The sequence below is a fragment of the Terasakiella sp. genome (assembly GCF_048267425.1).
GTDB lineage: Bacteria > Pseudomonadota > Alphaproteobacteria > Rhodospirillales > Terasakiellaceae > Terasakiella.
The window spans coordinates 1-48,058 of record NZ_JBLWXN010000015.1; the positions used below are offsets into that span (position 1 = coordinate 1).

Genomic DNA, 48,058 nt, shown 5'->3' on the forward strand with positions numbered 1-48,058 from the left:
GTGGATACAACGCATGGCGACTGTGACGTCCTCCATCGTGTCAGAACCAAAAAATACTTTCTCTGAACCCGGCAAGGGGCCGGTCGTGATATCAAGTTTAGAAGTATCGTTGCTCATAGTCTGAGGATCTCCAATCAATTTGGGTCAGGAGATCCGGGAGGTGAGCGTTGGGGGAAATTACGTCCATCCCTACGCCGGAATAACCCGGATCAGGTTCAAAGGGTTGTCACATGTTCGGACTCTCAGCCCTATTCAGGCACCCCTTGGCATCGGACTATAAGTGGGATAGTTGACTATAAAGGTCAAGAAAATTAGTTGAGAAAAACGTAACTCTCTCCCTCAGGCAGGATCTAAAGGGAAGCAACCGTTTGGCAGGTTTGCCAAAATGGTTTCTTTCAACATTTCCGCAATTTGCATATTGGGATAGGATGTTCTGAACGCCAAAGCAATATCACGCGACGGTGCCGGGTTTTTAAAATAGGCATAGCGTACCGTTTTGCTGGCGCTTTTCGGGCAGGTATGTTCGGATTTGCACAAGAAATTTTCCAGCGCCGAGGTCGGCAGCACCGTAATACCGGTCCCCACCGCGACCATATGGCGGATGGTTTCAAGGGAATTCCCTTCAATAATATTATGAACCCCTTTACTGCTGTCTTCAAAACTGTGGGGGTCCTCGCAAATTTCCAGCACTTGATCACGGAAACAGTGACCTTTCCCCAGCAACAATAATTTTTCATCCGCCAATTCATCCCCGCCAATGTCATTGCGCCCTTCCCAAGCATGCCCTTTGGGGACAGCCGCAACAAAGGGTTCTTTGTAAAGGGGGATCGTGCTCATCCCCGGATGATCAAAGGGGAGGGCAACCAACGCCATATCAATGCGACCGTGGGCGAGAAACTCCAATAGGGTCGAGGTGAAATTTTCCTCAATCAATAAGGTCAGCTTTGGGGCATTCTGATGAACGTTCGGGATCAGGTTTGGAAAAATATAAGGCCCAACCGAATAAATTGCACCCAAACGCAATGTGCCGGAGAGTTCCCCACGCAGACCGTCTACAATTTCTTTGACCCGGTCCACTTCACTTACGGCAATGGCAATTTGAGATAAAACCTTGTTACCTTCCTCGGTCACTTTCAGAGAATTCTTAATTCTTTCAAACAGCGTGACATCCAGTTCCTCTTCCAGATTTTTAATCGCCACACTGAGGGAGGGTTGGGACACATGGCAAAGGTCGGCCGCCCGACTGAAATTCTTTTCCTGAGCCACCATCAAAGCATAACGCAATTGTGTAATCTTCACGGACCTGTTCCTTCTACACTTAAAACGCCAAGAGGGAAGAGACGACATCTGCCGCCTCTTCCTCTTTTCAACCGCTTTAGTTTTTACTTATTTCATTTCTAAAGGTTTTGGTGTCGTTGCACTTGACTTAGGTAAAATTGGATACTCAATTTTTGGCTGATCACCCGTTAAGGTGCGCAAAAAGGCCGTAATAGATTCGACTTCTTTTTCAGACAGCTTCTCACCCAACTGGCTTGCCCCCATAATGGAAACCGCCTGTTTCAGGTCCCAAACTTTACCAGAATGGAAATAAGGGGCTGTCAGTTCGATGTTACGCAACGGTGCAGCACGGAAAACATAGGAATCATCCGCTGTTTTCGTCACAGCAAAGCGACCTTTGTCACCTTCCGGCAGAATTTCCGAACCGGGTTTCTCAACAACACCGAACGGGTAATAGCCTTCGCCACCAAAGTTTGTTCCGGCATGACAAGCCACACAGCCTTTTTCCATAAACAGATCCAGACCTTCAGCTTCCACTTTATTCAGGGCGGATTTATCCCCCATCAGGAACTGGTCAAATTTGGAATTCGGTGTAATCAAGGTGGCTTCAAACGCTTCGATTGCACGCGCCATATTGTCAAAAGTCACCGGATCTTTATCATTCGGGAAGGCTTTGGCAAACATGGCCCCATAATCCGGGATGCTTTTCAGTGTTTCCACAACGCGTTCGGGCTTGTTGTTCATTTCAACACCTGCCTGAACCGGGCCTTTCGCCTGTGCCTTCAAATCCGCCGCACGACCATCCCAGAATTGGGCAATATTGAACACCGCATTAAAAGCGGTCGGTGCGTTGCGTGGTCCCTTGGCCCAACCATGTCCGATGGATGTTTCCAAGTTATCATCCCCGCCCATACCGACGTTATGGCACGTGTTACAGCTGATCAAATGACTGGAAGACAAACGCGGGTCCATAAACAACATTTTACCGAGCTCGACTTTATCGGAAGTCACTTTGTTATCCGCAATTTCCGGCACAACCGTCGGAATAGCCTTAAAACTTTCTTTTGCGCGTGCCAGTAGATCGTCAGCCGCCGTTGCCGGTTGTATGAATGCGCACGTAGCTGCGATAAGCGATAATCCTACAAAGATACGTTTCATTGTCTTCTCCATTAGTGAAACGGTATCCGGGGCATAAAGCCCCGACCCCACCCCCCAAAGATGGGCAGATGGATGATGTAGAATTAGTCAAATGAAAGGAAATACTATTAATCAATCCAGACCATAGAAAAAAACTATGTTCTATTCAGTCAAATAAAAAACCCGGCAGGTTCAATCACCTGCCGGGTTTTTTGGAAAATGCTTGGGCAAATCTGTTAAACGAGTTTATTTAACTCGGTAATCAGCGCATCCCCCATCGCCGCGCAACCGACTTGTTGCATACCAGCCTGCATGATATCACCTGTACGAATACCCGCATTCAGAACATTCTGGACACCTTGATCTAACAGGTCGGCTTCTGCCCCCATGTCAAAGCTGTAACGCAAGCACATGGAGAACGACAGGATCGTTGCCAATGGGTTGGCAAGGTCTTGACCCGCAATATCCGGGGCAGAACCGTGGACCGGCTCGTACATCGCGCGAACTTTGCCGTTTTCATCTTTACCGGACAAGGACGCTGACGGCAGCATCCCCAATGAACCGGTCAACATAGCCGCACAATCGGACAAGAGATCCCCAAACAGGTTATCTGTCAGGATCACGTCAAATTGTTTGGGATTACGCACCAACTGCATAGCGCAGTTATCGGCATACATATGTTCCAATGTCACATCGGCATATTCTTCTGCATGCAGCTTGGTCACAACTTCACGCCAGAATTTACCGGATTCCATAACGTTGGCTTTTTCAACCGAATGGACTTTATTGCCGCGTTTCTTCGCCAGATCAAAGGCCACATGCGCCGCACGAATGATTTCTGCATCCGTATAGACTTGTGTATCAAACCCTTTGCGACCGCCACCGGGCAGATCTTCCACACCGCGCGGTTCACCGAAATAGACACCACTGGTCAATTCGCGCATGATCAGGATATCCAGACCACGAACCACTTCGTCCTTCAAAGTCGATGCGTCAACAAGCGCATCAAAGACCATCGCCGGACGCAGGTTGGCAAACAGGTCCATTTCCTTGCGCAGACGCAGCAGGCCGGCCTCAGGACGAGCATGGCGTTCCACGTTATCCCATTTCGGGCCACCGACAGCGCCCAGCATGACCGCATCCGCAGCCATCGCATCCGCAACGGTTTCGTCTGTTACAGCACATTTGTGCGCTTCGTAACAAGCACCGCCGACCAGACCTTCGGTGATGTTGAAATTGACGGAACGGTTTTTCGCCAGCCAATCAATAATTTTACGGACTTGCCCCATAACTTCCGGGCCAATGCCGTCACCCGGCAAGAACAACAGGTTTTTAGCGTCGGACATATTGTATTCCCTTAAAGACGCGCCACCCCTGCAAACACAGGGATGGCGGTAGTAATGTTAACGAACCAACCACGGCATGGAAGCCGCGCGTTGTTCTTCAAAGCTCTTGATCTGTTCTTCACGTTGCAGGGTTAACCCGACATCGTCCAGCCCCTCGATCAGACAGTGCTTGCGGAACGGGTCCACATCAAATTTGATGGTGCCGCCGTCCGGGCCTTTGATTTCCTGATTTTCAAGATCGATTGTAATGGTCGCATTCGCCCCGCGTGAAGCGTCGTCCATCAACTTATCAATATCTTCTTTCGGCAAACGGATCGGCAAAATACCGTTCTTGAAACAGTTGTTATGAAAGATATCGGCGAAGCTTGTGGAAATCACACAACGGATCCCAAAATCAGCGATAGCCCACGGAGCGTGTTCACGCGAAGACCCACAACCGAAGTTGTCACCGGCAATGATAATCTTGGCATTGCGATAGGGTTCTTTATTGAGAACGAAATCCTCTTTTTCCGAACCGTCTTGATTGTAGCGCATTTCGTCAAACAAATGCACACCCAGACCGGAACGTTTAATGGTCTTGAGGAACAGTTTAGGAATGATCATATCAGTGTCGATATTGATCAACGGCATCGGCGCTGCGATACCGGTCAGTGTGGTGAACTTTTCCATGATCTTAGTTCCCCTCTTTCAACAAGTCGCGAACGTCAGTCAGTTTACCGGTAATCGCCGCAGCAGCAGCCATTTCCGGGCTGACCAAATGCGTGCGCGAGTCACGGCCCTGACGGCCTTCAAAGTTACGGTTGGATGTGGATGCACAACGTTCCCCCGGTGCCAGACGATCATCGTTCATCGCCAGACACATGGAACAACCGGCCTCACGCCAGTCAAAACCAGCGTCGATAAAGATTTGATCCAAACCTTCTTCTTCAGCGATTTCTTTGACCAGACCGGACCCTGGAACCACCATTGCTGTCATTCCGTCAGCAACTTTGCGACCCTTTGCAACCGCAGCTGCCGCCCGTAAATCTTCAATACGGCCGTTTGTACAAGAACCGATAAAGACGTGATCGACTTCAATTTCGTTCAACGGTGTGCCTGCTTCCAGACCCATATATTTAAGGGCGCGTTCAATCGCACTGGCTTTACCGGCATCGCGTGCCTCAGCCGGGGATGGCACTTTCGCCGTAATCGGCAACGCATCTTCCGGGCTGGTGCCCCACGTCACATAAGGAACCAGATCTTCCGCCTTGATGATAACGGTTTCGTCGTAAACCGCACCTTCATCGGATTTCAATGTCTTCCAATATTCAATAGCAGCTTCCCATGCCGCCCCTTTCGGGGACATTGGACGGCCCTTGACGTAATTGATGGTTTTTTCATCTACAGCGATCAAACCACCGCGGGCACCGCCTTCAATGGCCATGTTACAAACCGTCATACGACCTTCCATAGACAGATCCATAATTGCCTGACCGGTAAATTCGATCACGCAACCAGTACCGCCAGCCGTACCGATTTTGCCGATAATAGCCAAGATCAGGTCTTTGGCGGTCACACCCGGCGGCAAAGCCCCTTCAACACGGACTTCCATGTTTTTGGATTTCTTCTGCAACAAGGTTTGCGTGGCCAGAACGTGTTCAACTTCAGACGTCCCGATACCAAAGGCAAGGGAACCAAAGGCACCATGCGTCGCGGTATGGGAATCCCCACATACGATTGTGGCCCCCGGCAGTGTGAAACCTTGCTCAGGCCCAACGATATGCACAACACCTTGACGAATATCATCCATCGCAAAATAGGGAACGCCAAAATCTTTGGTGTTTTTTTCCAGCGCTTCAACCTGAATACGAGATTCCTCGTTGGTAATCACAATACCGTTTGAGCGGTCAGATGTCGGAATATTGTGGTCAGCAACAGCGAGGGTCAGTTCCGGGTGGCGTACCTTACGCCCCGTCAAACGTAGCCCTTCGAAGGCCTGCGGTGAGGTCACTTCATGTACCATGTGGCGATCGATGAAGATCAGACTTGTACCATCGTCCTGTGTTTCAATCAGATGGCTGTCCCAGATCTTGTCAAAGAGTGTACGGGGGTTGCCCATTGTCGTTCTTCTCCGAATGAGTTCGAATGTCTAATATCTATATAAGAAATGCGCCCCTTCTATAAAAGTTTTAAGGCCAAAGGTCACGCACTTTATCTTAATGTCGTTTAAGGGTCGGAAATTAATCAGGTTCATATCTGGATCCCCCTTTGCAAAGCAAGAATATTTCTAATTTTATTCAAGAGCGAATCGTTATGTACCCGAAACTTGAGACTTTGAAGAGAAAATCTACAACACGGAATAGAATGATTTCATCAATTCAACACACAACCCAAAAGAACTTTTTTGTCGCTTTAGCTCTTCAAGCTGGAATTTTGCACAAGCTATATGTGCATTCGATAAGCGCCCAAATAGAATGCAGGGCCAAAAAGGATTGCTACGGTTGAATATTAGAATTTCTTTACCAATTTAGCCGTTTCGTGTTTGGAAAACACCAGACAAATGATTATCATTCTGCCAGTCGATTTGGGGGTATACGACGGCCGTCTTCACTGTACCACTCAGGCCATAATGAATGGAGAGGGACACCGAGACAATCAGCAATAATTTTATTTCCAGTCGGCTGGGGACGAATAAGCGCAGCACGTACGACGGAGTCTGACACACCATGACATCGCGCCAGGGAAGCCATTGAGCCAACTTTTTTTCGAACGGCGGCTTTTACATCTTCCGGATGTGCATTTTTGGTTCTGCATGTTGAGTACGGCATAGAATCCCCAAATTCTGGTCCGGTATATTCCGGTTTTTTTTAGTTACACAATTATCACGATCGGGATGAGAACTCTAAATGGCAAAGCAACCAACTTTTTCATCCCGACGAATAGAGTATGCCATATATGGGAAAAACAAATCTAGAGATTTTATGTTTCAATATTCAATCTCAAGACCAACATAAAAATCTTTCCCAAGGCCCCATAATAAGACTTCGAGGGAGATTTCGTTTTGACCGATCAATTGCAAGTACGCCTGAAAGAAATTGCCAAGGAATGCGGTGGCAATCGCGCCCTTTGTGAAAAATCAGGCGTATCCGAACGCACATTCGCCAACTGGTTGGCCGGATCAAGCGAACCCAAAATCATCGGTATCGCCGCAATCGCCCATGCCGCAGGCGTCACAATCGACTGGCTTGTTACAGGGGCCAAACCCAAGCAACCGCTTGGCACACGCATTGATGATACCTTTGCCATCGTTCACGTCCCTGTCATCAGCAAGGACTTGAAAGAATCTGACAAGCCGTCCAACGAACGGCTGGTCTTGCAAAACCATTTACCGTTTTCAAAATCCTTTCTTGAAGAACGCTTGGGACATCAAGAATTTGACCAACTCTGCCTTTTCAAAGTTCATGGCGATTCAATGGACTGTACCATGAGTAGCGGAGATTACGTTCTTGTCGACCGTGCCCAAACAAAACTTGAAGACGGCATATATGCGTTCCTTTTTAAAGATCAGATCAACATCAAACGTATCATCAACATACTTGATGGGGTTGAAATTATAAGTGACAACCAGACCCTGTACCCACCTTATCTCATCAAAAACGCGCACCTGCATCAGATGCAGGTGATTGGACGCGCCCTATGGGTCGGTAAAAGCATTCCCTAAACGCCATTGCCTGTTTCTGCACACAAACCCCTCCTGAAAAGCGAAAAGCGCCGCGTCCTTCACGCTCGACAAGTGAGCAAAGGACACGGCGCTTGCCAACAGTGGCTCTTCTACTTACAGCAAATACCGGACAACTCATTCAAGTTGCGACGAATAATTTGCAATGATACCTGAAAGCATAGTCTTTCAGACCGATCAAAGCAGAGAGGCCGAGAGGTCGTCTGTTTAAAAAGGGGCGCTGCCATTTCTTTGAAACAGAAACGCCAACACTTTTTTTACCAGTCTTTTTTCTCGGCGATACGAGCAGCTTTACCCGTACGGCCACGCAAGTAGTAAAGTTTCGCACGGCGAACGTCACCGCGGCGAACCACGTTAATTTCTGCAAGGTTCGGGGAGTACAGCGGGAATACGCGCTCTACGCCTTCACCGAAAGACAGTTTACGCAGTGTGAAAGCAGAGTTGATGCCGTCGTTTTTACGCGCAATGCAAACGCCTTCAAATGCCTGCAAACGCTCACGCTCGCCTTCTTTTACGCGAACTTGCACACGCAGGGTGTCACCTGCGCCGAATTTCGGGATTTCACGTTCAGCAGTTTGCTTTTCAATCTGCTCTTTACCGAGTTGTTCTACAATATTCATGGTCTCGACCTTCTAAAAAAGGAGTGATCTCAGTCAATGGAGAGGTGCCGATCTCAGGCACTTCCTTTGGTTTCTTTGCAGTAAGCTGCCCACAAATCAGGGCGGCGGTCCTGCGTAATGCGTTGTGCCTGACTTTTACGCCAAGCCAGAATTTTTTCGTGATGTCCAGATAACAGGGTTTCAGGAACTTCGCGCCCCCGCCACACGCGTGGGCGGGTATAATGCGGATATTCCAAAAGCCCGGCTTCAAAGCTTTCGTCCTCGTGGCTGGCTTCTTTGCCAATCACACCGGGCAGCAGACGTACACAGGCATCCAACAACACGGTTGCAGCAGATTCACCGCCGGAAAGAACGTAATCTCCGATACTGATTTCTTCCAAATCATCATGTTCATCCAGAACACGTTGATCAATGCCTTCATAGCGACCGCAAAGCAAAACCACGCCCGGACCTTCGGCCAGTTCGCGCACTTTTTCCTGCGTCAATGTTTTGCCACGCGGTGTTAAAAACACCTTCTTGGCCATTGGAAAACGAACCGAGGCCGCCTCCAACGCATCAGCAACCACATCGGGTCGCATCACCATACCGGCACCACCGCCACAAGGGGTATCGTCCACTGTATTATGTTTGTCTGTCGCAAAATCGCGGATCTGGATGGTATCCAATGACCAACGACCTTCTTCCAGCCCCCGCCCAACCAAGGAATGCCCCAGCATACCGGGAAACATTTCGGGAAAAAGCGTCAACACACAAGCCGTCCAAGGCAGCAATTGAGGGCTCATTGCGGGTCCTCCGTGCCTTTCGCCTTTTGCGGCTTTTTGCGTTTTTTCTTTTTCTCTTCCGGCAACAGTCCCTCAGGTGGATCGACGACGACACGCCCTTTTTCAATATCCACAATCGGTACAATTGCCTTGGTGAACGGCACCATAATCAGTGCCCCTTCTTTGGGGAGAATTTCCAGCATGTCACCCGCACCAAAATCAAACACTGCCCGCACAGTTCCAAGGGTCTTTCCACTGGTCGTTTTGACCGTCAGACCAATCAGGTCTGCGTGGTAAAATTCCTCATCCCCGGCATCAGGTAATTCGGTACGTGAGACATAGAGACGTTCGCCTTTCAGCAATTCCGCTGCTTCACGCGTTTGCACACCCTCAACCTTGACAATCAATTCGCCTTTGCCTGTATGGCTGACAACCTCGATTTCATAAGTCTTGGCGGCATCCTCGCTTTGCAACACCTTAAAGGCCGCAACGTCATCTGGATTTTCAGTAAAGCTTTTCAGACGCATGGCCCCGCTTACACCGTGCGCGGACGAAAAAGCAGCCACGCAAACGCGTGCACTTTCATTATCCTGTATGGGTGTGTGTGAAGACATGATCTGTAAATCTCTATCCAAAAACGAAAAAATTCAAAAGAAGACTTAAGCTTCAGCAGCTTCTTCAGCCGGAGCTTCAGCGGCAGCAGCGGCTTCTTCAGCAGCAGCTTTTGCAGCTTCTTCAGCTTCGCGGCGTTTCTCTTCTTTTTCCTCGATACGCATTTTAGTCTTTTCAGACTGTTCAGCTTTTTTGGTTTGCTGCGGAATAGCACGTTCGGCTTTACCGGCATTAACCAAGAAACGCAGTACACGATCAGACGGTTTTGCGCCTTGACCGATCCAGTAATCAACGCGTTCGATGTTCATGTTCACGCGATTTTCGTCGTCTTTGGCCAGCATCGGGTTGTATGTGCCGAGTTTCTCAATGAAACGGCCATCACGCGGAGCGCGCTTGTCTGCAACAACGATACGATAGAACGGGCGCTTTTTAGCCCCGCCACGTGCCAAACGGATTGTAAGAGCCATTGTTGGTCTTTCCTATGGTTTGGGTTTAGTACAAAAGGTTAAATCGAAAAATCAAACATCAAAGGCCTTCACTTTTTGAAAGGCGGCAGTCCCGGTGGCAAACCACCCTGTCCACCCAGACCGTCCAGTCCGGGCAAACCATTGAGCCCACCCGGCGGCATTGCACCGCCCGGTCCACCCATCATGCCGCCCAATTTGCCGAGCAGGCCTTTTTTGTTCATCTTTCCGACTTTTTTCATGACGGTTGCCGTTTGCTGATATTGTTTCAGCAACTTGTTCACGTCCTGAACTGTGAGGCCGCAGCCTGCCGCGATACGCTGGCGGCGCGATGCCTTGATAATCTTGGGGTTTTGACGTTCTTTAACCGTCATGGATAGAATAATTGCTTGTTGGCGGGCGATCATCTTGTCATCCACCTTGGCTTCGGCCAGTTGTTTTTTCATTTTGCCGATCCCCGGCAACATGCCCAGCAATCCGTCCACATCACCCATTTTGCGAATTTGATTGAGCTGTTCCAGCATGTCTTCCAGCGTGAACAAGCCTTTCATAACCCGTTTGGCTAAGGCTTCGGCCTTGTCCTGTTCGATGGTTTCCTGTGCTTTTTCCACCAGCGAGACCACATCGCCCATGCCGAGGATTCGACCAGCTACACGATCTGCGTGGAAAGCTTCCAACTCATCGATTTTTTCACCGACACCCATCACCTTGATCGGTGCACCGGTGACTTCTTTCATAGACAGGGCCGCACCACCGCGCGCATCGCCGTCCACACGGGTCAGGGCAATACCGGTAATGCCGATCTTGTCATTAAATTCCTTGGCAACATTGACAGAATCCTGCCCGGTCATGGCATCCGTAACCAACAGGGTTTCCGCCGGGTTGGCAACGTCACGAACCTGCGCGACTTCATCCATCAGTTTTTCATCAATATGCAGACGACCTGCCGTATCGAGGATAACCACGTCATAACCGCCCTTACGGGCCTCAACCATCGCACGTTTGGCAATGGCAACCGGTTGTTCGCCAAAGACGATCGGCAGCGAGCTCAACTCCGCCTGTTTGGCGAGGACCTCAAGCTGCTGCTGGGCGGCCGGACGATAAACGTCAAGGCTGGCCAGCAAAACTTTTTTGCGCTCTTTCTTCTTGAGCATCAGGCCGATTTTAGCAGAGGTGGTTGTTTTACCTGCACCTTGCAGGCCAACCATCAAAATCGCGACCGGAGGAACGGCTTTCAGATTAATCGCCGTATCATCCGAACCCAGCATTTCAACCATGCAGTCATGCACGATCTTAATAACCATCTGGCCCGGATTAATCCCTTTTAAGACTTCTTCGCCAATTGCCTTTTCTTTAGCTTTTTTGACAAAATCTTTCACAACCGACAGGGCAACGTCGGCTTCCAGCAAAGCAACGCGTACTTCGCGCATAGCCTCGCTAACGTCGGCCTCAGACAGAGAGCCACGTTTTGTGAGTTTATCAAAAATGCCGCCAAGGCGACTCTGAAGACTTTCAAACATATTAAATCCCAACGCAAAACGCGCCAGTGCCCGAAACTCGAGGACTGGCGGCACCCCTTAAGGTGACAATAATGTCAAAGAGGCCTGTGAATTTGGCGCTGTTCTACTGGCTTTCAAACACAGAGTCAAGCAAAAGCGGTCTTGTCTTGAAACCAAAAGATGAGTAGGTTGCGAGTATTGGAAATTCAATATGGATAGCGATATGCTATATTTCGTCGCCTTGCTTCTTTCTATCGTCGCCGCACAAAGCACTTATGCCGCCGACGATATACGGGATTACGCGGAATTTCAGGCCTTTCATGCCGAAAAAACCATTCAGGCAATTGATCTGGCATTGCTGGATTCCAGTGAACTGATTGAACGCAACCCAGAGGCGGAAGAACTGGTTTTGCACACCACATTGGCAAAATATGTTGAACGCACACCGGGCTTGCGCGCCATTATCTCAACAAACCGCACCGGTCAGCTAAAGATCGACAGCTTTACCTATCCGGCAAAAGACATTGACTTGTCGGATCGCGAGTATGTCAAAACAGTACTCAACGCCGGGGAACGCGACTTATATATAGGATCTCCGCTGGTCGGGCGCTCATCAGGCGCCGCATTTGTTCCCTTCGCGCGATCTTTGCTGGATTCCGATAAAAAAACCCTCGGTGCCATTGCCGGTATTATCCATCCCGGTTTTTTGATTAAACAAGATGCCTTATGTCCACAATGTATCGTAAGCCTGTTCAATGATCGCAATGAAGTCTTGGTCAGCTACCCCTCCAACACTCACTTCCCAGAAGGTTTCATTGAAAAAATCAACGCATTGAATACGAATGGCGTGCTTAAAGGAACAATTAATGAGCATAAAATTCAGACCTGGGTTATTATATTAAAAAAATACAATATTCGCGTCAGCGTCAGCAAGTTCGCGAATAAATAATAAATTCATTCCAATAAGTTCGCTATGATTGTGTTCTACGTTACGTGCTGATATGGTTGCCCTGTTTTCTTCTTAGAGTGGTCTAATGGTGCGTTTTTTCCTTTTAACCTTTGCGTTTTTGTTCAGCGCAGTGCATGCACATGCCGGTATGGACAGAGAACTCAAGCTATCCGCTCTTTATCAAGCTGTTCATGCCCAAGGGCTGTTACGCTCGGCCGATATTACATTGGTCGGGATCACCAGCCTGTTCAGCCATAAAGAAACCAGTGCGATCAATGACCTGATCATTCATAATTCCCTGAACCGCCATGTTGATCGTGTTCCCGGTCTCAGCGCTTTATTCACCACGGATGTAAACGGCAACCTGAAACACGACAGCTTTCGTTATCCGACCCGTTCTCTAAACCTGAAAGATCGTGCCTATATCAACAATGCGTTGCGCTTAACCAATAACGAGCTTTATATCGGTGAACCGATTAAAAACGCCATTGTTGCCTATGACAGCTTACCTCTGTCTCGCCCGATCTTTAATGATCAAGGCTACATCACCGGTGTTGGTGTGGCGGTTATGACGCCGGACCATTTATTACAACGGACCAAAATCTGTAAAAAATGTGTGGTTTCTATATTCAAGACCAACGGCACAAAAATCGTCAGCTTTCCGGCTGCCGTTGAGGCCCAGCCCGACATCCAGAAATTTATGGCAGATCATCCGGACAATACCATTGTTGATCTCACCATTAACAAACTACCGACCCTAACCGTCTGGACACAAATTGCAGATTACGATCTCGTCCTGCTGTATTCTTACTTCAAATAAAAAGAGCCCTATTCGCCTTTGGGCCAACGTCGGTGGAGCCAAAGCCATTGTTCCGGTTTTTCCCGGATCCAGTTTTCCAGAATACGGTTAATCTCGGTCATCACTTTCACAAGATCATCTTGACGATCACCGGTTTTTTCAATTTGCAACGGCGGATAAAAAGTCATGCGAAAGCGTGTCTTCTCAACCCGCTCCAACTGCATAGGGATAATCGGACAATCAAATTTCAGGGCAAATTGCGCAATTGCCGATGCCGTCATGGCATTACGACCAAAAAAGGGAACCGCAATGCCATCGTTCATTTTTTGATCGACCAATAAAGCCAGATGCCCGCCATTCTTTAAAATATTCAAGGCCTGACGTGCCCCTTTTGTGCCCTTAGGCAGCAAACTGCATTCCGGTGTGGGCATACGTTTGGCAAACAAATCACGCACATAAGGGTTATCGGGTTCGCGATAAATCATATGAACAGGCAAACTTGGTGTACGTTGTGCACTGGCCCGCGCACTAAATTCCCAATTGGCAAAATGGCCGGAAAAAAACAGCCCGCATTTACCATCGTCGCGCAACAAATCCACATAATGCGGGTTGATAATTTCAAAACGATCCGTGTCTTCATAGACATTCATGGATCCGACGTGGGGAAATTCAAACGCAACCCGACCGAGATTATCCCAAACACCCAACAGAATTTTATCAATTTCGGCTCGTGTTTTTTCTGGAAAAGCCTTTTGCAGGTTTTCAAGCCCGACTTTGTTGGCCTTGCTATGCGGACCGATTTTTCGAGCGAGCCAGCCGCCAAGATTAGACGCCGTATCAAAAGACATAAGACGGATCAGAAAATAAAGCCCATAGGCCAACGCCCCCTGCAAGGGGTGACTGATATATTTCTGTCGTAACGCTTTCATCAGGCGAGATCCGTAATTTTCGAAAGCACTGCCTTTAACATGTCTTCCCCCTGCCAGACCAGAGAGATTTTTATGACATCGACTTCTTGAGCAAATTCCTTGGGCAAGCGCATATAATCTTTGCGCGTTGTGATCAATCGGGCCCCTGCCAGTTTTGCCCGTTCGCGCAATGGCCGGATATCGTCGATTAAATAAGGATGGTGATCTGGAAAAGGCACGCAATCCAGCAAATCACAATCCATTGTGCGCAAGGTTTCAAAAAACTTTTCAGGTCGTCCGATCCCGGCAAATGCCAGAACCTTTCGCCCGACAAGATCCGGACGGTCCAAAGGCTGAATATAGGCCTGTAGTACCGGGATATCCGCACGTATGCGCTGTACACGTTCCAGTGCCCCGGTCATATCTGCACCGATTAAAACCAAACCATCGGCGCGTTGTAACCCGCTTTGTAAACTTTCCCGCAAAGGCCCCGCCGGAAAGACTTTTTCATTGCCGTGACCATAACCGCCATCCACCACAAGAAAGGACACATCCTTATGTAAATGCGGGTTTTGAAAGCCATCATCCATGACAATGACGTCCGCCCCTTTTTTGACGCATAATTTCGCCCCGGCAACACGGTCACGCGACACACAAACCGGGGCAATTTCTTTTAACAACAACGGTTCATCGCCGACTTCATGGGTGCCATGCCCACCAACCATAAGCGGACCTTTCATATGCCCGCCAAATCCACGTGACAAGAAATAAGGGTTCTTCCCGGCTGCTTGCAAATACTGGGCAATTGCCATCGCCGTTGGCGTTTTCCCTGCCCCGCCCATCGTCAAATTACCAATGCAAATGACGGGAATCGGTGCTTTCCACAGCGCCGGCCGTTCCGCGCGTGTGCAGGTAATTTTATTATAGAGACAAGCCAGTGGGGACAAAACAGTTTCCCACAGGCTGTTATATCCATATCCCCAAAAGGACGGCGCCTGTTTCATGCATGCCCCCTTCCCGACCCATCGACAAACGGGGCCAAAGCCGACAGGGTACGTTGCAAAACCGCCGCTTCCCCCACAGCAACCTTATGGGCGCGTTGTGCCTTTTCCTCCCGCAAGGCTTCATCCGACAACAACAACGTCACCATCTTAACCATCTCGGTTTCATCATGGACAATCAGAACACTGTCTTGTTCAGCAAACCGGACCATAATTTCTGCAAAATTCGTCATATAAGGGCCGCATAGAAGGGCGCAATTCAGACGCGCGGCCTCCAATGGGTTTTGTCCCCCCAAAGGTTCCAGCGATTTCCCCATAAAGACGATCGGGGACAAACGGTAGAACAAGCCCAGCTCCCCCATCGTATCGGCAAGATAGATATCGCAAGCCGGGTTTAAATCTTCTGCCGCGCTACGCTGTGCAACCGATAACGATTGCGCCCGCAAATCAACTGCAATGGACGGCCCCCGTTCCGGGTGGCGCGGGGCAATAATCGTCAACACATCGGGGAAGGTTTCTTTCAAACGGCGATGGGCCTGAGCGATCAGTATTTCTTCCCCATCATGTGTACTTGCCGCCATCCAGACCGGGCGTTTCCCTATTTTATTTCGCAATTGGGCTAATTCTGCGTCATCTACCGGTAAATCTGGTGACGCATATTTCAAATTACCCGGACACTGCACATTTTGCGCACCTAAATCACGATAACGCTGCGCATCTTCGTCGGTTTGGGCCAGACATAAATCGAATGCCCCCAGAAGCTTTTTCGCAAAGCCCGGCACGCGTCGCCATGTTTTCAGCGACTTATCCGACATACGTGCATTGATCAATGCCATTGAAACACCACGTTTACGCGTTTCGCAAATCAGATTGGGCCACAGTTCGCTTTCCGCCCAAATGGCCACATCCGGTCGCCAATGATCCAGAAAACGGCGCACATAAGGCAAACGATCAACCGGAATAAATTGATGAATAACACCATCAGGTAATCTTTTTTCCATCAAGGCGGCAGACGTTACCGTACCGGTCGTCAACAGGATATGACAATCCTTATAATCACCATGCATGACCTCAATCAAGGGCAATAGGGAAATCGCCTCCCCCACACTCGCACCATGCAACCAGATCAAGGGACCCGTTGGCCGGCGCAAATTTGTTTGCCCTAGGCGTTCTGGAAACCGGGTTGGGTGTTCCTTTCCCTTGTACAATCGTTTTTGCAAATATCGGGAAATCAGCGGAGCTGCAATTGTTGTTAAACCGCGATAAAGCGAATAAATCATGCCGCCTCCACCGGGGGATGACCTGTCAGCCGGTCGCTTTCATCGGTGACGCGTGTGAGTTCTGCTTCCACCTTTAAACGGTAGGCTTCCAGGTCTGCCCCTTTGGCCTCTTTGGGCACATGGATCGGATTCCCCCAGACAAACACACCTTTGCTAAAGGGAAAGGCCACACAAAAACGATCCCAACTGCGTACATGCTTTCTGGAGACACTACCAAACGCGCAGGGAATAACAGGGACTTGCGCCATCTTAGCCACATTGACCACCCCGTTTGACGCACGCATGCGCGGCCCGCGCGGCCCATCCGGTGTAATGCCGATACACTCACCATTTTTCAACGACTTTAACATCGCACGCAAAGCTGTGGCGCCCCCCTTGGAGGTTGACCCTTCAATCGTCTGAATACCAAAATGACCAACCGTACGTGCAATCAATTGCCCGTCACGATGTTGGGAAATCAGCATGTGAATGGATTTTTTGCGGTTCCAGCAATAAGGCATCAACAAGATGCGCCCATGCCAAAAGGCCAAAATAAACGGCTTATCCGCGTCCCAATACTGCTTGGTAACCTCGCCATTGACTATCTGCCAACGGCCCGTGACGTAAACAAAGCGAATGTATTGCGCCCCGATCCAGCACAGGATTTTTCGAAACCCGTCTGATTTTGTGATGGATTTCAAAAGGCTCATTTAAGCCTCCGTTGCTTCTTCGCTAAACTGCATGGCATATAGACGAGCATAAATTCCATCCATATCAACCAGTTGCTGATGATTGCCCTGTTCAACCACACGACCACGATCAATCACATAGATCAAATCGGCATCCACAACTGTTGATAAACGGTGTGCGATCACCAACGTTGTGCGATCTTTCATCAATTCATGCAAGGCCGCCTGAACTTTACGTTCGCTTTCCGTATCCAAGGCAGAGGTCGCTTCATCCAGCAACAGGATCGGTGCATTTTTCAGCATAGCGCGCGCAATGGAAATCCGTTGACGTTGTCCGCCGGACAGTTTCAGCCCGCCTTCGCCCACCATCGTGTCATACCCATCGGGCAATTCCATAATAAATTCATGCGCAGCCGCATTTTTTGCCGCCTGGACAACATCTTCCTCGCTGGCATCCATACGCCCATAAAGGATATTGGCGCGAATGGTATCATCGAATAAAACAATTTCCTGACTGACCAACGCGCAGGCTTTGCGAAGCGAAGCAATGCTTACCTCGCGCACATCCTGTCCATCAATGCAGACCATCCCCGCATTCACATCGTAAAAACGCGGCACCAAGTTGAGAACTGTTGATTTACCGGCCCCACTTGGCCCCACAAGCGCAACGGTTTTACCGGCAGGCACATGCAAGTTCAGTTTCCGCAAGGCTGTTTTTTCTTCTTCGTAGGAAAAATCAACATTTTCAAAGCGGATATCCCCACCTTGGACAGAAATCCGTTTTGCATTTGGCGCATCATTAATGGTCGAACTTTCTTCCAACAGACGATAAAGACGTTCTGCCCCGGCCAAACCGCCTTGCATTTCTGAATTGAGGTGAGCCAAACGTTTTGCAGGTTCGTAAACCATGAAAGCAGCGCCGATAAAGGCAAAGAAATCCCCTGGTGTTTTCACACCTTCAATCACCTGATATCCGCCATAAACAATAATCAACGCAATGGCAAAACCGGCAACCCCTTCCATAATCGGAGAATTTAAGGCCTTTGTACGTTCCGCCTTAAAAACCAGCTTGCGCACAACCTCGGTTAAATCACGCACGCGGGTGCGTTCGTATTTTTCCATACGATAGGCTTTGACATGACGAATACCCGACAACGTTTGGGTCAGTAACGTCACAAGCTGCCCGATCTGCACCTGTGTATTAACCGTCACTTTGCGGATCCGCTTACCGATTTTTAGAACCGGGCCAATTGTGACCGGAAAAACTACCAAGGCCAGTAATGCCAACTGCCAATTGGTCGATACCATCACAACAATCATACCAACCAGCAAGGTGCTGTCCTTACCCGCACTGGTCAGAACCTTGGTTGCCGTGGCTCGCATCAACAACACATCGTTGGTAAAGCGCGACACCAGCGTACCCGATGGATTGGCGTGGAAATAGGCCAGATCCAGTCCCATCAAATGATCATACAGGCGCACCTGAAGGTCTGTGATGATGCGCAATCCCAACCACGACATCGCCACCGTTTGCCCAAATTGCGCCAACCCCTTAGCAACAAAGACAAAGACAATTGCCAAACCTAAAGGCCATAACATATCGCCATTTTTACTGACAAAAATATCATTTACCACAGGTTTCAGCAGCCACATACTCAGGGCTGCCGCCGCCGACGAAATACCCATAAACAAAAGGGCAAGGGTCAATTGCGTGATATAAGGGCGCACACTTTCCTTGATGAGGCGTTTCATCAAGGGAAAAGTACGTGTATCAAGCTGTGTTTTTGGTTCCAACGAGAACTGTTCCTCATAGGGGTGGCATGTCAAATTTTGCGGACAATATCACGGGTTTGTCGATTGTGCTACCGCTTCATTTCATTGTTTGTGTTTAAAGAAGAGATAGAGTAAAGAACGCCTATGGAAGATAAAATCATAACCGCCGTTCAACAAGCCGTCGATCAGGGCGTTGGCGCACGTAGCGTCCCCTTTGACTGGCAAGGCAAACGCTACTGGATCAAAATCGCGCTGCGTGAACAGGCAAACAATTGGCACCGGTTCCAGAATCTGTTTGCCGGGCTGTTTCGATGCCCCATGCTGCGCGCCACCGTTTCCGATGCAATGGATGACGGGTTAAACGCCGAAGCCCGACGGTTACGCAAAATTGCGACGCGCGGCGTGCGTGTTCCCACCGTTATTGCCCAACGCCCGGGATGGATTTTACTGGACGATATTGGTCACAGCCTGTTTGAGCAGATCAACGGGCATAACGACCCGCAAACCCTGATCTTAAAAGCTGCCGATGCGCTCAGCACGCTGCATCAAGCTGGCGGCTGGCATGGCACCGGACAATTGCGCGATATGATCCTGTGTCTGGATGGAGAAATCGGTTTTATCGATTTCGAAGAAAACGTCGGCGAAGCAATGGACGTATCAGCGGCGCAAGCCCGCGATATTTTGCGGTTTTTGATCTCATCCGTTCGTTTTGATCGAGGTGACGGAGCCTTACTGCGTGCCACTATGGAAATCTATCAAGACAAATCCCCATCTGCCGTTTGGCCTCATATACGCGGTGTCATCCGTTGGGCGATACCTTTGACGTTCCTGTTAAAACCATTTCGCAAAAAACTGGGGCGCGACTTGCGCCACGCCCTGCTTGTTATTGAGGCCTTAAAAGGTTCGCTTAAGTAAAATCAGGCAGATGATCCGGCAACGGTTAAGCCTTCGATCCGCAAGCTAGGCGCATTCGTGCCATAACGAAATTCCAGATCATCCGCAGGCGTTAAATTCAGGAACATATCCTTTAAATTCCCTGCAATCGTCAACTCGGAAACCGGAAACGCAATTTCACCGTTTTCAATCCAGAAACCAGCAGCCCCACGGCTGTAATCCCCGGTGACACCATTGACCCCCATGCCGATCAATTCCGTCACATAAAAGCCCTGTTTGATATCGCCGATCAATTCTTCCAGACTATGTTTTCCGGCTTCCATGTAAAAATTGGTTACACTGGGCGACGGCGGTGAACCGACCCCACGCGCAGCATGTGCTGTACTTTCCAATCCCAATTGACGGGCAGAGCGTAAATCCAGAATCCAGCTTTGCAACACACCGTCTTTGACGATCTCGCGTTTTTTATTGGCAAGCCCTTCCCCGTCTATCGGTTTGGAGCGTAAACCCCGTTTGCGATGAGGATCATCCACAATCGAAATATCAGGATTAAAAATGGTCTGCCCCATCTTGTCTTTGAGGAAACTAGTTCCGCGTGCAATCGAATTGCCGTTAATCGCGCCGTTTAAATGCCCGAGCAAGCTTTGCGACACACGGGTTGAATAAACCACCGGCACCTGTTGGCTGGCCACACGACGCGGGTTCAAACGTTTAACGGCCTTTTCCCCGGCACGTCGCCCCACCAATGCAAAATCTTCGAGGTCTTCGGCATAAACAGCAGAGGTATAATCATAATCACGTTCCATCTGCGTCCCCGTTCCCGCCAAGACAGAGGCACTGAGCGAACAACCCGATGAGCTATAGGCATGAGCCAATCCGTTGGAAGCTGCAATCGCGACATCATTGCGCGACCACGAGGCTTCCGCCCCTTCGGAATTTGTCACACCCTCAACAGCGCGCGCAGCATCTTCTGCCGCTGTCGCCCATGAAATCAGGGTTTGTTCGTCCGGCTCATACGGATCATATCCATCAACATCGGGAAATTCTGTTGCCAATTGGTCCGTATCCGCCAATCCACAAAATGGATCTTCCGGCACCACACGGGCCATATCAACACAACGTTGCGCCAATTCATCCAAAGCGTCAGCCTTGAAATCCGCAGAAGAAACGATTGCCTGACGTTTGCCGATAAAGACACGCAAGCCCAAATCCTGACCTTCGGCGCGTTCCAGATTTTCTGGTTGCCCCAAACGTTGAGACAAAGACAAAGACACCCCCTGTACCAAAACCGCATCTGCCGCATCGGCCCCTTTTTGACGCGCCTTTGCAATCAGGTCATTCAGCAGGTCGAGATTGTTTTGGTGCTGGCTCATATTTTATCCTTAAATCTATCGAGGCTGTTTTTAAAAAGATATTCCAAATAGCTAAACAATCAAGCGCCGTCTTTCCAGATGGGGTTCCCTGATCCGGGCAGGCCGAGCTTATCCCACATATCAGAGACTTTATCGACCACATCCTGATCCATACGGATTTTTTCGCCCCATTCCCGATGGGTTTCATTGCCCATTTTATTGGTGGCATCAAACCCGATTTTGCCGCCCAGACCGCTTTCAGGTGAGGCAAAATCCAGATAATCGATCGGGGTGTTTTCCACCATCATGGTATCGCGCACCGGATCCATGCGGGTCGAGACGGCCCACCAGACATCTTTCCAGTCACGACAATCAATATCGTCATCCACCACAATAATAAACTTGGTGTACATAAATTGACGCAAGAACGACCAACATCCCATCAAGACCCGCTTGGCATGACCGGGATAAGCCTTTTTGATCGACACTACCGCCACCCGGTACGAACAGGCTTCCGGCGGCAACCAGAAATCAACAATTTCAGGAAACTGCTGCTGCAACAAAGGAACGAAGACATCGTTCAAAGCTTCCCCTAACACAGACGGTTCATCCGGTGGACGTCCGGTAAAGGTTGACAGGAAGATCGGTTTTTTGCGCATGGTCACAGCGGTAATTTCAAACACGGGGAACTCTTCCACGCTGTTATAATATCCGGTGTGATCGCCATAGGGGCCTTCGGCGGCCTCTTCATCGTGGCGCACATAGCCTTCCAGAACGATCTCTGCCTCGGATGGCACTTTCAACGGAACAGTTTTACAATCAACCAGTTCCACCTTTTTCCCACGCAACAATCCGGCAAACTGATATTCAGACAATGTATCGGGCACAGGCGTCACCGCCGCCAAAATCGTCCCCGGATCCGCCCCCAGCACAATGGCAACCGGCATGGGTTCATTTTTTTCTTTAACCCAGCGCGCAAAATGCTGCGCCCCGCCGCGATGTTTTAACCATCGCATAATGCAACGGTTTTTACCCAAAACCTGCATGCGATAAATGCCAAGATTAAAATTATCCGTTTTTCCCTGCCCCGGTCCCCGCGTCACGACCAAAGGCCATGTAATCAAAGGGGCAGGTTCCCCCGGCCAGCACGTCTGGATCGGCAGCTTGGCAAGGTCGATATCGTCCCCTTCCAAAATCACTTCCTGACAAGGCGCAGACCGGACCGTCTTGGGTTTCATGGATAGAACGGTTTTCACCAAAGGCAGCATCTTCAGGGCATCCTTAAAACCGCCCGGTGGTTCCGGTTGTTTTAAAAAGGCCAGTGTTTCGCCGACTTCGCGCAACTGATTAGGTTCGCGGTCCATTCCCCAGGCCACCCGCTCAACCGTACCGAATAAATTGACCAAAACCGGCATATCGTATTTCCGGCCCGTTTCATCCACCACATTTTCAAACAAAACAGCCGGGCCTTCTTCTGCCAACAAGCGGGTTTGAATTTCTGTCATTTCCAAAACAGGCGACACAGGTTCGCTTACGCGGACAAGGCGGCCTTCTTTTTCAAGCCGGTCCATAAAATCACGCAAAGAAGCAAAGGGCATCTGACACTCCGAGAAAAAATCCGTCACGTCATCTCATAACAAGCTGCGCAACAGACTTACAGAACTTTATCTAAAAAAAGACAGGACATTTTACGATGCTTACCGCCAAAACAACCCATAACCTTTTACAAAACTTGCGACTCGATTTGCAGAAACACCTCCCCGATGAGGTAGATACAAACGAAACCACATTGTTTTTAGAAACACAATATCACAACCTTTGCACTGTACTTTCTCGCGCAGAAGATGATTTCTCCGTTGTCCTGTCCCTGATCGAACAAGACCCCGACTGCCAAGACAACAACCCGCAACGCCGACTAAACGCTTTGATTGATTATCTGGATATAGCAGTCGCCATATACGACACGATACCCACAAAGCCACATCTTAGAGTTATAAACTGACGAGTACATTTTTTTTACAAGGTTTTAATTTCCAAAAGGCAGAAAACTGTTAGAATAGACGAGGATAATCAATCGAATAGAGACCGGACATAGATACGGGCGCCATGGTCGACTCACGTGAACAACATTATCGTAAGCTTTTAGACATCGGACTTGCCCTGTCGACCGAACGTAATTCCGTTCACTTGATGGAAAAAATTCTCGATGAAGCAAAATCCATGTGCAACGCCGATGGCGGCACGCTTTATCGCCTGGTCGATAACGACCAACGCCTGCGCTTTGAGATTATGCGTAATGACAGTCTCGGCATTTATAATGGCGGAACGTCGGGTAAAGAAATCACTCTCCCGCCCGTTGAACTTTTTGATCCTGAAACGGGGGAAGAAAACCATAAAAATGTCGCGTCTTATTGCGCCCTGTCCAGAAAAACGATCAGTATTGATGACGCCTATGTCTTCAAGGATTTTGATTTTCAAGGCACCAAGAATTTTGATAAAGCCACCGGCTATCGTTCCAAATCTTTCCTGACCGTCCCGCTTTACAATAATGAACGCCGCGTCATCGCCGTTCTACAATTGTTAAATGCGCAGGACCGCGACACGGGCGAAGTCATCGGTTTCGATATCTCCTTGCAACCGTTTGTCGAGGCATTGGCCGCACAAGCCGCAATCGCACTCGACAATCAATTGCTGGTCGAGGCTCAAAAAGAATTACTGGCTTCCTTCATCAGTTTAATCGCCGGCGCCATTGATGCCAAGTCGGCCTACACCGGTGGGCATTGCCAGCGCGTGCCCGTCCTGACCGATATGCTCGCCCAAGCCGCCATTAATCAAAAGTCCGGCCAATTCGCTGATTTTAATATGAGCGAAGAAGAACAATATGAATTGCATATCGCAGGTTTGCTCCATGACTGCGGTAAAGTCACCACCCCGGAATATATCGTTGATAAAGCGACAAAACTGGAAACCATTTACGACCGCATCCACGAAGTCCGCATGCGTTTTGAAGTGATGAAACGCGATGCCGAGATTGAATATTGGAAAGGTCTGCATAAGGGCGAAGATGAAACCGTGCTTAAAGAGGCATTAGACAAAAGACTGGCCCAACTGGATGATGATTTTGCCTTTGTGGCAGAATGCAATGTCGGCGGTGAATTTATGGCCCCGGACCGAATGGATCGTCTGGATCACATTGCCCAACAGACATGGATGCGCACTTTATCTGATCGTCTGGGCATCGGACATGAAGAAGAAACCCGCAAAAAAGCCTGCGGACCCGAAGCACCCTTGCCTGTCGAAGAATCGGTTCTTGCTGATCGCGCGGACCATATTATCGCACGCCGTGACAAATCGCTGTTCGCCGCAGATAATCCCTTTGGCTTCAAAATGACCCCGCCGGATAATCTGTATAATCTGGGCGAGCTTTATAACCTGAAAATCAAAGCCGGCACCCTGACCGAAGAAGATCGTTTCAAGATCAACGATCATATCGTTCAAACCATTATTATGCTGGATCAATTGCCCTTCCCGCGTCATCTGCGCCGTGTCCCGGAATATGCAGGTGGGCACCATGAAAAAATAAACGGAACCGGTTATCCCCGCAAACTGCGTGCCGATGACATGTCCCTTCCTGCCCGTATGATGGCAATCGCCGATATTTTCGAAGCCCTGACGGCTGCGGACCGTCCGTATAAATTACCGAAAACCCTGTCTCAATCCATCAAGATCATGTCCTTTATGGTCAAGGACGAACATCTCGACAAAGATCTGTTTGAGCTATTCCTCACTTCGGGTAAATATCTGGAATATGCGGAAAAGTTCCTCAAGCCCGAACAAATCGACGAGGTTGATATCTCGCAATATCTTACCGACACAACGGATGCGGCCTGATACGCATAGGCAACATCATGGGACAAATCGTCAGTATCAGCCGCCGAACCGACATTGCCGCCTTTTATAGTGACTGGTTTATCAATCGGGTCCATGCCGGATTTGTAAAAACACGCAACCCTTTTAACCCCAATCAAGTTCGTGATATTTCCCTGCGCCCCGAAGATGTCGATTGTTTCGTTTTCTGGACACGCAACCCGGCACCGCTTTTTCCTCATCTTGGCATGCTGGAAAAACGTCCATTTGCCTCGTACTTTCACATGACCATCACAGGCTACCCGCGCGAAATTGAAAACAGCACACTTTCGCTCGAACAAGCCATAAATCATTTTAAAACTTTGTCACAGAAAGTCGGGCCGGATCGTGTTATCTGGCGCTATGACCCTATTCTTTTATCCAACGTTACACCCATCCAATATCACATCGATATGTTTGATAAAATTGCCCATGCCCTACAGGGCCACACCCATACTGTCATGTTCGCCCTAACCGATTTTTATGCCAAAACAGAACGAAACCTCAAGAAAGTCAATGCCCTTGTCTATCAAGATATCGCCCAACAAGAAGATGACCTCAACCGATTGCTGGCGACTTTGTCGACCATTGCGCGTTCCTGCGGGCTGTCTTTAAAATCCTGCGCACAAGAACAAGACTGGCGCGCCTTTTCCATTGAACACGGCAAATGCATCGACGACGATCTCATTCGTAAAATTTCCAAAACAGACCAACATTGGCGCAAAGACAAAGGGCAACGCAAAGCTTGCGGATGCGTTCAATCGGTTGATATCGGCGCCTATAACAGTTGCCTACACGGCTGCCAGTATTGTTATGCGACCTACAATAACGCACAGGCAAAAGACGCCTATCGTCAGCATGACCCACAGAGCCCGTTTTTGCTTGAACGCAGTGCAACAAAAAACGTAAAACAGTCGTAATAACACAACAACCAAAGAAATATAATTTCAATGCAGGCATTGAAAAACACCTTTTATTGCGCTGCAAAAAATGCTAGAAAACCTCCAAATTACACAAAAAATGAGGACGTCCTAAAATGACAAAAACAAACCCGGGCAATTTCTTTGAGGATTTCTTCCTCGGTCAGGAAATCGTTCACGCCACACCACGCACCGTGACAGAAGGCGATGTCTCGCTTTACACCGCCCTTTACGGTTTTCGCCATATGCCGCACAGCGCCGAGCCTTACGCAATGGGTTTGGGGTTTGAAGCCATGCCGTTGGATGACATGCTGGCCTTCCATATGGTGTTTGGCAAAACAGTTCCCGATGTTTCCCTCAATGCGGTTGCCAACCTTGGTTATGCCGTCGGACGTTTTGGTGCCCCGGTTTATGCCGGTGATACGCTGCGCACGACCTCGACTGTCATTGGCTTGAAAGAAAATTCCAACGGCAAAACGGGTGTTGTCTATGTCAATTCCATCGGCATTAACCAAAAAGACGAAGTCGTTTTGGATTATGTCCGTTGGGTCATGGTGAAAAAGAAAGATCTGGATGCACCGACACCGGACACCATTATTCCCGATCTGCCCAAAGTTGTTGATGTTGATGATCTTGTGATCGCAGAAGGTTTGGATTTCTCGTCTTACGATGTTGAATTGGCAGGCGCACCACATCTGTGGGAAGATTACGAAGTCGGTGAAAAAATCGACCATATTGATGGCATGACCATTGAAGAAGCCGAACACCAAATGGCAACCCGTCTCTATCAAAACACAGCCAAAGTTCACTTCGACCAGTTTGCCGCCAAAGACAACCGTTTCGGCAAACGTCTGATTTACGGCGGTCACATTATTTCACTGGCGCGCGCGCTTTCCTTCAACGGATTGGGTAATGCATTCAAAGTTGCCGCCATCAATGCCGGTGCGCACGCCAACCCGACCTTCGCCGGAAATACAATTTTTGCCTGGTCCGAAGTTCTGGATAAGCAGGAAATCAAAGGTCGTTCCGACATGGGTGCCCTGCGTCTGCGTCTGGTTGCCACCAAAGACCATCCGGCGGATGACTTCCCTTACAAGGATGAAGACGGCAAATATAATCCTGATGTGGTGCTTGATCTGGATTACTGGGTGCTGATGCCCCGTCGGGGATAAGCCCCCGCCTAGCCTTTACGATAACAAAAGCGCCACGTTTCTTTTTTGAATACGTGGCGCTTTTATTTAAGCAGCCAATTGGCGGCGGATATAAGAGGCATCTATACGTGAGATATGTCCATTATACCAACCCAGCAAGACGGCAAACGCTTCGGTGATATCATCATTTTTCCCTGTGGCGTGTCCGTCCTGCCATTGCTTCAGGTCACGTAAAAAGATCGCCTGTTCCTGCAACACCTTGTCCAGTCCCGGATAATTCACCTGACGCAGGAGATCGGCCTCTAATTCAAAATGATCAACCACAGCGTCTGAAACCTGTTTCAGCATAGAAATCATTTGTCTGACATCCCCACCTAGCAGCATGTGGGCATAAATCGCATTGACTTTATCAATGAAATTTTGATGTCCCTGATCAACAGCCGCATCACCGTAAGACAATTTTTCACACCATTTAATGATCTTCGGACTTTCCCCCTCATCACGGCGCACACCATTGAGGAATTCCCCCATCTGCCCCGTTAAATATTCTGCCTGTACCGACAATTCAGAACTTGCGGCCTCAATCTGGCTTGCTGCTGCACCCGTTTCTTTGGCGGCATCTTCGACCAATGCAATATTGTCACTGACCTGACGCGTTCCTTCTGAGGCCTGATCCACATTGCGTGCAATTTCACTTGTGGCAGCACTTTGTTCCTCAACTGCCGTTGCAACAGCAGTTGAAATTTCATTCATCTGGGCAATCACATCCGAAATAGACTGAATAGCCTGCACCGCATTACTGGTTCCGGTTTGAACATGATTAATCTGTGTTGTAATTTCATCCGTCGCTCGGCTCGTTTGATTGGCAAGGTTCTTAACCTCCCCGGCAACAACCGCAAAACCTTTGCCGGCATCGCCTGCGCGCGCGGCCTCGATTGTGGCATTCAATGCCAATAGATTTGTCTGATCTGCAATATCTGTAATAAGATGCACCACTTCGCCGATTTGGCGTACACTTTCTGACAACGCTTCAATTGTCTGTGTGGTCTCGAGGGCCACACCCACCGCTTTTTCCGACACTTCACTGGACATCGAAACTTGTGTCCGAATCTCGCCAATTGAGGCGGATAATTCTTCCGTCGCGGAAGCCACTGAATGAACATTTTGACTGGCATGTTCTGACGCTGACGCTACGGCACTGGCTTGATCACTAGTGGTCGCCGCTGTTCGCGCCATTTCATGAGCCGCTGCCTGTAATTCTGTTGCTGCGGATGTCACCGTCTGGACAACACTGCCCACATCTGTTTCAAAGGAATCGGCCATCTGGTTTAATGCAATACGCTGGCGCTTTTCGGCACGCACTTTTTCCTCTTCCTGTTCAAGACGTAATCTCTCCGTCTCTTTCAGATTGTCTCGAAAAATCAGCAAGGCCCGGGCAATATTGCCAACTTCATTTTTTAGTGTGAGAGAAGGAATTTCCGTCTGCAAATCTCCTTCTGCCAATCGCATGGTTGCCTCTGTCACCCCTTGTACAGTTTTTGCAACATTGTGTCCGATAAGCCAACCAAAGAGCAAACCAAAAGCCATAATTACGACTGTTATGACGATCACAATCACTTCAACACTATGCTCGTGTTCTTCCGCTTCCAACAAGGCTTTTTGCGTATAACCATTGACCTCCCACAAAAGCGCCTCAACACCTTGGATAAGGACTTCTTCTTTCTTTTTGATCTCGCGTGCTTTGCTTTCTATCTCATCTTTCGCCCCGGTTGTACTTAATTTAAAAACCTCAATTGCATGGCTTTCATAATTTTTATGTTCTTGTGCAAGACCTTTTAATTTGACGGAAAGCTCGGTTAACTTTTCACGTTCCTCGTCAAACAACTCTGCGTTGGTTAAAAATTTTGCAATAACACGTCCCGCATCTGCAAGCTCCGATTCAACCTGTTGCGAAAGCTCATTAAACTTGGCAATCTCAAGCGTGCTTTGGTGTTCATCGCCTTGCCCAATTCCTTTCAATCGTAATACACGTTCGAAATGAACCGCTTGTGCCTGTTGATGCGTTTCAATTTTTGTAATTTTTCCAACGAGCGGCATATCCCGTTCTGCGACAGCTTCAATCTCATTTCCGATCTTTACCACTTGCAATTCGATCACAAGGCTTCCCACCAATGACAAAATCATGAGCAAGCAAACCAAGCTCATAATTTTTGCTCTCACTCCTAAATTGATAAAAATGCTCATTGACTTTCTCCTAGTTGCATAACGTCCATTCTATTAATATTTAAACGTTTATTCAAGTAAACAATAAATCAAATTTTTGTAATTTTTTAGAGATTTACCTTGTTCTTTTTTAGCCTTCTAATTGACTAACATTATTTCCTGCTTGGCGAAATTGGTATAAATCCTTAGTCTGATAAAATCGAATTTAGATTTGAGGTATTCAATGACGGCTGTCATTGCCATTATGAATCATAAAGGCGGGGTGGGAAAAACCACAACCACACTGAATATGGCCAGCGCCCTTGCGGCTGGTAACAATGCCGTTTTGATTATCGACATGGACCCGCAAAGCAACGCTGCGACCGGGCTAGGCCTGAATGCCAAGGCCATTCAGGCCGGTAGCTATGAGCTGATTCTTGGTGATAAAAAACTTCAAGACGTTATTCATAAAACGGATTTGCCCAACCTGTCTCTTGTCCCCGCAACCTTTCAGCTTGCCGCCCTCAGTTCGGTTTCCCCGGATGATGAAGACCCGGAATACTGGTTGCGCGAAAGTCTCGAACAAGACGACATTCCCTTTGATTATGTGCTGATTGATTGTCCGCCTTCGTTTGGAATTCTCAGTCTCAATGCGCTGGTGGCAGCCCATAAAGTGATCGTGCCCGTACAAAGCGAAAGCTTCGCCATTGCCGGATTACAACAAATGGAATCGTCCATTAATGATATACGTGTTGAAGCCGGGCATGATCTTGATTTTCGCATTTTGATGACCCTTAGTGACCCAAGCCAGCAACTGCATCAACTGGTAGATCGCGAAGTCCGCGCCCATTTTAAAGAACACGTTTTCCAAAATGCCATTCCGGTTGAACCCAAAATTGCCGAAAGCGCCTTTCTCGGTCGCCCTGTTATCTTCCATTCCCCCAATTCACAAGGCGCGCGCGCCTATATCCGTGCCTGTGCAGAATGCCTGCAATGGACACAGGAAGAAGGCGATAACAAAGACCTTGCTACTTATCGTGACACAATCGTCAGCGGGCTGAAACAATGGCTGAAAGACGATACCATTACCGCCCATGCCGACCCGGTTCAATTTGATACTTCCGTCAAAACACCTGTGAAAAATCAGCCGCCGGGCGAAGATGTGAACAGTTTAAAGATCACCATCCGCAATGGTGTGATTCTCGCCCTTGCCCTGACTGCAGGTATGGCCCTCGCCTTACTGGGTTTATGAAAATCTAGATATCAATTTCAACCATGACCGGGGCATGGTCGCTGGGCTTTTCAAGCCCGCGTAAATCCAAAAGAACTTCGCAGGATTTAACCCCATCTTTTAAGGCAGGACTGACCCATACATGGTCCAGTCGTCGCCCCTTGTTTGCCGCGCGCCAATCACGTGCGCGATAGCTCCACCACGTAAAACATTTTTCATCCGGTAAAATATGCATACGCATGGCATCCACCCATTGACCCGCCGCCTGCAAACGATCAAGACGATCAATTTCAACCACCGTATGGGTGATAATATTTTTCAGTTTTTTATGATCCCATACATCGGTTTCCAGCGGGGCAATATTAAAATCCCCAACCATAATCCGGCGGGTCCCCTCTTGATAGCTCTGCGCCGCCCAATCTGTCATTTCATCCAGAAACTGCAATTTATGTGCAAATTTCGGGTTAACATCTGCATCAGGTTCGTCACCACCAGCCGGAATATAGAAATTATGCAGCTCAACACCACCTGCTAGCCGGACACTGACATGGCGTTTATCTTCACGTCCGCACCATGATAAGGCTGTCGTCTCTTCAAACGGTATTTTGGACAGAATGGCGACCCCGTTATAACTTTTTTCCCCGGCAAAATGGATGTGTTCAAACCCAAGTGCTTGTAAATCCAACAAGGGAAACAGTTCGTCCCGGACCTTGGTTTCCTGAAAACAAATCACATCCGGGTTGGCGGTTTCTACCAGTTGACGCACATGGTCTAAACGAATACGCACGGAATTAATATTCCAGGTCACCAGTTTCATTGACTAATCCTGTTTTGAAATCATTTTAAAAAAGACTTGTAGCAGAAAAGAAAAGCGCCCGACTAGGGGGCAGTCGGGCGCAAAAGGCTTTTTCTCTCATGGCTGAGAGGTCTCAGGTGGCAGGGGAACCACCTGCGAGTGGCTATGGTAGGTGAACAGCCATTCTAATCTTTAGATGGGGTGGCCCTTCCAGATTCATCAATGCAAATATTTCAATCCTGATATGTAAAAAACACATAGTTTGTTAGTTATTTTGCGCATCATACTGTGGGTCAATAAAATCAAACTGTTTGGCATCAATCGCCCCGCCATATGTCGCATTCAGCAGAGAAACCTGTGTCATCACGCCTTGGGCATCCACGATTGACCATTTGCGCAATTCCAAAGGCGCATCACTGAAAACCAGCGTAACAGACCCCATGCCCGGGTCTTCCCGATCCACCAATGTCAATTCAATCACGCCTGTTCCTTGGGCCAAATCAACGATTTTGACGCCTTTTTCAAAATTGATCTGTTCATCCAATAAAACGGCAAGCGGTGTGGAGCTCAGCGGGTAATAATTCACCTGTTGATATTCTTTATCATGGTAAATGATTGTCCCACGTCGCACGATAATTTCCGTTTTCACAGGTGGATTATACACCAGATGCATTTTACCGGGGCGCGACATATAAACTTTCCCATCGGCATAGGTGCCGTCCGAACTGATTTGTGCAAAACTGCCTTTTAACGTTTTCAGATCATCCAAATAGTTGCGTATTTTTTCCACCAAGGCCTGCTGGTCTGCATTTAACGACGGTTCATTAGCCTGAACCGGCACAGCAATCAGTAAAAACGTCAAAATAGCAAACAGGCGCAGCATGGAAATCGCTTTCAAGATGATAAAGGTGGAATTCAATTTAGCCGATCATCGCCTGAATGCAACAAGGGATCACTGTTTCAGCTCTGCCAGAACCCGAAATGAAACATTATAACTAAAAACATTCTCGGCATTTTTGTAACGATAGGCCGATCGGGACAGTTTGGGGAAGTAATACCACGACCCGCCGCGTGTCACCGGTTCCTTGCAATTGCCATCTGTGCGCGCACGTCCGTCTGTTGGGGCCAAGGCGTAATGAGGGCTCCAACAATCGGCAACCCATTCCCACGCGTTGCCATTCATATCAAAAAACCCCCACGGGTTCGCCTTGAAAGATCCCACCGGGGCAGAGCCAAAGCCTGACCATTTCGACCCACATTTGCGGCAATTGGCATTGTTTTTACCAACCTCGTCCCCCCACCAATATTGGGTCGTTGTACCCGCTCGTGCGGCATATTCCCACTCCGCTTCACTGGGCAGACGATACGTTCGCCCGGATTTCTCACTCAACCATTTCAGATAATCACCAATATCAGCATAGGTCACATTGATGATCGGATAACGTCCCTTGCCCCAACCATGATCATCCGGGGCTTCTTTACAGGCGAGTTCCTGTGCGCAAGCCTCCCATTCATCAAAGGTGATTTCGTACACCCCCAAGGCAAACGCGTAATCAATGGTGACCCGATGGGCGGGACGTTCATATTTATAACCGTGGTCATCGCCCATAATAAATGAACCGGGGCCAACCACTTTCATTTTGGGACATCCTGCACAATCACTGAATTCCTGCCCGACTTCCCATTGATCTTGCGCAAGGGCCGGGAAAGTGATCAGACAGGATAAAACTGCAAAGATGAAAAACTGCTTCACAAACACTCACAACTCCATCATTTCAGGACAGTTATCAGAATCCCTTATTCATCTGACGAGGTAAAGAACATTCTCGCACATAAAAAAAGAGAGGACCGAAGCCCTCCCTTTTCATTCTTTTTGTAAAACCCTTTGTTAGCCCGCTTGGCCAAGATCCGGTTTCACCGCAGACATACGCAGACGCAAGGCATTCAATTTAATGAAACCTTCTGCATCGCGCTGATCGTAAACTTCGTCTTCTTCAAACGTGACGTGTTCTTCGGAATACAAAGAGAAATCAGATTTACGACCGACAACAATCACGTTGCCTTTATAAAGCTTGAGACGAACCACACCGGAAACATTTTCCTGTGTTTTGTTGATCAAAGCCTGCAAGGCTGCACGTTCCGGTGACCACCAGAAACCGTTGTAGATCAGTTCCGCATAACGCGGCATCAATTCATCTTTCAAATGGCCTGCGTTACGGTCCAGTGTGATAGATTCCATTGCACGGTGTGCCGCCAGCATAATGGTACCGCCCGGTGTTTCATAAACGCCGCGTGATTTCATGCCGACAAAACGGTTTTCCACCAGATCCAGACGACCAATACCATTTTTACCAGCCACTTCGTTCAGGGCTGTCAGCATGCTTGCCGGGGACAGTTTTTTACCGTTCAAGGCAATGGGGTCGCCTTTTTCATATTCAATTTCGATATATGTCGGTACGTCCGGTGCATTTTCCGGTGAAACGGTACGCAAGAACATGCTTTCATCATATTCCTGCCACGGATTTTCCAGCGCTTTACCTTCATAGGAAATATGCAGCAGGTTCGCATCCATTGAATAAGGAGCTTCGCCGTGCTTATCCTTGGGCACCGGGATTTGGTGGTGCTGCGCATATTCAATCAATTTCGTGCGGGAATTCAAATCCCACTCGCGCCACGGTGCAATGACTTTAATGTCCGGTTGCAGGCCGTAGTAGCCCAATTCGAAACGGACCTGATCATTACCTTTACCCGTTGCACCATGAGACACGGCATCCGCACCGACTTCGCGGGCGATTTCAATTTGACGCTTGGCAATCAACGGACGGGCAATGGATGTGCCCAACAGGTAAACACCTTCATAAACGGCATTGGCACGGAACATCGGGAAAACATAATCGCGCACAAACTCTTCGCGCAAATCATCGATATAAATTTCCTTGATGCCCAGCATCTCGGCTTTTTTGCGGGCCGGTTCAACTTCTTCACCCTGACCAAGATCAGCCGTAAAGGTCACCACTTCGCAGTTATAGGTGTCTTGCAGCCATTTCAGGATGATGGAGGTATCCAAACCACCAGAATAGGCCAATACTACTTTTTTAATGTCGCTCATATCAAAATCGCCTCGAAAAGATGCGTACTATATTGCGCGCAAAATAGGACAAAGCGTTGCCAAGAGCAAGGCCAGATAACAGCGAAAAGACAATTCCACGGCTTTTTCTGGTTCAAACCAAACCAACACTACCTTTGCTACAAATATGTCGCTCTTGAGTTAAGTTTGACCTAGAATGAAAACGCTGAGGTTTCTATTAGAGGATATAAAATGGACGAATCTTTATTGCAGAATGCCGCACCCGCCATTCTGGAAGCCAGTAGTGAAGCCATTTTAACCATAGATGCAAGAGGCACAATCAAGGGATGTAATAAACAATTCCTCCTGCTCGCGGGTTTCGAGTCAGAAGACACTATTTCTTGTACCATCCAGGACCTTTTCCCGGAATTTGATTTCGTCAGCCCACGCCATGATAACGACATTGCCACTTTCAGCCCGACCAAGTTCACCAAGCCGGATGGCACGTCATCACTGGTCCTTATAAAAGTCATTCCCATCGGCAAAGCAGGGGATTCTTTCAAAACCATCCTTATTCAAGACCCGGAAATTATCCGACGCATTATTGATCATCTGGACTATATTGATTGTTACGATGTCGCCTCCGGCCTTCTCAATCGTCACAAAGGCACGCTTGAATTCGGACAGCTTCAAACCAGAGCCATGAAAGGTGGCACCTTTTTTGTCAAAGCCCAGATCCCAAGTACGGTTGATACCGATGATCGTGAATATGGCGAAGTCTTAAAACGGGTTTCCAATCATCTTAAACCATCGGCACAACAAGCCATTATCTGTCGATATTCCATTTCAGAACTTCTTGTGATCTGTGTCAGTGAAGTCCCCTGTAACATTGATATCTTGCGCGATGCCATCGACAAGATAAAAACTGACCCTCATCTTGATGATGCGATTTCAATTTGGCTCGCCTATCAGGAATGGAACGGGGCAAATGATGACCTGAACTCCATCGTTCATAACCTGCGTCATCATCTTGTAGAAATGTACACTCCAAATGTACTGGAAAAAATAAAAGAGCAATCATCCCCCAGCTTACGCAACATCTTCTTACAAAATCTGAATGAAGCACTGGATAGCAATCAGCTGCAATTTTACATTCAGCCACAAGTCAGTTCGGAAAGTAACCATGTTGTCGGTGGTGAGTTGCTCATTCGCTGGGTTCAGCCCAACGGACAAATTATCCCCCCCTCCCAGTTTGTTGATTTTCTGGAGTATGGTGACTTTGGGCGCACTTTCTTACATTGGTCCATGGAACGTTCTGCTGAACTCCTTGCTCAAATCAAAAAGGAATGTGGGCGGTGGATCCCTCTATCCTTGAACGTGGCCTCCAATTATTTTTCAAAGGAAGTTTTGGTCGATCCATTGGTTCAATGCATGGACAAATACGATATTCCTTATGAAAATCTGGAAATTGAAATTACCGAACGCGTTCTTGCTGAAAATCCCAAAGACGTAATGCACACATTACAAATGCTCCATCACAAGGGATTTAAGGCAGCCATCGATGATTTTGGAACTGGGTATTCCAGTCTCTCCTATCTGCGTAAATTCTCGCTGGATCGTTTAAAAATCGACCGGGTTTTCGTCACCAATCTCGCTGAAAACGAAGAAGACCGTCTCATTGCAGTTGCCATCGCCTCACTCGCCCATGTTCTCGGCCTTGAGATCGTAGCAGAAGGGGTTGAAGAAAATGCTCAAGCCGCCTTTCTCAACAGTATCGGTTGTGAATATTTCCAAGGTTTTCTGACAGGTAAGCCCATGCCTGCTGATCAATTCATTTCCTTTTGTATTGAGAATGAAAAAAACGTTGGACCCGTCAAATGGTCAAACAATCAAATTGAAGACCTGAAACTCAGCCACCGTCCACGCAAGGTCAATTGGAAGAAAAGCTTCTCTACAGATATCGTCTCTGTTGATAACGAGCATCGCGACCTGATCGACCTGTTAAACAAAGCGACCGAAACATATTTGAATGACCCTCTTTCCCTTGATCTTGGAAACACTTTTGACCTTATTGGCGCCGAAACGCTGAAACACTTCGATCACGAAGAAAACGTCATGCGCAATATGGCTTATCCGCGTTATGAAACTCACCGGGATAAACATAAATGGCTTATTGCTGACCTGTCCAAACGCAAAGCTGAAATTCTCAGTGACCCCGAAGGGACAAACTTCGATGAAGTCTTGCGTTATTTAAAATACTGGCTGCTGCGACACCTGATTAGCGAAGACACACATCTCTTGCGCTATTTAAACAAGGCCAACACGCCGTAAAACTCTTTTTTTTCCATTTCCCAAAAAGCTGTGATAGTTTCTCCGTAAAATTTATAGAGTTTCTTACTTCGCGGAGCGTTAAAAATGAAAATCGGTATTGTCGGCTGTACAGGCCGCATGGGGCGTATGTTGGTTCAAGCTATTGTCAATACAGAAGGCGCAGAACTTGCCGGTGGGACAGAGCGCGAAAACTCCCCCTTTATCGGGCAAGACCCGGCGGTTGTTGCCGGTGAAGTTCCCAGCGGTGCCCTCATTACAGCCAACGCGGACGAACTCTTTGCCAAGGCCGATGCCGTTATCGATTTTACTGCACCGGCGGCCACGATTGAACATGCCAAGCTGGCCGCAAAACATAGCACCGGGCTTGTTATCGGCACAACGGGATTAAGTGCAGATGATCAAGCCATCATTGCTGAAGCTGCAAAATCCACAACCATTATTCAGGCCCCGAATATGAGCCTTGGTGTCAATCTGGCTTTTGCCATTACAGAAAAAGTTGCCTCCATGTTAAGTGACGATTGGGATATCGAAATCGTCGAAATGCACCACAAACATAAAGTCGATGCCCCCAGCGGCACTGCCCTTGGACTGGGTCGCGCCGCTGCAAAAGGACGCGGTGTTGATCTGGACACAGTGGCCGATAAAGTCCGGGATGGCTTTACCGGAGAACGTAAAAAAGGCGACATCGGATTTGCCACATTGCGCGGTGGTGATGTGGTTGGCGATCACACAGTTATGTTTGCCATTGAAGGTGAACGTTTCGAAATCACCCACAAGGCTTCCAGCCGGGTAATTTTCGCGCGCGGTGCTGTCACCGGTGCCCTATGGACCAAATCCGCAGATGCGGGACTTTATGATATGCAAGATGTGTTGGGCCTGAAAGACTAATCCATGAACAAGGCCAACCGTGAAGAATTTTTCCGTCGCCTTTGGGAAGATAACCCAGAACCCAAAGGCGAATTGAACTACACCAATCCCTATACTTTATTGGTGGCTGTTGCCCTGTCGGCACAGGCCACCGATATCGGTGTCAATAAAGCGACTGAAAAGCTCTTCCAGATTGTTTCAACGCCACAAGACATGTTGGATTTGGGCGAAGCGGGCCTGAAAGAACATATCAAAACCATTGGCCTCTATAACTCCAAAGCCAAAAACGTTATAAAAGCGGCGCAAATGTTGGTGGATAACCACGACGGTATTGTGCCCAATGACCAAGCCGCGCTTGAAAAACTCCCCGGTGTTGGACGCAAAACCGCCAATGTCGTGCGCAATATCGCATGGGCTGTTCCCACCATCGCGGTTGACACCCATATTTTCCGAGTCGGAAATCGCACCGGGCTGGCGAAGGGCAAAACCCCATTGGAAGTCGAAAAAAAATTGATCAAGGCCGTGCCCAAAACCTACATGCTGCACGCTCATCATTGGTTAATTTTACACGGCCGTTATATCTGCAAAGCCCGCAAACCAGAGTGTGGACAATGCAAAGTCTATGACCTTTGCGCCTATAAAGCGAAAACCATATAACCCGATTGGGGGGGGTAAATATGATAAAAAGGTAAACTACTCCCGATATATATATCGACTTGCCATTGTGTCAATTTGAATACATACTCTTATATGGTTCGGTAAAATATATAAGGAATCAAAACCTTATGCGGCATATAAAAGCAGTTATAGACACTTTATTAAGCGCCGCCATTATCCTTCTTCTGACAGGGTTTCACACAGGTGCCTCTGCCAAACCGACCCTGAGCTGGGCAACCAACGATCTCATCCCCTTCTACATCAATGACGGCGCCTATAAAGAACAGGGCATATCGGACCAATTGATCCGTTTCTTTGAAAGCTATCTGCCGCAATACAAACATGTCCGCATCCCCATGACTATGGCGCGGTTTTACGCGCAGGCTCAACAGGGCGATCTTGTCTGCAACCCTCTTTTGTTAAAAACACAAAACCGGGAAAGCTTTCTTTATTACTCTGCCACAATGAAGCCCGCCTACGCACATACTCTTGTGAGTACGCATCCCGTCGACTATCCCGCAGAGGGAATCAGTTTAAGTGAGTTTCTAAAAAATGACCCGGATGGCCTGATCGTACAGGCAGAGCGTTCATATGGGCCCATACTGGACCGTATCATTGATCAAGCAATAAAAAGCGGACATGCCAAACCCAGCCAACTGACCACCAACAATTATTCATAATGATTGAAAAGGGCCGCATTATTCATTTTCTCGATATCGAGAACAGCGTAACCTATTACAACAAAATGCATACAGGGACGCGTACGCTCTACAATATCCCGATCAAAGAAGATCGCCTTGACCGTTTCAGCTATCTTGCCTGTACGAAAAGTCCTGAAGGGCAACAGGTTATCGCCCACGCCAACAAAATATTAAAAGAAAAGGCCGCCAGCCCGGAATTACGAACAATTCTGGAATCGTGGATGGTTCCCGAAAACTTGCCCCGTTTTCGTCGTTTCTATGACAGGACAATCCTCAATCAGCAATAAAAAAAGCCCTTCTTGCATTCAGCAGAAAAGGGCTTTTCTTAAAATTGACGCCTTTTTAAGCGGCTTCGTTCTGTTCAATCAAACCGACAATATCAGCCATGATCATGTTGATTTCATAATCCTTGGGCGTATAAATGCGCGAGACACCGGCTTTCAGCAAGACCGCCTCGTCTTCCGGTGGAATAATTCCGCCGACAACCAACGGAATATCGTTGATATCGGCCTCTTTCATGCGTTCCAGAACTTCCGTCACCAAAGGAATATGGGAACCGGACAGAATAGACAAACCAATGACATGCACCCCTTCTTCCAAGGCGGCATTTACGATTTGCGCCGGGGTCAGACGAATCCCTTCATAGACCACTTCCATCCCGGCATCACGTGCACGAACGGCAATTTGTTCAGCCCCGTTGGAATGACCATCAAGCCCCGGTTTACCCACCAGCATTTTCACACGCCGGCCCATTTTACTGGAAATGGCGTCCACACGGGTGCGCACATCTGCCAGTTGGTCACCATGTGCCGCACTGGATGCCCCACCAACACCGGTTGGCGCACGATATTCACCAAAGACTTCGCGCAAGGCAGTGCCCCATTCCCCGGTGGTCACACCGGCATGAGCCGCAGCAATGCTCGGTTCCATAATATTGCGACCTTCACGCGCCGCTGATTTCAATTCTTCCAGCGCCACCTCGACCTTGGCGTTATCGCGTTGTTCACGCCACGCTTTCAAACGTTCGATCTGTTCTGCTTCTGCCGCCGGATCAACGGTCAAAATAGACCCATCGCCTGCAGTTAACGGGCTGTCTTCCCCTTCGGAAAACTTGTTTACACCAACGACAATTTGTTCCCCGGCTTCAATAGCCGCCAAACGGGTTGCGTTGGATTCAACCAGTTTTTGCTTCATATAACCGGTTTCAACCGCGGGGATAGATCCCCCCATTTCATCGATTCGGGCCAGTTCATCACGCGCACCGGCTTTCAGTTCTTCCACCTTACGGGTGACTTCCCCTGATCCATCAAACAAATCACCATATTCCAGAAGGTCTGTTTCATAAGCCATGATCTGTTGCAAACGAAGCGACCATTGCTGATCCCACGGGCGCGGCAGGCCCAGCGCCTCGTTCCAGGCCGGAAGCTGCACGGCACGCGCACGCGCGTTTTTCGACAAAGTCACCGCCAGCATTTCCAGCAAGATACGGTAAACGTTGTTTTCCGGCTGCTGTTCGGTCAGACCCAAGGAATTCACCTGAACACCATAGCGGAAACGACGGTATTTTTCTTCTTCCACGCCGTAGCGTTCCCGACAGATTTCATCCCACAATTCCGTGAAGGCACGCATTTTACAAATTTCGGTGACAAAACGGATACCCGCGTTCACAAAGAACGAAATACGACCAACAACTTTGGGGAAATCTTCATCCGGCACCTGACCGGAGGCCTTAACAGAATCCAAGACCGCAATCCCGGTTGCCAAGGCAAAGGCCAGTTCTTGTTCGGGTGTCGCGCCAGCTTCCTGCAAGTGATAGGAACAAACGTTCATCGGATTCCATTTCGGGATTTCACGATAGGTGAAGGCCGCGATATCCGTAATCAGTTTCAAACTCGGTTCCGGTGGGAAAATGTAAGTTCCACGAGACAGGTATTCTTTAATAATATCATTCTGTGTTGTGCCCGCCAGATCAGAACGTTTCGCCCCCTGACGTTCAGCTGCAGCAATATAAAGCGCCAACTGCCATGCTGCCGGAGCATTGATCGTCATGGACGTATTCATTTTTTCGAGCGGAATATCTTTAAAGAGGGTTTCCATATCGCCCAAATGAGAAATCGGCACACCGACTTTACCAACCTCACCACGTGAAAGGACATGATCAGAATCGTATCCCGTTTGTGTTGGCAAATCGAAGGCAACAGACAAACCCGTCTGACCGCGACCTAAGTTCGTGCGGAAAAGTTTATTGGTTTCCACGGCTGAACTGTGACCGGAATAGGTCCGAAACAGCCACGGGCGATCCTTTTGAACCGTTTGTTTTTCAGTCATTTCTTGGGCGCTCCTAAGCGTAATAAAATATCCGTGGGCGTCAGCGTTTTGATTTGATTATTGCCCGGTCGAATCCTCATTGGCTTGCAATCTACCACTTACTGCATCGCAAAAAAAGCTAGAAATGCGTTATAAACTAAGATTTTTTACAATATAGTTGCAAATGCAACCTATTTTTTGTGTCGCAATGCAAAAAAAACTTGCCCGCCTGTCAAAATGGTGTAAACCAGATAGTAATGTTAAACGCCGCACAAAAAAACAACGCGGTCAGATTTATGAAACGTCTTTGAAAAAACGATGGGAGTATCCCGATATGAGTTACCTCGCCGAAGTCACAGCGAATCAGGAAAAGAAAGACCTTTACGAAATCGGCGAAGTTCCGCCACTCGGTCACGTGCCTGAAAAAATGTACGCTTGGGCTATCCGTCGCGAACGCCACGGCAACCCCGACACAGCCATGCAGTTGGAAGTCGTCGAAACACCGAAACTTGATAGCCACGAAGTACTCGTTTACGTCATGGCTGCCGGTGTCAACTACAACGGCGTCTGGGCGGCACTTGGTAAACCGATCTCCGTCTTCGACGTTCATGGCGAAGATTACCATATCGCGGGTTCCGATGCGTCCGGTATCGTTTGGGCCGTTGGCGATAAAGTCAAACGCTGGCATGTGGGCGACGAAGTTGTTGTTCACTGTAACCAGGATGATGGCGACGATGAAGAATGTAACGGCGGTGACCCGATGTTCTCTCCTTCCCAACGGATTTGGGGGTATGAAACGCCGGATGGTTCCTTTGCTCAATTCTGCCGCGTTCAGGCACAACAATTGATGGAACGCCCCAAACATCTGTCTTGGGAAGAATCTGCTTGTTATACACTCACGCTGGCAACCGCCTATCGGATGCTGTTCGGTCACCGTCCGCACATTCTGCGTCCCGGTCACAACGTTCTGGTTTGGGGGGCTTCCGGTGGTCTCGGTTCCTTCGCCATTCAGCTGTGTGCCGTTGCCGGTGCCAATGCGATCGGTGTTATTTCTGATGAATCCAAGCGTGATTTCGTTATGGGTCTGGGTGCCAAAGGCGTTCTGAACCGTAAAGACTTCAACTGTTGGGGCCAATTGCCGACTGTAAACGGCGAAGGCTTTAATGATTACATGAAAGAAACCCGCAAGTTCGGTAAAGCCATCTGGGAAATCACCGGTAAAGGCAACGATGTTGATTTCGTGTTTGAACACCCGGGCGAAGCCACATTCCCGGTTTCCTGTAACGTGGTTAAGCGCGGCGGTATGGTTGTCTTCTGTGCCGGTACAACAGGCTTTAACCTGACGATGGATGCCCGTTTTGTCTGGATGCGCCAAAAACGTATCCAAGGTTCCCACTTTGCAAACTTGAAACAAGCCTCACAAGCCAACAAATTGGTCGTAGAGCGCCGTATCGATCCTTGTATGTCCGAAGTGTTCTCTTGGGATGAAATCCCCGAAGCACACATGAAAATGCTGGCCAACCAGCACTTGCCGGGCAACATGGCTGTTCTGGTCAACGCCAAAACAACCGGCCTGAAAACACTGGAAGAAAACCTCGATTAATTTCGATTAACGAGGCGCGCCCCGAACCCGGTTCGGGGCCGTTTCTCCTTGATAAGCCCCTATTTTTATTAGGGAAAATGTTTTCATTTCTACTTCTTTTTGAAAGGACCGATCCATGAGCGATCTTATCCTCTCCGACCTTCTCGGCTCCTGTGCGCGTGCAGTCGAAGCCGCCGATAAATTGCTGGAACAAGCCAAAGACGCTGTTTCTGAAAAAGTTATGACAGACGGTCGCGTCGATTCCCAGAAACTGGAACTCGAACAAACCGCCGCTCATGGCCTGTCCTGGATGGCAACTTATGTTGAAGCCTTGCGCCAAATGCATAAATGGGGCGTAAAGCTGGAAGAAGAAGGCCATTTCAGCGAATTTGAACAATTGATCCTGCAATGTGCCTTTGGTGAATATTGTACACAATTAACCCACGGCATCGCGATTTCACAGGTTGAAGTCATTCGCCCGCATGATCTTGGCCTTACCGCCAAAGAATGCCACGAATATATGACCAAGGATGTTACGACTTTTAAATACAAAGCCAACACACCTGCGGTACGTCGTAAAATTGCCGAATATGCCAAAGATGGTCTGGATACCGGATCCTTCGGGCAAACCGGTCTGGATGAAGAACTGGAAATGATCCGCGATCAGTTCCGCCGCTTCGTCAACGAACAAGTCATCGATCAAGCACCAAAATGGCACGATAACGATGAACTGATCCCGCTGGAAATCATCGAACAGGTTGCTGAAATGGGCGTGTTCGGCCTGACCATTCCCGAAGAATACGGTGGGCTCGGCATGGGTAAAACAGCCATGTGCGTTGTCACCGAAGAATTGTCACGCGGTTACATCGGCGTTGGTTCCCTTGGGACCCGTAACGAAATCGCCGGGGAATTGATCCGTCTGGGCGGTACCGAAGAACAAAAAGAGAAATACCTGCCGCAAATTGCCAGCGGCGAAATTCTGCCGACCGCCGTTTTCACGGAACCCAATACAGGTTCCGACCTTGGTTCTCTGAAAACGCGCGCCGTTCTCGAAGGTGATGTTTACAAGGTCACGGGCAACAAGACATGGATTACCCACGCGTCGCGTTCCGACTTAATGACGCTTCTATGTCGCACCAACCCGGACGAAAAGGGCTACAAAGGCCTGTCCATGCTGCTGGCAGAAAAACCCCGTGGCACCGATAACGATGCTTTCCCCGCCAATGGTATGAGCGGTGGCGAAATCCACGTTCTCGGCTATCGCGGCATGAAAGAATACGAACTGGCCTTTGACGGCTTTGAAGTTCCAAAAGGTCAATTGTTGGGCGGCGAAGAAGGTCAAGGCTTCAAACAACTGATGGAAACGTTTGAATCCGCACGTATTCAAACAGCCGCACGGGCTTCCGGCGTGGCGACATCGGCTTTGGAATTCGGCCTGCGTTATGCAACCGAGCGCGTTCAATTCGGCAAACCGATCTTTGAATTCCCACGCGTTCATTCCAAAATCGCCTGGATGGTTGTGGAAACCATGATCGCAAAACAACTGACCTATTTCTCCGGTTGGGAAAAAGATCACGATGTGCGTTGCGATATCGAAGCCGGTATGGCCAAACTTCTGGCGGCCCGTGTGGCGTGGACCAACGCCGACAACGCCCTGCAAATTCATGGCGGCAATGGCTACGCAACCGAATATCCGATTTCTCGCGTTCTGTGTGACTCCCGTATCCTCAATGTCTTTGAAGGGGCGGCTGAAATTCAGGCAGGCGTTATCGCACGCGGTCTTTTGACTCGTCGCTAAATCGAAAACGGCGCAAATCCCTTAATATATCAAAGGGATTTGCGTCAGATTTCATGCGCAGTTTTTATCCTTCCCTCTCCTTTTTGGGATAAAGGCTGAGCGTGGACTGGCGCGCGATAAGCCCTAACATGGACCCTGCCATCCACTTATCTTTTAGGCGCGCCTTCCATTGGGATCCCCAAAGGAAAAGGCAGACAGCGAAGCCGACTTGAGCCCTTCCCCAACCAACGGGGAAGGGCCTTTTTTTCTGCCTTTTGAAGCGACATGGCAACTTAAATTGGTAATACAAATTAAAATGACTCTTTTATGAACACGTAAACGGTGTTATTCTCCCGCAGAAATTACGTAGAAGCGCTTTCTAGTTGGGAATAAGATGAATTTCGAAGGCTTGGTTGGGCAGGCCGCGCGCTACAGTCCGGACATATATCTTGTCATTCAAAAAACACCGGATTGCCGCGACGGTTTTAGACTGCTTTATGCAAACAACGCCTTCCATACGGCCGTAACCTGTAACGTTCGTGATAAAGACAACTGTTGCGCCTGCCATTTCAAACTTGGTGAGATTGACCAGAACCAACAGGCCCTCCTCTCCATTACCGATGGGGAAGAAGTCACCAAAACATTTCGCGTCAGCATCACCGACCTGCCCCTTGAACATACGGGGGGATTACCCGCCTGCATGCTTATGGTTGGTCGTCGGGCAGGTATCAGTCTTTCCGAAGAACGCGAACGGCTTTACAGCACCATTGCCAAAAAATTCATTGAACTTTCTCCGGACGAAGCCGCCCTGAATGCGGTGCACGAAGCCGGCCTCTATTTCGATGTCGATGCCAGCTATGCCGCGCGTGTTGATGTCCAGAATCGCAGCATGGATTTTCGTTATATATGGCGCAATCCCCATATTCCAGATTTACCCGAAACGCCACAACGCCACGAAATGTGCCACTGGGTTTTGGATCAGTTGCGCAATGGGGATGTCGTCAAGATCGACCGTCTCAGCGATCTGGCCCCCGACGTGTTGGAAGAATGCGCGGTCCTGCGCACCAGCGGCACCAAAGCCTGCATCCTCGTGCCGGTTCTACAAGCCGATGATGCCGTTTGGTTTATCGGCATACATACTTTTGAAAATTCACGTTGCTGGTCCGATCAGGATGTCGATACCTTGAAAGTTGTCGGCAACTTGCTTGGCAATGCCTTCACCCAAACAGAAGTCGCCTGGTCTTTAAAAGAAACCCAACGCCGTTTCAGCGATGTCGGGGTCAATATTCCCGGTATTGTCTATCAAATCCGCCGCACAGAAGCCGGGCAACTGTCTTTTAGTTATATTAGTCAAGGCGTCGCCGACCTCACCGGTTGGAGCCCCGCCGATATGCAAAATGATCCAAGCTTATTTGAACGGATCGTTATTCGTCAGGATCGTGGGCGTTTTCGCGAAACACTGGAACGCGCAGGGCGCGAATGCGATTTGTGGACAACCGACGTCAGAATTCGCCATCGCAATGAACAAACTGTCAAATGGGTTCGCGCCAGTGGTCGTACTCATTTAGGGGTCAATGGTGATACGGTCTGGAATGGATTGATGTTGGATATATCCGAACATCGCCAAGCCGAAGAAGCCTTGCGGATTTCTGAAGAACGTCTGCGCCGTATCTTGGGCACCAGTCCCATCGCTATCGGTATTAGCCACGTAAAAACCTTCAAACTCTTATTTGCCAACAAACGACTGGCACAGATGTATGAAATTCCGCGCGACGACATCATCGGTTTTGATACACGCAAATTCTATAAAGAACCGCGCATGCATCGCCGCCATTGGGTCGATACCCGCAGGGGCAAACATCTAAATAATGTCGAAACACAATGTCAGCGCACGAACGGCAATCCCTTCTGGGCACAGATCACAACACGCCTGATCGAATATGGTGGGCAGGAAGCCATTCTTTGGTGGGCGTTCGACATTACCGAACATAAACACACCAAAGAAGCCCTGGCCCATCTTGCCCATCACGACGCCTTGACCGGATTAGCCAACCGCCGCCTGTTTGAAGAACATCTGCATAATGCGATTGCACTGGCGGCGCGTACAGACCGTCCCGGTGTCCTTTTTTATTTTGATCTCGACGGTTTCAAGGCTGTTAACGATGCCTACGGTCATAATTTTGGTGACTGGGTTCTTGATCAGGTTGGGCTGCGCCTGCGCCATGTCCTGCGCGAAACGGATATCGGCGCGCGACTGGGTGGAGATGAATTTGCCGTCATTGCCCACGGGATTGAAGATATACGCGCCATCGAAGCTGTTGTTGAAAAAATGCAAACCGCCATTTCCACACCTTATAAAAAAGAAGGAAAAATCGCTAAAATCGGTCTTTCCATCGGCGTCGTGCGTTTCTTTGGACATGAAAGCGATATCCATGATCTCGTCATGTGTGCCGACACCGCAATGTATCAGGCCAAACAAGCCGGTAAAGGAACCTATCGCCTGATCAATATGGCGCGAAATGACAATCTTACCTCTAATTCGTGACCTTTTTACAATCGATATGTTATTTTGTTCGCCTTCTTAACATTTTTTTACCTCTTTAGTCTTGACCCGCAGCCCAAAAACTTCAAAAGTCTGCCCTGCACTTTTTTTGCACATTTACCAAAATAAAAGGCTGGATTGACCCATGGTAACATTAACCAAAATATATACTCGTGGTGGCGATAAGGGCGAAACCTCGCTTGGCGACGGGGCTCGTATTGCCAAACACGACCTGCGTGTCGAAGCATACGGCTGCGTTGATGAAACCAATGCCACATTCGGTCTGGCCCGATTACACACAAACGGTGAATGCGATAAAATGCTGGAACGCATTCAAAACGACCTGTTTGATCTGGGTGCCGATCTCTGCACCCCCGAAGATGGACGCAAAAGCGAAGGGGCTTTGCGTATCGTTGATGAACAGATCAAACGCCTCGAATCGGAAATTGATGACATGAACGATCAACTCGACCCGCTCACGTCATTTGTATTACCCGGTGGCAGTGCCGCATCCGCCCATTTGCATTTATGTCGTACCGTGTGCCGTCGCGCAGAACGTCTCTGTACGGAACTTGCCAAACGTGACACGATTAATTCCCTTTGTGTACAATATCTTAACCGACTATCCGACCACGCATTCGTCATGGCCCGTTTCCTCAATGAAAAGGGGAAATCAGACGTTTTGTGGAAACCGGGTGCCCATCGTTAAATCTGGGGAGATTCACTGCCTGAGGAGAGGTATTGTCCAACAGTTGCATGAGTTGACATTCATTTCTGCAACCCGTATTGTGCAATGCGAAAAACGTGATAAGCATAGGGTAGGCTCCCACGCTTAAAAACAAAGCCTCAGGCGTTAACGAAACGACTTCTGAGAAAGGAATTCCATGAAAGTCCTCGTCGCAGTAAAGCGCGTAATTGATTACAACGTGAAGATCCGTGTCAAATCGGACAACACGGGAGTA

The 48,058-nt window shown here is 48.7% G+C and carries 42 protein-coding genes, 1 pseudogene and 1 riboswitch; of the genes and pseudogenes, 19 read left to right on the forward strand and 24 right to left on the reverse strand.

Features of this window, described 5'->3' with window-relative positions:
* Nucleotides 1-169: 169 nt before the first annotated feature.
* A riboswitch (TPP riboswitch) is annotated at nucleotides 170-274 on the reverse strand.
* A 65-nt stretch (nucleotides 275-339) separates the two neighbouring features.
* The 6 genes from ACN0VA_RS16515 to ACN0VA_RS16540 all read right to left on the reverse strand — a co-directional run bounded on the left by ACN0VA_RS16515 (nucleotide 340) and on the right by ACN0VA_RS16540 (nucleotide 6,568).
* Nucleotides 340-1,299, reverse strand: a complete 960-nt coding sequence (locus ACN0VA_RS16515; RefSeq protein ID WP_417822227.1) for a LysR substrate-binding domain-containing protein — start codon at nucleotides 1,297-1,299, stop codon at nucleotides 340-342.
* 87 nt (nucleotides 1,300-1,386) lie between these two features.
* Nucleotides 1,387-2,436, reverse strand: a complete 1,050-nt coding sequence (locus ACN0VA_RS16520) for a cytochrome-c peroxidase (RefSeq protein ID WP_417822228.1) — start codon at nucleotides 2,434-2,436, stop codon at nucleotides 1,387-1,389.
* Nucleotides 2,437-2,651: 215 nt separating this feature from the next.
* Nucleotides 2,652-3,761, reverse strand: coding sequence for a 3-isopropylmalate dehydrogenase (gene leuB, locus ACN0VA_RS16525; RefSeq protein WP_417822229.1), 1,110 nt, complete (start codon nucleotides 3,759-3,761; stop codon nucleotides 2,652-2,654).
* Nucleotides 3,762-3,818: 57 nt separating this feature from the next.
* Nucleotides 3,819-4,430, reverse strand: a complete 612-nt coding sequence (gene leuD, locus ACN0VA_RS16530) for a 3-isopropylmalate dehydratase small subunit (protein ID WP_417822230.1) — start codon at nucleotides 4,428-4,430, stop codon at nucleotides 3,819-3,821.
* Nucleotides 4,431-4,434: 4 nt separating this feature from the next.
* Nucleotides 4,435-5,859 (reverse strand): 3-isopropylmalate dehydratase large subunit, encoded by a 1,425-nt coding sequence (gene leuC, locus ACN0VA_RS16535; RefSeq protein ID WP_417822231.1) that lies wholly within the window; start codon nucleotides 5,857-5,859, stop codon nucleotides 4,435-4,437.
* 448 nt (nucleotides 5,860-6,307) lie between these two features.
* Nucleotides 6,308-6,568 carry a helix-turn-helix domain-containing protein gene (locus tag ACN0VA_RS16540; protein WP_188665651.1) on the reverse strand — a complete coding sequence of 87 codons (261 nt, stop codon included), beginning with the start codon at nucleotides 6,566-6,568 and terminating at the stop codon, nucleotides 6,308-6,310.
* Nucleotides 6,569-6,801: 233 nt separating this feature from the next.
* On the opposite strand from ACN0VA_RS16540, the gene ACN0VA_RS16545 reads away from it, so the two are divergent.
* Nucleotides 6,802-7,461 carry a S24 family peptidase gene (locus ACN0VA_RS16545; RefSeq protein ID WP_417822232.1) on the forward strand — a complete coding sequence of 220 codons (660 nt, stop codon included), beginning with the start codon at nucleotides 6,802-6,804 and terminating at the stop codon, nucleotides 7,459-7,461.
* Nucleotides 7,462-7,736: 275 nt separating this feature from the next.
* Here the strand turns inward: ACN0VA_RS16545 and rplS are convergent, their stop codons facing one another.
* From rplS to ffh, 5 genes are all read right to left on the reverse strand, one after another.
* Entirely contained in the window at nucleotides 7,737-8,099 is a 363-nt protein-coding gene (rplS, locus tag ACN0VA_RS16550; protein ID WP_417822233.1) for a 50S ribosomal protein L19, read from the reverse strand.
* Nucleotides 8,100-8,152: 53 nt separating this feature from the next.
* Nucleotides 8,153-8,881 (reverse strand): tRNA (guanosine(37)-N1)-methyltransferase TrmD, encoded by a 729-nt coding sequence (trmD, locus tag ACN0VA_RS16555; RefSeq protein WP_417822234.1) that lies wholly within the window; start codon nucleotides 8,879-8,881, stop codon nucleotides 8,153-8,155.
* A complete protein-coding gene (gene rimM / locus ACN0VA_RS16560; RefSeq protein ID WP_417822235.1) occupies nucleotides 8,878-9,474 on the reverse strand; it encodes a ribosome maturation factor RimM in 597 nt (198 codons plus the stop codon). The genes trmD and rimM overlap by 4 nt, the downstream gene beginning before the upstream one ends.
* Before the next feature lie 45 nt (nucleotides 9,475-9,519).
* Nucleotides 9,520-9,939 (reverse strand): 30S ribosomal protein S16, encoded by a 420-nt coding sequence (gene rpsP, locus ACN0VA_RS16565; RefSeq protein ID WP_417822236.1) that lies wholly within the window; start codon nucleotides 9,937-9,939, stop codon nucleotides 9,520-9,522.
* 68 nt (nucleotides 9,940-10,007) lie between these two features.
* On the reverse strand, nucleotides 10,008-11,456 hold the full coding sequence (gene ffh, locus ACN0VA_RS16570; protein ID WP_417822237.1) for a signal recognition particle protein: 1,449 nt from the start codon (nucleotides 11,454-11,456) through the stop codon (nucleotides 10,008-10,010).
* Between the two features lie 202 nt (nucleotides 11,457-11,658).
* Here ffh and ACN0VA_RS16575 point away from each other — a divergent pair, with 202 nt between their 5' ends.
* Together ACN0VA_RS16575 and ACN0VA_RS16580 are read left to right on the forward strand one after the other, a co-directional pair.
* Nucleotides 11,659-12,384 (forward strand): hypothetical protein, encoded by a 726-nt coding sequence (locus ACN0VA_RS16575; protein WP_417822238.1) that lies wholly within the window; start codon nucleotides 11,659-11,661, stop codon nucleotides 12,382-12,384.
* Nucleotides 12,385-12,469: 85 nt separating this feature from the next.
* Nucleotides 12,470-13,204: a hypothetical protein gene (locus tag ACN0VA_RS16580; RefSeq protein ID WP_417822239.1), complete on the forward strand. Its 735-nt coding sequence runs from the start codon at nucleotides 12,470-12,472 to the stop codon at nucleotides 13,202-13,204.
* A gap of 8 nt (nucleotides 13,205-13,212) precedes the next feature.
* Here ACN0VA_RS16580 and ACN0VA_RS16585 read toward each other — a convergent pair whose 3' ends face one another.
* From ACN0VA_RS16585 to ACN0VA_RS16605, 5 genes are read right to left on the reverse strand one after another with little or no spacing between them, the layout of a single operon-like run.
* Nucleotides 13,213-14,112 carry a lysophospholipid acyltransferase family protein gene (locus tag ACN0VA_RS16585; RefSeq protein WP_417822240.1) on the reverse strand — a complete coding sequence of 300 codons (900 nt, stop codon included), beginning with the start codon at nucleotides 14,110-14,112 and terminating at the stop codon, nucleotides 13,213-13,215.
* Entirely contained in the window at nucleotides 14,112-15,095 is a 984-nt protein-coding gene (gene lpxK, locus ACN0VA_RS16590; protein ID WP_417822241.1) for a tetraacyldisaccharide 4'-kinase, read from the reverse strand. The genes ACN0VA_RS16585 and lpxK overlap by 1 nt, the downstream gene beginning before the upstream one ends.
* A complete protein-coding gene (locus ACN0VA_RS16595) occupies nucleotides 15,092-16,372 on the reverse strand; it encodes a 3-deoxy-D-manno-octulosonic acid transferase (protein WP_417822242.1) in 1,281 nt (426 codons plus the stop codon). The genes lpxK and ACN0VA_RS16595 overlap by 4 nt, the downstream gene beginning before the upstream one ends.
* Nucleotides 16,369-17,061: a lysophospholipid acyltransferase family protein gene (locus ACN0VA_RS16600; RefSeq protein WP_417822243.1), complete on the reverse strand. Its 693-nt coding sequence runs from the start codon at nucleotides 17,059-17,061 to the stop codon at nucleotides 16,369-16,371. The genes ACN0VA_RS16595 and ACN0VA_RS16600 overlap by 4 nt, the downstream gene beginning before the upstream one ends.
* Complete coding sequence (locus tag ACN0VA_RS16605; protein ID WP_417822244.1) at nucleotides 17,062-18,834, reverse strand: ABC transporter ATP-binding protein; 1,773 nt, start codon at nucleotides 18,832-18,834, stop codon at nucleotides 17,062-17,064.
* A 123-nt stretch (nucleotides 18,835-18,957) separates the two neighbouring features.
* Here ACN0VA_RS16605 and ACN0VA_RS16610 point away from each other — a divergent pair, with 123 nt between their 5' ends.
* Entirely contained in the window at nucleotides 18,958-19,728 is a 771-nt protein-coding gene (locus ACN0VA_RS16610; protein WP_417822245.1) for a hypothetical protein, read from the forward strand.
* Between the two features lie 2 nt (nucleotides 19,729-19,730).
* Here ACN0VA_RS16610 and ACN0VA_RS16615 read toward each other — a convergent pair whose 3' ends face one another.
* Nucleotides 19,731-21,080, reverse strand: coding sequence for a TldD/PmbA family protein (locus ACN0VA_RS16615; RefSeq protein ID WP_417822246.1), 1,350 nt, complete (start codon nucleotides 21,078-21,080; stop codon nucleotides 19,731-19,733).
* A gap of 59 nt (nucleotides 21,081-21,139) precedes the next feature.
* Complete coding sequence (locus ACN0VA_RS16620) at nucleotides 21,140-22,657, reverse strand: UbiD family decarboxylase (protein ID WP_417822247.1); 1,518 nt, start codon at nucleotides 22,655-22,657, stop codon at nucleotides 21,140-21,142.
* Between the two features lie 95 nt (nucleotides 22,658-22,752).
* Between ACN0VA_RS16620 and ACN0VA_RS16625 the strand changes: the two genes are divergently transcribed.
* From ACN0VA_RS16625 to ACN0VA_RS16640, 4 genes are all read left to right on the forward strand, one after another.
* Complete coding sequence (locus ACN0VA_RS16625) at nucleotides 22,753-23,061, forward strand: hypothetical protein (RefSeq protein ID WP_417822248.1); 309 nt, start codon at nucleotides 22,753-22,755, stop codon at nucleotides 23,059-23,061.
* 104 nt (nucleotides 23,062-23,165) lie between these two features.
* Nucleotides 23,166-24,950 (forward strand): HD domain-containing phosphohydrolase, encoded by a 1,785-nt coding sequence (locus tag ACN0VA_RS16630; protein WP_417822249.1) that lies wholly within the window; start codon nucleotides 23,166-23,168, stop codon nucleotides 24,948-24,950.
* A 17-nt stretch (nucleotides 24,951-24,967) separates the two neighbouring features.
* Nucleotides 24,968-25,885 (forward strand): DUF1848 domain-containing protein, encoded by a 918-nt coding sequence (locus ACN0VA_RS16635; protein WP_417822250.1) that lies wholly within the window; start codon nucleotides 24,968-24,970, stop codon nucleotides 25,883-25,885.
* 116 nt (nucleotides 25,886-26,001) lie between these two features.
* Nucleotides 26,002-27,057: a MaoC family dehydratase gene (locus ACN0VA_RS16640; protein ID WP_417822251.1), complete on the forward strand. Its 1,056-nt coding sequence runs from the start codon at nucleotides 26,002-26,004 to the stop codon at nucleotides 27,055-27,057.
* 66 nt (nucleotides 27,058-27,123) lie between these two features.
* On the opposite strand, the gene ACN0VA_RS16645 is transcribed toward ACN0VA_RS16640, so the two are convergent.
* Complete coding sequence (locus tag ACN0VA_RS16645; RefSeq protein WP_417822252.1) at nucleotides 27,124-29,280, reverse strand: methyl-accepting chemotaxis protein; 2,157 nt, start codon at nucleotides 29,278-29,280, stop codon at nucleotides 27,124-27,126.
* A 202-nt stretch (nucleotides 29,281-29,482) separates the two neighbouring features.
* Here ACN0VA_RS16645 and ACN0VA_RS16650 point away from each other — a divergent pair, with 202 nt between their 5' ends.
* Nucleotides 29,483-30,490 carry a ParA family protein gene (locus ACN0VA_RS16650; protein WP_417822253.1) on the forward strand — a complete coding sequence of 336 codons (1,008 nt, stop codon included), beginning with the start codon at nucleotides 29,483-29,485 and terminating at the stop codon, nucleotides 30,488-30,490.
* 4 nt (nucleotides 30,491-30,494) lie between these two features.
* Here the strand turns inward: ACN0VA_RS16650 and xth are convergent, their stop codons facing one another.
* From xth to ACN0VA_RS16670, 4 genes are all read right to left on the reverse strand, one after another.
* A complete protein-coding gene (gene xth, locus ACN0VA_RS16655; RefSeq protein WP_417822254.1) occupies nucleotides 30,495-31,286 on the reverse strand; it encodes an exodeoxyribonuclease III in 792 nt (263 codons plus the stop codon).
* A 244-nt stretch (nucleotides 31,287-31,530) separates the two neighbouring features.
* Nucleotides 31,531-32,184: a LolA family protein gene (locus ACN0VA_RS16660; RefSeq protein ID WP_417822255.1), complete on the reverse strand. Its 654-nt coding sequence runs from the start codon at nucleotides 32,182-32,184 to the stop codon at nucleotides 31,531-31,533.
* A 33-nt stretch (nucleotides 32,185-32,217) separates the two neighbouring features.
* Nucleotides 32,218-33,024 (reverse strand): formylglycine-generating enzyme family protein, encoded by an 807-nt coding sequence (locus tag ACN0VA_RS16665; RefSeq protein WP_417822256.1) that lies wholly within the window; start codon nucleotides 33,022-33,024, stop codon nucleotides 32,218-32,220.
* Nucleotides 33,025-33,153: 129 nt separating this feature from the next.
* A complete protein-coding gene (locus ACN0VA_RS16670; protein WP_417822257.1) occupies nucleotides 33,154-34,374 on the reverse strand; it encodes an argininosuccinate synthase in 1,221 nt (406 codons plus the stop codon).
* Nucleotides 34,375-34,584: 210 nt separating this feature from the next.
* Between ACN0VA_RS16670 and ACN0VA_RS16675 the strand changes: the two genes are divergently transcribed.
* The 5 genes from ACN0VA_RS16675 (at nucleotide 34,585) to ACN0VA_RS16695 (ending at nucleotide 39,175) form a co-directional block, all read left to right on the forward strand.
* The gene (locus ACN0VA_RS16675; protein ID WP_417822258.1) at nucleotides 34,585-36,663 is read left to right on the forward strand and encodes an EAL domain-containing protein; all 2,079 of its coding nucleotides are present in this window, start codon (nucleotides 34,585-34,587) and stop codon (nucleotides 36,661-36,663) included.
* An 84-nt stretch (nucleotides 36,664-36,747) separates the two neighbouring features.
* Nucleotides 36,748-37,551 (forward strand): 4-hydroxy-tetrahydrodipicolinate reductase, encoded by an 804-nt coding sequence (dapB, locus tag ACN0VA_RS16680; protein WP_417822259.1) that lies wholly within the window; start codon nucleotides 36,748-36,750, stop codon nucleotides 37,549-37,551.
* Between the two features lie 3 nt (nucleotides 37,552-37,554).
* Complete coding sequence (gene nth, locus ACN0VA_RS16685) at nucleotides 37,555-38,187, forward strand: endonuclease III (protein WP_417822260.1); 633 nt, start codon at nucleotides 37,555-37,557, stop codon at nucleotides 38,185-38,187.
* 128 nt (nucleotides 38,188-38,315) lie between these two features.
* The gene (locus tag ACN0VA_RS16690; RefSeq protein WP_417822261.1) at nucleotides 38,316-38,867 is read left to right on the forward strand and encodes a hypothetical protein; all 552 of its coding nucleotides are present in this window, start codon (nucleotides 38,316-38,318) and stop codon (nucleotides 38,865-38,867) included.
* On the forward strand, nucleotides 38,867-39,175 hold the full coding sequence (locus ACN0VA_RS16695) for a hypothetical protein (RefSeq protein WP_417822262.1): 309 nt from the start codon (nucleotides 38,867-38,869) through the stop codon (nucleotides 39,173-39,175). Before ACN0VA_RS16690 ends, ACN0VA_RS16695 begins: the two co-directional genes overlap by 1 nt.
* Nucleotides 39,176-39,230: 55 nt before the next feature.
* Here the strand turns inward: ACN0VA_RS16695 and ACN0VA_RS16700 are convergent, their stop codons facing one another.
* On the reverse strand, nucleotides 39,231-41,216 hold the full coding sequence (locus ACN0VA_RS16700; protein ID WP_417822263.1) for a methylmalonyl-CoA mutase family protein: 1,986 nt from the start codon (nucleotides 41,214-41,216) through the stop codon (nucleotides 39,231-39,233).
* 313 nt (nucleotides 41,217-41,529) lie between these two features.
* On the opposite strand from ACN0VA_RS16700, the gene ccrA reads away from it, so the two are divergent.
* The 5 genes and pseudogenes from ccrA to ACN0VA_RS16725 form a co-directional block, all read left to right on the forward strand.
* Nucleotides 41,530-42,798, forward strand: coding sequence for a crotonyl-CoA carboxylase/reductase (ccrA, locus tag ACN0VA_RS16705; protein WP_417822264.1), 1,269 nt, complete (start codon nucleotides 41,530-41,532; stop codon nucleotides 42,796-42,798).
* Nucleotides 42,799-42,913: 115 nt separating this feature from the next.
* Nucleotides 42,914-44,575, forward strand: coding sequence for an acyl-CoA dehydrogenase family protein (locus ACN0VA_RS16710; protein ID WP_417822265.1), 1,662 nt, complete (start codon nucleotides 42,914-42,916; stop codon nucleotides 44,573-44,575).
* Between the two features lie 373 nt (nucleotides 44,576-44,948).
* Nucleotides 44,949-47,099: a diguanylate cyclase domain-containing protein gene (locus ACN0VA_RS16715; protein ID WP_417822266.1), complete on the forward strand. Its 2,151-nt coding sequence runs from the start codon at nucleotides 44,949-44,951 to the stop codon at nucleotides 47,097-47,099.
* A gap of 142 nt (nucleotides 47,100-47,241) precedes the next feature.
* The gene (locus ACN0VA_RS16720) at nucleotides 47,242-47,805 is read left to right on the forward strand and encodes a cob(I)yrinic acid a,c-diamide adenosyltransferase (protein WP_417822267.1); all 564 of its coding nucleotides are present in this window, start codon (nucleotides 47,242-47,244) and stop codon (nucleotides 47,803-47,805) included.
* Nucleotides 47,806-47,980: 175 nt separating this feature from the next.
* Nucleotides 47,981-48,058: pseudogene (locus tag ACN0VA_RS16725) on the forward strand (electron transfer flavoprotein subunit beta/FixA family protein); the annotation flags it as partial.

Bases quoted from the DNA above. Each gene is read 5' to 3' on its own strand.
- rplS (WP_417822233.1), bottom strand. From the start codon at position 8,099: ATGAATATTGTAGAACAACTCGGTAAAGAGCAGATTGAAAAGCAAACT.
- ACN0VA_RS16670 (WP_417822257.1), bottom strand. From the start codon at position 34,374: ATGAGCGACATTAAAAAAGTAGTATTGGCCTATTCTGGTGGTTTGGAT.
- ACN0VA_RS16695 (WP_417822262.1), top strand. From the start codon at position 38,867: ATGATTGAAAAGGGCCGCATTATTCATTTTCTCGATATCGAGAACAGC.
- trmD (WP_417822234.1), bottom strand. From the start codon at position 8,881: ATGAGCCCTCAATTGCTGCCTTGGACGGCTTGTGTGTTGACGCTTTTT.
- ACN0VA_RS16625 (WP_417822248.1), top strand. From the start codon at position 22,753: ATGCTTACCGCCAAAACAACCCATAACCTTTTACAAAACTTGCGACTC.
- leuC (WP_417822231.1), bottom strand. From the start codon at position 5,859: ATGGGCAACCCCCGTACACTCTTTGACAAGATCTGGGACAGCCATCTG.
- ACN0VA_RS16675 (WP_417822258.1), top strand. From the start codon at position 34,585: ATGGACGAATCTTTATTGCAGAATGCCGCACCCGCCATTCTGGAAGCC.
- ACN0VA_RS16575 (WP_417822238.1), top strand. From the start codon at position 11,659: ATGCTATATTTCGTCGCCTTGCTTCTTTCTATCGTCGCCGCACAAAGC.
- ACN0VA_RS16715 (WP_417822266.1), top strand. From the start codon at position 44,949: ATGAATTTCGAAGGCTTGGTTGGGCAGGCCGCGCGCTACAGTCCGGAC.
- ACN0VA_RS16615 (WP_417822246.1), bottom strand. From the start codon at position 21,080: ATGAGCCAGCACCAAAACAATCTCGACCTGCTGAATGACCTGATTGCA.
- ACN0VA_RS16540 (WP_188665651.1), bottom strand. From the start codon at position 6,568: ATGCCGTACTCAACATGCAGAACCAAAAATGCACATCCGGAAGATGTA.
- ACN0VA_RS16645 (WP_417822252.1), bottom strand. From the start codon at position 29,280: ATGAGCATTTTTATCAATTTAGGAGTGAGAGCAAAAATTATGAGCTTG.
- nth (WP_417822260.1), top strand. From the start codon at position 37,555: ATGAACAAGGCCAACCGTGAAGAATTTTTCCGTCGCCTTTGGGAAGAT.
- ACN0VA_RS16595 (WP_417822242.1), bottom strand. From the start codon at position 16,372: ATGATTTATTCGCTTTATCGCGGTTTAACAACAATTGCAGCTCCGCTG.
- ACN0VA_RS16610 (WP_417822245.1), top strand. From the start codon at position 18,958: ATGGAAGATAAAATCATAACCGCCGTTCAACAAGCCGTCGATCAGGGC.
- ACN0VA_RS16585 (WP_417822240.1), bottom strand. From the start codon at position 14,112: ATGAAAGCGTTACGACAGAAATATATCAGTCACCCCTTGCAGGGGGCG.
- ccrA (WP_417822264.1), top strand. From the start codon at position 41,530: ATGAGTTACCTCGCCGAAGTCACAGCGAATCAGGAAAAGAAAGACCTT.
- xth (WP_417822254.1), bottom strand. From the start codon at position 31,286: ATGAAACTGGTGACCTGGAATATTAATTCCGTGCGTATTCGTTTAGAC.
- ACN0VA_RS16720 (WP_417822267.1), top strand. From the start codon at position 47,242: ATGGTAACATTAACCAAAATATATACTCGTGGTGGCGATAAGGGCGAA.
- ACN0VA_RS16710 (WP_417822265.1), top strand. From the start codon at position 42,914: ATGAGCGATCTTATCCTCTCCGACCTTCTCGGCTCCTGTGCGCGTGCA.
- rpsP (WP_417822236.1), bottom strand. From the start codon at position 9,939: ATGGCTCTTACAATCCGTTTGGCACGTGGCGGGGCTAAAAAGCGCCCG.
- leuB (WP_417822229.1), bottom strand. From the start codon at position 3,761: ATGTCCGACGCTAAAAACCTGTTGTTCTTGCCGGGTGACGGCATTGGC.
- ACN0VA_RS16635 (WP_417822250.1), top strand. From the start codon at position 24,968: ATGGGACAAATCGTCAGTATCAGCCGCCGAACCGACATTGCCGCCTTT.
- ACN0VA_RS16690 (WP_417822261.1), top strand. From the start codon at position 38,316: ATGCGGCATATAAAAGCAGTTATAGACACTTTATTAAGCGCCGCCATT.
- ffh (WP_417822237.1), bottom strand. From the start codon at position 11,456: ATGTTTGAAAGTCTTCAGAGTCGCCTTGGCGGCATTTTTGATAAACTC.
- ACN0VA_RS16630 (WP_417822249.1), top strand. From the start codon at position 23,166: ATGGTCGACTCACGTGAACAACATTATCGTAAGCTTTTAGACATCGGA.
- rimM (WP_417822235.1), bottom strand. From the start codon at position 9,474: ATGTCTTCACACACACCCATACAGGATAATGAAAGTGCACGCGTTTGC.
- leuD (WP_417822230.1), bottom strand. From the start codon at position 4,430: ATGGAAAAGTTCACCACACTGACCGGTATCGCAGCGCCGATGCCGTTG.
- ACN0VA_RS16640 (WP_417822251.1), top strand. From the start codon at position 26,002: ATGACAAAAACAAACCCGGGCAATTTCTTTGAGGATTTCTTCCTCGGT.
- ACN0VA_RS16620 (WP_417822247.1), bottom strand. From the start codon at position 22,657: ATGCCCTTTGCTTCTTTGCGTGATTTTATGGACCGGCTTGAAAAAGAA.
- ACN0VA_RS16700 (WP_417822263.1), bottom strand. From the start codon at position 41,216: ATGACTGAAAAACAAACGGTTCAAAAGGATCGCCCGTGGCTGTTTCGG.
- ACN0VA_RS16580 (WP_417822239.1), top strand. From the start codon at position 12,470: ATGGTGCGTTTTTTCCTTTTAACCTTTGCGTTTTTGTTCAGCGCAGTG.
- lpxK (WP_417822241.1), bottom strand. From the start codon at position 15,095: ATGAAACAGGCGCCGTCCTTTTGGGGATATGGATATAACAGCCTGTGG.
- dapB (WP_417822259.1), top strand. From the start codon at position 36,748: ATGAAAATCGGTATTGTCGGCTGTACAGGCCGCATGGGGCGTATGTTG.
- ACN0VA_RS16650 (WP_417822253.1), top strand. From the start codon at position 29,483: ATGACGGCTGTCATTGCCATTATGAATCATAAAGGCGGGGTGGGAAAA.
- ACN0VA_RS16520 (WP_417822228.1), bottom strand. From the start codon at position 2,436: ATGAAACGTATCTTTGTAGGATTATCGCTTATCGCAGCTACGTGCGCA.
- ACN0VA_RS16600 (WP_417822243.1), bottom strand. From the start codon at position 17,061: ATGAGCCTTTTGAAATCCATCACAAAATCAGACGGGTTTCGAAAAATC.